The organism is Coprococcus sp. AF21-14LB (genome assembly GCF_003458885.1).
In the GTDB taxonomy this organism is placed as follows: Bacteria; Bacillota; Clostridia; order Lachnospirales; family Lachnospiraceae; genus UBA9414.
Genome location: NZ_QRVX01000008.1, coordinates 1 through 57,671, shown reverse-complemented (window position 1 = coordinate 57,671; position 57,671 = coordinate 1). Strand labels below are relative to the sequence as shown.

The window sequence follows — 57,671 nt, the reverse complement described above, 5'->3', positions numbered from 1 at the left end:
TGGGAGGAGAGGATTATATACATGGAAAAATTATCGAGAGATTTGCTGCGTGTTTCCAGAAAAGCGCAGATATGTGTCGGAGCTGTTGTAAAAAAATATAATATTACTGTTGCTGAGGAGTCCTTTTTTATGGCTATCAATTCTCATGATGGTGCTACGCAGGAAGAACTGACAGCACTTGTTGGTGTAGATAAAGCAATGACAACCAGAGTAATCCACTCATTGGAAAGTAAGGGACTGGTTAAAAGAGTGCAGGATACAAAGGATAAGCGCCAAAACAAAATCTATAAAACAGACAAGGTAAATGAAATAAGAGAGATTGTCCTGAAAGATCTTCTGCATCTCAATCAGATCTTTACGGCGGGTATTGGAAATGATGATTTGGATATTTTTATGCGAACACTTGCTGTTCTGGAAAAAAATATTTCCAACTTTCTGAAGGAGGAAAAGTAAATGAATCAGACTATTAAGGATGGCAATGCACAGGGAAATCCACTTGGTTTTGCTCCGATTCCCGGACTTATCAGAAAATTTGCAATTCCTTCCATCATTGGTATGCTGGTCATGGCGGTATATAATATTACAGATCAGATTTTCATTGGACATGTGGTTGGTATGTATTGTACATATTCTTTTACGGTAAATGGATACCGTACTTTATTGGACGTGCTGTCATTCATACAGAATTCAGATAATATTGCAAAAATCCCGAAGGACCTTCCTGTGTTTTTGATTGCAGGAGAAGAAGACCCTGTTGGTAATTATGGAAAAGCAGTTAAACATGTTTATGAAATCTACAAAAAAGCAGGAATTAAGGATATTTCGATAAAACTTTATAAAAATGACAGACATGAATTGATCAATGAGACAGACAAAGAAGACGTTTATGACGATATCAGGCATTGGCTGATTTGTCATTTGTAATTTGATTTATCTACAATAAAGTACTGAATTTTTTTGGTTTTAGGAAGTTTCAGTGCTTTATTTTTTGTTCATTGTGGGAAATATGTGAGTTAGTGTATAATAATTTTCAAACGAATGGAATGATATACAGAACAGGAGGGATTGATAAGTGTCGGATATTACAAAAAGAGCATTAGAGGCATCTCTCAAAAAGATGTTACTGAAAAAGCCGGTTACCAAAATTACAATTAGTGATATTACAGAAGACTGCGGTGTCAACCGTGCAACTTTTTATTATCATTTCAAAGATATTTATGACCTCATTGAATGGTCCTGTGAGGAGGATTCCCGCATAGCAGCAAATGGAAATACTACATATGATACATGGGAACAGGGATTTCTGAATATTTTTCATGCCGTAGAAGAAAACAAGCCTTTTATACTTAATGTTTACCGTCATGTCAGTCAGGAACAGATTATTCAATATCTGTACAGGATTGTTTATCAATTGATTATTAATGTTGTTGAAGAATGCGCACAAGGCATGAGTGTCAGGGAGGAGGATAAAAAATTTATTGCCGATTTTTACAAGTATGCTTTTGTGGGTATGATGCTGGACTGGATACGGAAGGACATGAAACCGTCACCGGAAAAGATGATTTTCAGACTGAGTAATTTAATAGAGGGAGATATCATTCGTATGCTTGAAAAATGCCGGATTGATAAGCCATATGATAATATCAACAAATGATGAAGTTTGTCGAAAAAAACAACAATATAGCCTGTCATCGAAGAATTCGATGATGGGGCTATTCTGTTGATTGTGAGTAGTTATCATTCAATGTATATTGAGGATGTAATTGAAAAACATATATAACGAATTGAAATTCAGGAGGTATGATTATGTATTATTCAAGTGGAAACTATGAAGCTTTTGCTCATCCGAAGAAACCAGAAGGAGTAGATCACAAGTCAGCTTATATTATTGGTACAGGGCTGGCAGCACTTTCAGCCGCATGTTACCTTGTCCGTGATGGTCAGATGAAAGGTGAACGTATACACATTTTTGAAAAAGATCCGATTCCTGGTGGTGCCTGTGATGGGTTTGAATATCCGGGTGTAGGTTATGTAATGCGTGGCGGACGTGAAATGGATAACCATTTTGAAGTTATGTGGGATTTGTTCCGTTCTATCCCATCTATTGAAACTGAGGGAGTCAGTGTACTGGATGAGTATTATTGGCTCAATAAAGAAGATCCGAATTACTCTCTTTGCCGTGCGACTGTCAACCGGGGACAGGATGCACATACAGATAAGAAATTTGCAGTTTCAGACAAAGCACAGATGGAGATCATGAGGCTGTTCTTCACTCCGGATGAAGAATTGTATGATAAACGTATCGATGAATATTTTGACGACGAGGTATTTGATTCAAATTTCTGGCTGTACTGGCGGACGATGTTTGCGTTTGAAAACTGGCACAGTGCACTGGAAATGAAGCGTTATATTAAGCGCTATATCCACCATATCGGAGGTCTTCCTGATTTCACGGCTCTGCGTTTTACAAAATATAATCAGTATGAGAGTATGATCCTTCCGATGGTAAAATATCTGGAAAATGCCGGTGTCGTATTCCACTATAATACAAAGGTTGTAAATATTGAGTTTGATGTTACATCCAACAGAAAGCAGGCTACCCGTATTGAACTTGAGGCGGAAGGTGAAACACGTTTCGTAGACCTCACAGAGGATGATCTTGTGTTCATCACAAATGGTGGATGTGTGGAAAACTCTGCAATGGGATCCCAGAATACGCCGGCTCCATATAATCCGGAAATCAAGCCAGGTGGCGGATGGGATATGTGGAGACGTATTGCCGCCCAGAGTCCTGACTTTGGAAACCCTGATAAATTTTGTTATGACAGTGAGCTGTGTAACTGGATGAGTGCCACTGTGGAGACACTGGATCAAAGAATTATTCCATATATCACAAATATCTGCAAACGAGATCCGTTTACTGGTAAAGTGGTCACTGGCGGTATTGTATCTGTAAAAGATTCCAGCTGGCTTTTGAGTTGGACGATTAACCGTCAGCCACAGTTCCGTTCCCAGCCAAAAGACCATTGTCTCGTTTGGGTATATGCGCTCTTTAATGACAAACCTGGTGACTATGTCAAAAAGCCAATGAGAGATTGTACAGGAAAAGAGATCTGTATGGAATGGCTGTACCATATTGGTGTGCCGGAAAACGAGATCGAAGAACTGGCTGAGAACAGTGCAAACACAGTTCCGGTCATGATGCCTTATATTGATGCCTTTTTCATGCCTCGTAATGATACGGATCGTCCAAAAGTTGTGCCTGATGGAGCAGTAAACTTTGCATTTATTGGCCAGTTTGCCGAGACCGCAAGGGATACTATTTTTACAACAGAGTATTCCATGCGTACCGGTATGGAGGCTGTTTATACCTTGCTTAATGTAGACCGTGGAGTTCCGGAGGTTTGGGGCAGCACATATGATGTGAGGGATCTTTTGAATGCGACTGTCAAATTGCGTGATGGAGAACCACTGACTGAGATGAAGCTGGGAATCAAGGAAAAGATTGCTGTTAAAAAGGCTTTAGACTTTATCAAAAACACAGATGTGGAAAAACTGCTGAAAGAATATCATGTTATTTGAGTTTGAAGAAATTGAAATAATCATATTCTTTTCCATGATAAACAAATAAGCAAAAGCTTCCCGTTGTCGAAATTTATGTCGGCAATGGGAAGCTTTTATTGATCTTGGACTTTGAATGAATCCAGACAAACATGTTAAGTTTGCCTAGTTTTTGGATATATAGAAGATGTTTGCCCATAGAAGAAGAATGAAATAATATGTAGAATTTAGGCAGAAAAAGAGAATGGAGGTGAAAATATTGAAAAAGATTCGTATGGCAAGAGATGGGTATGTTTTGATTTCAATTATTTTCTATATAGTTGGAATCGTATGTATGACAATACCATCTATATCCCACTGGTGCTATGTATCACAGGGGGCATCATCTTAGTTGCTTATGGAATTGTTAAGATTATTGGATATCTTTCAGATGATTTGTATGATCTGGCTTTCCAATATGATCTGGCTTGTGGAATATTCCTGATAGTGCTTGGTGTGATAGTGCTTGGATGCAATTTGCGTATCCGTTCATATCTTTCACCAGGACTTGGATTGTTGATTTTGCTTGATGCTGTATTAAAAGTTCAGACTGCAAAAGACGCAAAAGTATTTGGACTTGAAATATGGAAATGGATATTGACACTTTCCATCATTGTAGCTACTTTTGGTATCTTAATTATAATAAAGCCGTTTCAGGAAAGTCAAATCAGTCATGTCATTATCGGATGCGGTTTCTTTGCAGAAGGTCTCATGAACCATCTCACGGTCAAGGAGACGGTGAAGATTTCAAAACAAATCCAAGGACAGGAAAAGAACGAGGAAGATACTGACTGGGAAGAATAGCATGTTTAAGTAAAATTTATTATTAACAAATATAAAATCTTAGGAGGAACTCTATTATGAACGCATCAAATACTTTAAAGAAACTGGGAATTGAGCAGACATTCAATTATATTTACAAGGACCCGGATAAGCATATGCCGAAGATGATGGACTGGGCGGATAAATTTGCTGATGGTGAATTTATTTCTCAGAGAAAAATAATTCGGGAAGCAATTACAGATCCGGAACATCCTTATTATAGCTATATCCGCCGTCTTTTTAAAGAGGTAGATCCCAATGTGACTAAGACACTTGCCGTGAATCTTTTTATTAATGCCAGTCTGGTTGGCTGGAAGAAGGAAGAAGAACTGAGAAAGAAGTATAACTGTAATATTCCATGGGCTATCCTTCTGGATCCCACATCGGCCTGTAATCTGCACTGTACGGGTTGTTGGGCAGCGGAATATGGACACAAATTAAATCTTACTTATGATGAGATTGATGATATTATCTGCCAGGGAAAAGAATTGGGCGTTTATTTGTACATTTACACTGGTGGGGAGCCGCTGGTTCGTAAAAAAGACTTGATTCGGATCTGTGAAAAGCATTCGGATTGCGTATTCCTTTGCTTTACAAATTCAACATTGATTGACGAAGAATTTGCGGATGAAATGCTCCGTGTAGGTAATTTTGTACCAGCCATTTCTCTAGAAGGATTTGAAGAGGCAACTGATGGACGACGTGGAGCTGGTGTATATCAGAAAGTACGTAAAGCCATGGAACTTCTCAGAAGAAAGAAACTGATTTATGGAATTTCTTGCTGCTATACCAGTGCCAATTATGATTCAATTACATCAGAGGAATTCTATGATACATTGATTGAAATGGGCGCCTATTTTGTATGGTATTTCCATTATATGCCGGTAGGAAACGATGCTGTTCCAGAGTTGATGCCTACACCGCAGCAGCGTACCGGAGTTTATGAGAAAATCCGTAGTTATCGTGCCACAAAGCCATTATTTGCACTGGATTTTCAGAATGATGCAGAATATGTTGGCGGATGTATCGCTGGTGGTCATCGCTACTTACATATTAATGCTAACGGTGATATCGATCCTTGCGTATTTATCCATTATTCAGATTCTAATATTCGGGAAAAGACGCTTCTGGAAGCACTGCAGTCACCGATGATGATGGCTTACCATGATAATCAGCCATTTAATGATAATATGCTTCGTCCGTGTCCTATGCTGGAAAATCCTGACAAGCTTCGCGCAATGGTTGAAAAATCAGGAGCTCACTCAACAGATCTTCAATCTCCAGAAACAGCAGAACATCTTTGTGCAAAATGTGACCAGTATGCGAAGAATTGGAAGCCAGTTGCAGATGAACTTTGGAAAGAGAACAGAGCGAAAAAGGGAATCGCAAATTAAAGAAACAACTATGAATTTGAATATCAAAGTATTTATTCAGGTAATCGGAAAAAAGATGAAAGGAAATGAAAAATGAATAAAAGTAAACGATTTTTTACATCGGAGTCTGTCACAGAAGGGCATCCAGATAAAATGTGTGATGCTATTTCAGATGCCGTGCTGGATGAATTATTGAAGCAGGATCCTATGAGCCGGGTGGCGTGTGAGACGGTAACGACTACGGGTCTTGTTATGGTAATGGGAGAAATTACTTCCAATGCATATGTAGATATCCAGAAGGTGGTTCGAGATACAATCAGGGAAATTGGATATACAAATGCAGAGTATGGTTTTGATGCAGATACCTGTGGTGTGTTAACAGCCATTGATGAACAGTCGGCAGATATAGCAATGGGTGTGGATAAGGCGCTTGAGGCAAAAGAACATAATTTGTCGGATGAAGAGATTGAAGCCATCGGAGCCGGAGATCAGGGGATGATGTTTGGATATGCGACGAATGAGACTAAGACGTATATGCCCTATCCCATTGAGCTTGCACATAAGCTGGCATTGCAGCTGACAAAAGTACGAAAAGAAGGAATACTTCCATATTTGAGACCAGATGGAAAAACCCAGGTAACTGTAGAATATGATGAAAAGGACAAACCACTCAGACTGGATGCCGTAGTGCTTTCTACACAGCATGATCCGGAAATAACACAGGAACAGATTCAGTTGGATATTAAAAAATATGTGTTTGACGAAATCCTGCCTGGTGGAATGGTGGACGAGAATACAAAATTCTATATCAATCCAACAGGCCGTTTTGTAATAGGTGGACCGCATGGAGACAGTGGATTGACAGGCCGTAAGATTATTGTAGATACATATGGAGGATATGCGCGGCATGGTGGTGGAGCTTTTTCGGGAAAGGACTGTACTAAGGTAGATCGCTCTGCATCATATGCGGCCCGTTATGCGGCAAAAAACATTGTAGCGTCAGGGTTGGCTGAAAAATGTGAGGTGCAGCTTTCCTATGCTATTGGTGTAGCACAGCCCACCTCAATTATGGTGGACACGTTTGGAACAGGAAAACTTTCAGATGAGAGAATTACGGAGATTGTAAGAGAGAACTTTGATTTCCGCCCAGCTGGTATTATCAAAGAATTGACTTTAAGAAGACCTATTTACAGACAGACAGCTGCTTATGGACATTTTGGAAGAGAAGATTTGGATCTTCCATGGGAAAGGCTGGATAAAGTAAATGAATTAAAGAAATATTTGTAATAGTATAAAAATGGCACAGGAGGATTATGAGATGAATGTTGCGATTGTAACAGACAGCAACAGTGGGATCTTTGAAGAAGAAGGAAAGATTCTAGGTGTCCATGTCATTCCAATGCCGGTGATTCTGGAAGGGAAAACATACTATGAAGGCATTGATTTAACTCATGAGGAGTTTTATCAATGCCTTGAGGAAAAAAGAGAAGTTTTTAGTTCTCAGCCTTCACCAGCAGAAGTTTTAGACATGTGGGATAAACTGCTCTTATCCGAATATGATGAGCTTGTATATATTCCAATGTCCAGCGGACTTAGTGGTTCCTGTCAAACAGCTCAGGTACTGGCACAGGATTATGAAGAAAAAGTACAGGTGGTTGATAATCATCGCATTTCTGTCACCCAGAGGCAGTCCGTGTTGGATGCACTGATGTTGAAAGAAAAAGGGTGTTCTGCAAAAGAAATAAAAGAAGCCTTAGAACAAACTGCTTATGAATCCATTGTCTATGTAGGCGTGGAAACCTTAGAATATTTGAAAATGGGAGGACGTGTCACTCCGGCGGGAGCTGCCATGGGCACATTGTTAAGTATAAAACCACTGCTTGTAATTGCCGGGGAACGTTTAGATGCCTATGCAAAAGTTCGTGGAACAAAAAGCTGTAAAAAACGTCTGCTTATGGAAATGAAAACAATTGCAGATAAATTTCATAAAAATAGTGATGAGATATATGTGGGCGTCGCAGGGAGCTTCGGAAAAAAAGAAGAACATCAGGAATGGATGGAAATGGTCCAAGAGATGTTTCCTTGGGAAGATGTTAAATACGATCCGCTGACATTCAGTATCAGCTGTCATGTAGGACCAGGGGCTTTCGGTATGGGGATAAGTAAAAAAATAAGAATTTAGAATAAGTGGGGAATCAAATGAAGCGTTCATGGTTTAGAGCATTGCTCTTGAGACGAGTACAAGTATTATTCTTGTTGATTTTACAACTTTGCTTTTTGTTCTTTATTTTTCAAAATGAAAGCTTTATTGCACAAGTATTACGAAGCGTTGTTCATATAATCAGTGGGTTTCTTGTCCTCTATATCATTTCTAAAAAGGACAAAGGGGCCAATAAAGTAATCTGGATTTTTTTGATTTTATTGTTTCCGTTGTTTGGAAGTCTGTTGTATATCTTATATAATTTTCAGGCATCTACAAGAAAATTTGAACAGAAAATATTTCAGATCGGACAAAAGAACAGAACCCTTTATGGATTACCTGGAAGTGCAGAAAAATCTGCATATTATGAAGCTCCTGCTCATATACCACAGATCCGGTATCTAAGGTATGCTGGTTTTCCTGTTTATGATGATACCCAGACTGAGTACCTTTCGCCGGGAGAGAAATTTTTTCCTATTTTCCTGGAGGAATTGAAAAAGGCACAAAAATATATTTTTATAGAATACTTTATTATAAAAGAAGGATTGATGTGGCAGTCTATTTTGGATATTTTGAAAGAAAAGGTTTCTCAAGGTGTTGAGGTGCGAGTTATTTATGATGATATTGGATGTTTTCTCGCACTACCGAAAGACTATGCGATGCAATTGAAAAATATTGGTATTAAATGTGAAGTGTTTAATCCATTTCGTCCTGTTCTTACGGCTATTCAGAATAATCGGGATCATAGGAAAATTACTGTAATTGATGGGAAGGTTGCTTTTACTGGAGGCTTAAATCTGTCTGATGAGTACATCAATACTTATGAAAAACATGGGTATTGGAAAGATGCAGTTATACAAATCAAAGGGAAAGCTGCATGGAGTTTAACATTAATGTTTTTGGAAATGTGGGAATTATGTTGTGGAATACCAGATGACATAGAGTGCTTTTTCCCCAAAAATGAAGTAGATGAAAGAATAGAATCAGATGGATTTGTACAACCCTATTCGGATAGTCCTGTGGATAATGAAAACGTGGGAGAACATGTATATCTTCAGATTATAAATAATGCTAAGGATTATGTCTATATCTGTACGCCATATTTGATTGTCGATGACAGCATGGTATCTGCATTGTGCTTAGCGGCTAAAAGCGGTGTAGATGTGCGGATTATCACTCCTCATATTTATGACAAGGCCTTGATTCATTTGACTACACGATCATTTTACAGGGAATTGATATATGGTGGTGTGAAAATATATGAATATTCAAAAGGATTTATGCATTCTAAAATATTTGTTTCCGATGACCAGATAGCGACTGTAGGAACAACGAATTTAGATTTTAGAAGCCTCTATCTGCATTTCGAATGTGGAGTATGGATGTATAACAGTAAGGCAGTATTACAAATTAAAAAAGATTATTTTGATACATTGAATGAGTGCACGCAGATTACATTAGAAGAGTGTATAGAAAGGTTGCCAATAAGGGTATTTCAGGAAATCTTGAGAATATTTGCCCCACTAATGTAAAGAGCACCGTCAAGTTGAAGCGGTGCTCAATCTAATCGGGTATTATGTCCTTGAAGATTCGGACAATTCAAGAAATGCCTGCTTCAGAGAATCTCCAATCAAATCCGTAATACGAGTAACTGACTTCAAAAGGTCAAAGTTCATGTTTTTGTCCAGCCAATCTAATGTGTATCCAAGAAGGCAACATTTATAGTACTGTATTAGGATAGTTTTATCTTCAGAAGGAATATTCAAATCTTTGGTAACAGTATGTACATATTGAGTTACTGTGTAGAGTATGATTCTTTCTAATTCGCTTTGGAATATATCTCGTTTCACAGAACGGTATATATGGAGCATGGCTTTTTTACGTTTTAAGCAACGCTCAACAATTGGAATCAAGCAATCCGTCGGTGAACCAAAATGTCCGTTAGTCTGGATGATTTGATCTACATCAGATTTTATCGTAGTTTCCAGAAGCTCAGGAATGTCATGAAAATGATAGTAAAAGGTGTTTCGATTGACTTGGCAGAGTTCTACGATATCCCTTACAGTAATCTTGGTGTAGGGACGTTCTTCCAACAACTGCCAGAAAGCATCTATGATGGCAGATTTTGTATGGTTCATATATATCAACTCGCTTTTTGTTTTTTTATATCGTAGCATAAAATGTCGAAGGATACAATGGTGTAGAATAATGAAAAAATTCGGAAAGATGATAAAAGGTATTTTGAGAATATGGTTCTTTTATTTGATAGTATGTCTGGTGATCCCGCCGCTGTATCACAAACGAGCTGATGAAGAAAACAGAGAGTGTGAAAGGGCGTTAAATATGGCTGGACAGGAGAGGATATTAAATATAGAAAATAATGTGGATGCGTTGGTGTGGCGGCTCCGTTTAATCGAATCGGCAAAAGAAAATATCGTGCTTGCAACTTTTGATTTTCGTGACGATAACAGTGGTCAGGATATGATGGCTGCACTATTAAATGCTGCAGATAGAGGTGTAAAGGTTCAGATATTAGTTGATGGCATAAATGGAACATTATATTTGAGAGGAAGTAGAAATTTTCGGGAACTTACGTCGCATGAAAATGTGGAGGTTAAGCTATACAATCCTATTACGCTGATAAAACCGTGGAAAAATAATTACAGAATGCATGACAAATATTTGATTGCAGATGATTTTGCATATATCCTTGGCGGAAGAAACACAGATGATTTATTTCTTGGTAATTATATCGACTCATATAATGAGGATAGGGATATTCTGGTCTATGAAACGGTTCCGGGTGAGGGTAATTCTTACAATCAGATTCAAGATTATTTCAAAAATATATGGAATCTTTCCTGCTGTAGAATGTCTGGAAAACATGAAGGAATTAATGGCAGATTAAGAGAACACTATCAGGAAGTCAGAGAAAAATATCCAGAAGCTTTTTGTGAAATCGATTGGTTTGAAGAAACGATTGAGACAGAAAGTATTGAACTTTGCACCAACCCTTTATATACGTATAATAAACATCCACAGGTTTGGGACAGGATGGTAAATAAGATGAAAGAAGCGGACAACATTGTGATACAAACCCCTTATGTTATATGCAATCAGAAAATGTATGGTGATTTGAAAGCAATATGTTCGAAAAGTGTGAAGACAGAGTTGATAATCAATGCGGTAGAAAGTGGTGCCAATCCTTTCGGATGTACGGATTATTTGAATCAGAAGAAAGCTGTGAGGCAAACAGGAAGTTATGTGTATGAATATGTTGGAACCCAGGCATTACATACAAAGACTGTATTGGCAGGAGATACGCTCAGTATAGTAGGATCCTGCAATCTTGATATGAGGAGTGTGTATCTTGATACAGAAATGATGCTGTTTATAGAATGCAAGGAACTTAATGAAACTCTACGTGGACATACAGAGAAATTGAAACTGAAAAGTAGACAAGTTGCTCCGGACGGAACGATTATTGATGGAGAAAATTATCAAATAATAGAACAGAGTGTAGGAAAAAGGATTTTTTATGGAATCCTGCGCATTTTAATTATTCCGTTTCGACATTTGCTATAAAAAGCAGAAATAGTAAATATTATTGATGAATGTGAGAGTTTACTAAAACTGGGAGGAGTAAAATATGAAAACGTTGAAAAAAATAAAGCTGGATATGTGGATAAATGCAATCATGACGGTATTGCTTGGAGTTTTATTTATAATAAAGCCATATGATTCATTTAAAGTGATTGCAGTGATTGCAGGTATTATGATTTTGTGCAGTGGGATTTTTGATTTGTTCTATGATTTAAAATTTCGGTTGAATACTTATTTTTTGCAGGGATTGTTATTTGAAGGCATTTTGAAATGTATTTTGGGAATCTTTATCATTACACATGCTGGAATTACAATAGTGTTGTTTTCTTACGTGTTTAGTATTTTCATCATAATCAATGGAGTAATCTGTATGGAGACGGCTGTTTGTATGAAAGACATATTTCATGTGCGTTGTACATCATATGTTATTCTATCATGTATTATTATTCTGGCTGGAATTAGTATGATGTTCTTTTCGCCGGATACAGTTTCAGCCCTGCATTAATGGCAGGAATTATCTTCATTTTAAATGGCATTATTGACATTATTATATTATACCGATTGAGTAAAATAGGTAAAAAATATGCTCTTGAAATGAAGGATGTGTTTGATGAAGTAAATGGAAATATAATAGACGAATAGATATAAGAAATATCTTGTGATTATAATTATGAATGAGAAAAGTTGGATGAAAATCAGAAACAAAGAAAAAAAACAAAAGAGTGAGAAAAAGTCAGAAATAAAGCTAAAGAAACTCACTCCTTTAGCAGCAATTATTCTGATGACATTGATTCTTTTTGTGATTGTAAGAAAATCAGAAGAACCTTTGTCTATAAAAACGATATTGAGGTATACACCTGAAAATATGATTTTGGCTGCGTGTGTTTTAGTTTTGTTCTTTGCTCTCAAAAGCCTTACAATTATGTTTCCATTGTCGATTTTATATTTGAGCAGTGGAATTCTGTTTACACCATTTATAGCTGTGATGGTAAGTATGGTTGGATTGGCGACAACCATTACGATTCCTTATTGGATCGGAAGATACAGCGGTGAGGATATTATACAGTATATTGGGACTAGATATCCCAAGGTTCAACAATTGACAGGATATCAGAATGAAAATGCTTTTTTTGTATGCTTTATAACCAGAATTGTTGGATTTTTGCCAGGTGACATTGTCAGCCTGTATTTTGGCGCTTGTGGAGTGAAATTCACCACTTATCTGACAGCAGGAATAAGCGGTTCTTTGCTCAGTATTGTTACTACTACTTTGCTTGGAACTAAGTTGAGCAATCCGTTTTCAATAGAATTTATCATGGTATTATTATTAAGAATTTTGGTTTCTGCCGGAACTGTAGTCTTGAAACACTATATGAATAAAAGAACAGGAGAGAAAGGAGAAAAATGAATAGAATATTAAAAGTCAAGAGTATATTGTTTCCATCTCTAGGATTAATCTGTATATTGTTTTCTGATAGAGTAACTCTTCTGTTACCTTATTTATTAGGAAGTGCTATGGTACTTGTAGGTACTCTGATGTTAGTAAGCTATTTTAAGGAAAAAAGTTTTTTGAAAAGCAGGCAGACGAATTAGCATATAGTATTATGATGTTTATTATGGGGATTGCATTTTTACTGAAAGGATCCAGTTCGTTGGAGGCATTAGGAATTACTTGGGCAATTATCGGTATTAGAAAGGCATCTAAATCATTGAATGGGGCAATTAGGCAGTTCTTTTGTAGAAATAATAATTGTGTTATACCAATGATAGAATTTTTTGTACGAATCACGCTAGCATTACTCCTTCTGTTTAATCCGATTGAAAAGATATCCAATCATGTGATTATATTAGGATTGGAAATAATAGCAGTTAGTTTTCCATTTTGTAATATATCCCATTCAGGATAATTGATGATGATAGGTATATTGATCCTTCGTATGATTCAATTCATACGGAGGTTTCTTTTTGCCTTTTTTTCTCATCTCTACATTTTTTTACTGAAACATGTTGTATAAGCCCCTCTGAAACTTTGGATATATAGAGGGACATTTATTTGCCACCTCAAAAATGATGAAATGAGAGGTAATGACATATGGCAGAGAAAAGATGTTATACAGTAAAAGAGTTACAGGAGATTCTTGGAGTCAGTAGACCGACGGTCTATAACCTTCTGAAGAAAAATGAATTCCGGTGGATCCAGTTGGATGGCGGGAAGTACCGCATTTCCAAAAAGAGCTTTGATGACTGGCTGGATAAACTGCCGGAAGATTTTAATTAATTCCACGTTAAATTACAAAATGATGATATAACACAAGGGAAACAATAAGGGAAAGCTCACCTGCGATAAATCCAGTGTTTTCAAGGGTTTTCGGAGAATTTAATAACAAGATATAACAGTTATTAACTCGCTTAAAACAGGTGAAATCTCAATCGGAATTTGTCAAACTGTAAATTACAGTTGTGTAGAATATGCGAGGGATAGCCATTTGATGTGCTATCCCTCAAGTTTTGTTGAAGTATTTTATTTTTTCATCAGTTCGACACCGGCATTCCAAGCAGTTGCAACTTTTTCTCCAGTGGAGTAGTAACCATTCTGGAATTGATCAAACATTAGTGCCTGAAGTTTTGTCGGATCGACCTTTCCATTCTCAGAAAGTACGGCTTCTTCTGCCTTGACATTTACAATCTTTCCAACGATTCCAGATACATACTCCGTTTCCAGAAATTCCAGCAGTTCGCATTCCATTACGACAGGGAATTCCTCAATAATCGGAGCATTTACTTTGTCACTCTTTACAGCATGGTAACCGGTACGTTCAAATTTATCATTCATTTTGTTCCCGGAAGCGATACCAAAGAAATCTGCAACATCTACATGTGCTTCATCAGCCAAAGCTACAGTAAAAGCTTTGCTTTCCTGAATGTTCAGCCAAGTCTTCTTACCTTCGCCGATAAACAGAATGATTTTATCCATATCGCAAATCTGTCCCCAAGCTACATTCATTACATTTACTTTTTCGTTTGCGTCATATGCAGCTACCATCAGAACTGGCATTGGATAGACAGCTGGAACGACACCTATATTTTTTTTCATATTGTAGATACCTCCGCATAATGATTTGATTGCATTTCTATATGAATCTGCTTATAATTATATTGATATAAAGGAAGAATAGCAAGTACCATCTTTTACGTTAGGTACTTACCTTGGAGAAAGTATATGATAAAAGATTATATTGAAAATGCAAATTTTGAAGATACAGGATTCAGTTATACGTTATCTCTGATTTCGGGTAAATATAAAATGGTTATTCTATATTGCCTAATGGAATATCAGCCGGTACGTTTTAATGAACTGCAACGATATCTGAAGAAGATTTCAGATAAAACGCTGAGCCAAAATTTGAAGGAACTAGAAAATGATGATTTGATTCACAGAGAGGTGTACCCACAGATTCCACCGAAGGTTGAGTATTCTTTAACAATGAGAGGGGAATCACTCATGAAAGTTTTGGATCAATTATGCACATGGGGTGAAGAGAACCGGAGATGAAAATCTAACTCATAGCATAGAAAAATCGGAATTTGAGGTGGAAATATGGCATCAAGCAAGGAATACTTAGAGTTTATTTTAGGGCAGCTATCTGAGTTAGAAGAAATTACTTATCGAGCTATGATGGGAGAATTTATTATTTATTATCGTGGCAAGATTGTAGGTGGTATCTATGATGATAGATTACTTGTTAAACCAGTAAAATCAGCAATTAGTTATATGCCGACAGCTCCGTATGAATTACCCTATGAGGGAGCAAAAGAGATGTTGTTGGTAGATGAGGTTGATAATAAGGAATTTTTGACAGGCTTGTTTCATGCAATGTATGATGAATTGCCAGCCCTAAAACCGAAAAAAAAGAAATAAACAATTCCCAGTTTGGAGAATTAGAATTGAGAAACTCGGTGTTTGTCTTGATGAAAAATAGATAGTTTATAGTGGAACATCTGTCAAAAGCGGCAGGTGTTTTCTTTTGGCTCTTGTTGTTCCTGAAATCATGAGCATACACTTCTAATAAGGGGTGATGGGAATTTTGTAAACCATAAAAATAAACATTGACAATCATCTATGCATAATGCATAATAGAAACATAGACAATTATCTATGTAAAGGAGGACAATATGAATACAATAGATGTAGCACTTATTTGTAAAGCATTGGGAGATAGTAATAGATTGCAGATTATCCAAATGCTCTCCGACGGAGAAAAATGTGGTTGTAAACTATTGGAGGCTTTTGAGATTACACAGCCTACACTTTCTCATCATATGAAAATCTTAAATGAATGTGGGCTGGTGAATGATTGGAAAGAAGGTAGATGGCATCATTATTCATTGAATTGTGAGACCCTGAATGCCTTTAAAACTTTTATTGAAGGATTATCCTGCTGTAAAGAGGAAAGTGGGTGCTGTCAATAATGATTTGGGAGTTTATTCAAAATCAGATTTTGGGAATGAAATGGATGAGTACATTAATTGGAAATCTTCTTGAGAAAATTGGCTTGGATACTTCAAGTAGGATGGGTGGAAGTGTACAGTTTTTCCTATATGATGTTTTGAAGATAACGATATTGCTTTGTATCCTGATTTTTATGATTTCCTATATTCAAAGCTACTTTCCACCAGAACGAAGTAAGAAGATTATGGGGCGTTTTCATGGAATCTGGGCAAACTGTATTGCAGCATTACTTGGTACGGTGACACCATTCTGTTCTTGCTCGTCCATTCCACTGTTTATTGGATTTACCAGTGCAGGACTTCCATTAGGTGTGACATTTTCCTTCCTGATTTCTTCTCCAATGGTAGATTTAGGAAGTCTGGTTTTGCTGATGAGTATCTTTGGATCAAAAGTTGCTATCATATATGTGATTGTAACTGGGGATTGGATGATCCGACAGGAAAATCAGACGAAGATTTCATCAAAGTAATTAATCAGATAGAACTGAAAATAAAGAATATGATAGATAGGATGAAATAGACAGATTCCAGTTTGTTGAATTAAAAATGAAATAAAGTTCCAGTAATCATAGAGTGTATGGATTCAATTCCATATGCTCTTTTTCTTTTCTTGATTTCAGGATAAATGCAGAAATCAAGAAAAGAAAAAAGTAAAAAAATTTGCTTTTGACCACTGTAAAACATGCTCTGAGCGTTTCGTTATATGAAGGGATAATTTTTCTTTCATATTTCAAAGAAAAGAGGATAAAGAAATGTCAGAAAAAAGATGTTATACAGTTCAAGAGTTACAGGAAATCTTAGGAGTCAGCAGACCTACTATTTATAACCTTTTGAAGAAAAAGGAATTCCGGTGGATCCAGTTGGATGGCGGAAAGTATCGCATCTCTAAGAAGAGTTTTGATGACTGGCTCGATAACTTGGAACAGTAAAAAACAGGGTGTTGATCAGGCAGATTTTGTCTGCATCGACATCCTAAATTTTTATCTGGATTTGAGATATGATATAAGAAAAAACACTAACACTAAAAAAGACAGGAAGTGAAGAATAAATGGCAACAGCAATTATGAAACAAAAAGGAGTTCCGGAAATGGACGATGTGGAAGAAATCATTTCGAAGATTTCAGAAGAAAGTCCTTACAAACGGCGTCCAACACAAAAGAGAACCTGGATGACCGTGCCGGAAATGGGAAAGCTGGATGGAACAAAGAGATTTGGAAAGGAGCATGCAATAATATGGCATCAATAAGAGAACGAAACGGAAAATTCAATGTAATCTATTCTTATACGAATGAAAAAGGTGAGAGGAAACAGAAATGGGAAACCTATGAAACAAAAGCCGAAGCAAAGAGAAGAAAAAAAGAAATTGAATATAAAAAAGAGATGGGATCATTTGTCGTCCGTAAATGCAAAACACTGGATGAGCTTATTACAGAATATGTTGCTTTGTATGGAAAAGAAAACTGGGCACTTTCTACATATGAAGGAAATGTCTCTCTTATCAATAACTATATTCTTCCGGTCATTGGTGATGCGAAGCTGTCAGAGATCAATACCCGATTCATCGAAAGATATTATCAGAGTCTTTTAAAGAGGCGTGCTGTTATCAATCCATTAAATAAAACCAGTCGAAATGAATTTGTATCGTCCAGTACGGTCAGGGATGTTAATAAGCTACTTAGGAACTGTTTTGAGCAGGCAGTGAAATGGGAATTGATGGAGAAGAATCCCTGCACTCATGCGACTGTACCAAAACATAAATCACAAAAGTGTGATCCATTCCTCATAGGTACTCTGAGACAGAAAACAGGATACTTTCCAGCATATCACATGAATAAAGAACAATGGATCAGTATTCTTTTAGATGGAAGTGTGGAAGAAGATGAGATAAAAATCTGATTTCTATGAGTTATAGATTAACAAAGAAGAAGTTTGTGTAGAGAAAAATAGTTAGTATCATCTTGAAGTGACTAATCAGATAGGAAAAGTAACCACATGCATATAATAAGGGAAAATGGATATAATATCCTAATAATATCTAAATTAGAACATTTTTATTGTTTTAATATCTATAAAATGATATGATGTGGGTAGGAGGTGAGAAGTGATGAAATTATTGCATGTAAAAGCGAACCACTTCAAAAATTGTTCAGATGAATTTGAAATTGATCTTGTGGCAAGATCAAAAAAAACATTAGAAGATAAAGAGTACGAGCTGCAAGAAATTGCTGACGAATTGTATACGTATAACACGATGGCATTTGTTGGAAAGAATGCTTCTGGAAAAACCACAGCAGTTGAATTATTAGATGCGTGCTTCTCTATTCTTGGTGATTTCCGCCTGGAAGCAAAGCCATACAGTTTTGAAAACGTGGAACTTTTGATGGACTTTTATTATGATGGATATATTTACCGTTACGAGACAGTTCTTAGGAATAGCGATTCTATTGGAAGTAAGGCTATTTTTACGAATCAAAGAATCCGTAGAAAGAAATATTACAAGAGCAACATAAAAGGAATTTATACTGAGGAAGGATTTTCTGATGTAAATGCACCAGGTGAACTTCCAGAAGATACTTCCAGTATATTTTTTGTGTTGAAGAAGAAAGCAACAAGAGCAATTTATTTTGATAGTTTTGGAAATGGTGCAGATACGTATCGTTTGCTTTTTGCCACACTGAAAGATTATCATATTTCAACGGATATATTAAGCAAAGTAATTTCTATTTTTGATGAAAATATTTCAGATTTAAAAAAACTGGATGACCATAATTATAAAATGGTTTTCTGCGGACAGGAAAGAACTCTTTCAGACAAAGAGCTTTTGTATCAATTATCCAGTGGTACTACAAAGGGAATGCTTTTATATATCCTGGTTGTTGCATCTTTGCAGAATGGCTTTGATCTCATTGTAGATGAAGTGGAAAATCATTTTCATAAAACATTAGTGGAAAATATGATTAGCCTTTATAAAGATAAGTCTGTAAATAAGCACAAAGCGACATTGATCTTTACTACTCACTATTGCGAATTACTGGATTTGTTCAATCGTCAGGATAATATTTTTATTTCCAGAGCTAATGAAAAAGTATATCTTACCAATATGTATAGCGGATATGACATCAGACCAGAATTATTAAAAAGCAGGCAGTTTTATAATAATGTTTTTCAAACAGCTGTCAACTATGAAGAATTGATGTGTTTGAAGAAAGAATTGAAGAAATGAAGCTGCTTATTATGTGTGAAGGACCGAATGAACGGGAAATCATAAATATCCTTTTGAAAAATGACTGCCTGAATTTTACAGAGGATGATTTACTTGGATTGACGCCTTATCATGCAAGACAAATTAAGTCTTCTGCCCAAGTGCGGACAGAATTAAATATTTATTCAGGTGAAGTAAAAATTTACCGCATTGGAGATAAACAAAGTGATGCATTGAAGATCCCACCGGAATATAAGCATAAAGTTGTTAGTGTAGAAAAATATTGTACAAAACCAGAATTAGAGATGCTCTTTATTATAGCCGAGCAACTGACAAGTGCTTATGAAAAAGTAAAATCAAGCATGAAACCCAAAGATTTTGCAAAGGCAAATATCAAATGTGGAAAGAAAAAATATGATAACAGTACATCGTTCTATACGGATTATTTTGGAAGTAATCCAGAATTGCTGGTACGATGCATCAAAGAGTATAAAAAATATAATGGCTCCCATAACAAGGATGAACATTATCTGGCAGAATTATTAAAATAATAAACAACAGAAATAATTTACGAGGAGATCTTCCGGACAGTGTCTGGAAAATCTTTATTGTCAGGGCTCTGACAATAAAAATCGAGCCTTTCCATAAAGGAGAGGCTCGACAATACAAAACCAAACTGGAACTTAATGGTTTCTGAATTTATAACCAAATATAAAATAAATCACATATTCACACCAAAGAATTTTATGAAAAAATAGCCCCTAGTTATTTGATTTCCAATTCTCTTTAATTATTCTATAACAAGGTACCATGATCAGAAGGATCGGCATCAGCCAAAATAAAAACCAACCGCCATTGTCATATGATTCAGAAAGATATATTCCCAACATAACTTCCAATGTGGCAAAAGAAATATAAATGCTGTTTGAAATCTTATTTTCGTTCATATTTTGCTCCCTCCTATTTATTGATATACTGGATTTATAATGGTTGTTTTATACTTAAATAATAAATTATATTTCATATATGGTCAATATATTTTGGGGTATTAAAACTTGATTTAGATGAGGAGGGTTGACATTGCTTTCTAAAGAATAATTATTGCAGTTTGAATTACAATCAACAAAATTTTTTTCTCCAACTCGCCCAGATTTGTAGATTTCTTTGCGGCATCCGGAATTGACACCACCTATTCGCTCTTATATATGTTATACTATTTGAGTTAATATATATGAGTTAATATTAGAGTATACAATGGAAGGGATAGATATATGGGAAGGATTTTAATATTAGAAGATGAATTAAGTATTAGAAGAAGCATAGAAATTTCTCTTCAAAAGGAAGGATATGAAGTTAAGACGGCAGGAAGTATATCGGAGGCAGAGCAGATCATGGGAGCATTTACTCCGGAAATGCTGCTCTGTGATATTAATCTTCCGGATGGCAGCGGACTTGACTATATAAAGAGCATTAGAAATAAAACAAATGCACATTTCATAATGCTTACTGCACTGGATCAGGAAACGGATATGGTAATGGGATATGAAGCGGGCGCAGACGATTATATAGCAAAACCTTTTAGCTTATCAGTCCTTATTATGAAAATAAATGCATACTTTAGAAAAGAAAGTGCCAGTGAAAACAAGATTATAAAAGCAGGCAATGTAAAAGTTGATAAAACTGCAGTGAAGGTTTATGTAAATGACGTCGAAGTTTCATTATCAAAGAATGAATGGAAACTCCTTTTGATGTTTATTGAAAATCCAAACATTATTTTATCTAAGGAACAGATACTTGAAAAAATCTTTGATATCGATAGTGATTTTGTAGATGAAAACACGGTTGCTGTGAATATTACAAGATTAAGAAAGAAGCTTAGTTCAGGAGATGACGGGAAGAATCTGATTAAAAATGTAAGAGGACTTGGGTATGTCTGGAATGTCAAAAATTAAAAAGTTCAAATGGTACATGATCCCCTTGATATCATTGATACTGTTGAATACCGCAGTGATTACAAAAGAATATTTTTCATATAAAGACGAGACTTTAAGGCTTGGAAGTATACTTGCCGAGAAACAGCAAAGTGAAATGACTTTAGAAGAAGCAGAAATTGTTTTGGAAAAATACGGATACATAAAAGATAATGCAAGCAGTACATATAGGGAAGTTATAAAATCAACGATATTTATGCTTGTTTCATCTTCTGTAGTATATCTTGTTATTGCAGTAAGTTTAAAAAGACAGGAAAAAGAAATTGAAAATAAATATAATTATGTCATTGAGGATATCGAGTGCACACTTAATGCTTTAAAAGACGGAAGCTATAATCCTTCTGAATCAGAGTTTAGAAATCTTGCCGGATCAGAGTGTCATTTAAGTATTGCACGACTTGAGACTTTAATTGATAGTTTATACAGCAGCATTTCTGTTGTGAAAGAGAAAGCTGAAAATGACAAAAGAGAAACGAAGGATGTGGTTACCGATATCTCACATCAGTTAAAGACTCCGCTTGCAGCAATAAAATCAACTTATGAATTAATGGAAAATGGGAAACTTTCATCAGATGAAAGAAAAGAATTGGAAACTCTTATGGGATTTCAAATTGCAGCATTGGAAAAACTAATTCTTTCTCTTGTCAATATTTCGAGACTTGAAAGCGGAATGATAGATATCAAGCTTACGGAAGGGAATTTGTTTGATTCGGTTTTAGAAGCAGTGAACGGTATCTGGTTAAAAGCAGATGAAAAGAATATTTCAATAGATTTTGATGACTGCGGAGAGGATAAGCTGCCAACTATAATGTGCGATAAAAAATGGCTTTCAGAAGCTTTTGTTAATATTCTTGATAATGCAATAAAATATTCTGATGAAAATATGAATATTTCAATTCACATTATGAAGCTAAATGCAATGGTCAGAATTGAATTTAAAGATCAGGGATCAGGAATTTCCGATGAAGAAAAGCACAGTATATTTAAGCGTTTTTATCGTGGAAATAACAGCAGTTCAGTCGAAGGCAGTGGCGTAGGGCTTTATCTTGCAAGGCGTATTATATCAGAGCATAATGGGACAATTATGGTAAAAGATAATGTGGTTGATGGAAAAAAGAAGGGCAGCATATTCGTTGTTCATCTCCCAATCATTCAGTGAAGTCTTACAAATCTGTAAGACTTTATTTTATTCTGAAAGAAAACGGTAATGCTTTTGCTGTAATATGAACAGTAAAGAGGAGGTAGTTAATATGGATACAATTTTAAGGACAGAAAACCTGTGTAAATATTACGGTGAAGGAGATAACCAGGTAAAGGCAGTTCAGAATACGGAAATAGAAATTAAAAGAGGCGAATTTGTTGCAATCATAGGAAAGTCAGGCTCCGGTAAGAGTACGCTGTTACATCTTTTAGGAGGTCTTGATTATCCTACATGCGGCAAAGTATTCATAAAGGGGCAAGATATTTTCAATATGTCTGAAGATGAACTGGCAGTGTTTAGAAGACAGAAGATCGGTTTTGTTTTTCAGGCATTTAATCTGGTATCATCCATTAATGTATATGAAAATGTGGTTTTGCCGCTTGGATTAGATGGAAAAGAACCAAATGAAAAGTATGTCAATGATATTTTAAAAACTTTGGGAATAGAAGAAAAGGTGAATAATCTTCCATCCACCTTATCAGGAGGACAGCAGCAAAGAGTTGCCATTGCAAGAGCTCTGGCTTCAAAGCCTGATATTGTGTTAGCTGATGAGCCGACGGGAAACCTGGATACTAAGACAGGAGAAGAAGTTATTTCGATGCTGAAGTTGTCTGCGGAAAAATATGGTCAGACGCTTGTGATTATTACGCATAATGAAGAAATTGCCCAGCTGGCAGACAGAATTCTTGTCATTGAGGACGGAAAGGTGGCTGAGCTAAAATGAAGATTTTGGGAAAGATAGCGATAAGCAATAACAAAGAAAATAAGACAAGAAGCCTTCTTATCATGGCGCAATTGCACTTACAACGATGCTGATTACTGCTATAGGAACATTTGGCTATGGCGGTATAAAAGGCAATATTGAAAATGCAGAAAATCTATATGGAAACTATATTGGTGCATTTGCCGGCATGAATAATGATCAGATCAATGAAATGGGAAAAAGAGGGGAGTTTGATGAAATTGGTCTGATGGCATCTATCGGTGAATCTGACACAAAAGGACATTCTAAGTTAGTATGGGCGGATGAAAATGCGCTGCTTATGACAAACGCATACACGATGATTAGAGATGGAAAGATGCCGGAAGATGAAAATGAAATTGCAGCGTCAAAAGTATTTTTTGAACAACTGGGATATAACAATATAGAAGTTGGAGATAAAGTAACTGTCCCTGTAAGACAAAATGGAACGGAAGCTTTTCAAAATCATGAATTTGTAATTTCCGGCATAATGAAAGATGGCGTCGGAAACGAAAGTCAGCAATCATCGACAGTTCTTGTTTCAAAGAAATGTTATGACAGCAGAGTTTCTGACGGAGAAGAAAGATATACAGCATATTTCACTTTTAATGAAAGCATAAAAGGCGATTATGATGAGATAAAGGCACTGATTAAAGATCTTGCAGATAAGCTTGGGGTAGATGAAAAAGCAATATCAGAGAATGGAAATCTCATTGTAACAAAATATTCACCAACTGCAGAAGTTTTGATTCCATGTGTTTTTATCTGTCTGATTGTAGTTATTTTTGCAGCAGTTGTTATTTACAACATATTCCAAATCGGAATTGCACGAAAAATACAGGAGTATGGAAAAATCAAAGCAATTGGTGCAACAAAGAAGCAGATGAAAAAAATAATTGTAACAGAAGGAATGCTTCTTTCAATATTTGCAATACCAATTGGTCTTGTAGTTGGGTATTTTGCAACATCACTTTTATTTAACACTGCAATGGATTTTGCCAGAGATAGTAATGAATATTTGGCGATTAAAGATGTTTCTTTATTTTCTCTGCCTGTTATTATAATTTCAGCGCTGATATCACTTATTACCGTAAGACTTGCGTTAATCAGAGCGGTCAAAACGGTTACAACAATTACGCCTGTCAGTGCGTTTTCATACGAAGAGTCTGCAGTAAGCAAAAAAGGTTACAGAAAAGGTCATAAGGCATTAAGTATCATGGGACTGATTAAATCAGATCTTGCTACTAATAAAAAGAGAAATGTTATAACCATATTTGTTATGGGACTTTCATGTATCTTGTTTGTTATAATATCAAGTCTTACAAGCAGTATTGATCCGGGATATGATGCCAGAAACAATGTGGAGTATGGCGATTATCAGATAGAGCTAAACTATGATAATTCAGATCAGGTTTACACAGAAAACAATCTTGATGAGATTATAAAGCGCAATCCGATTACAGATAAAGTAATAGAAGCGTTTGAAGCAATCGACGGTGTAGAAAAAACAAAGACAAGAAGATTTCTTACTTTTACTGAAGATGGAGTAAAACGAGATGTTGCAATATTCGATAGAGAAAGCTTTGAAAATGAACTTGAAAAATCAGGAGTAGTCGGAGATTTTACTTATGATTCCGTCAGCAAAACCAATGGATATGTATATACATTTTCTCATTTTATGAAAGAATCAGGACAAAAAATCGGAGATAAACTTGATGTAACATTAAATAGTGATGAATCAAGTGCTAAGTACAGCGGCGAAGCTATGGGTTCTTTCGGAAGTGTATTGGCAGATTATGTTATAACAGAAGATACTGCTAAAAAGCTTGGCCTGTATGATAAGAGTTATGCATATCTTTGGATTTGGTGTGATGATGATGCGAAAACAGCTGTTGAGGGTAAAATAGAGCAGCTTTATGAAAATGATGAACATGTTTACTGGGAGAGTTATGATGAAGTATATGAGCTTGCCGAAAAACAGACGCTTCTTGTTAAGGTGATGGCATACACCTTTCTTGGATTGATTGGAACAATATGCTTCCTTAATATGGCAAATACGATGATTATGAATGTAATCACACGAAAGAGAGAGTTTGGTATACTTCAGGCGGTTGGAATGAGTAACAGGCAGCTAGGGAAAATGCTTCAGCTTGAGGGTATCTTCTTCACCGTAGGTTCAATTTTAATCTCTTTGATTATAGGTCTTCCGGCAGGATATGGGGCATTTTTATACTCAAAGGAAGAAGGTTTTTTTGGAATCAGTATATATCATTTTCCGGTAGCTGAAGTTTTGGTTATGATTTTAATACTATTAATTATGCAGATGATATTGTCCTTTATATTAAGTAAAAATGTGAAGAAGGAATCAATTATCGACAGAATAAGATATTAAACAGTTGACAGCGCCTATTCGCTCTCTTAAGCGGGGGACGGAAGTTTCAATCCTCTTGGCGATGAACCTTGCGGAATGATTAGCAGAAATTGCAAAAAGGATGAGAAAAATAAATCAGGATTTAGATGGTGGGTTAAGGTAGCCAAAAGTGGAGAGTTGTATTATACTTGTGTTGTGGGAACGTAGAAATCAATAGATATCCGGGTTACAATAGGTGAACCGATCTGATTTTATTAGAGCTTTTGAAGAGGTATAATTATGTTAGGAAAACCGAAATATAAAAGAAATGACAAAGTAAGTTTTGAAATCAATGGTATTGTTAAGCAAGGGTATGTATATGTTGTAGATGCCTATGGGACTTTTTTTCAGAAGGACGAACCATCCTATGATGTAATGGTGGAGGAAGACAATTGTTTATATAAGCATATTCCAGAATCACAGGTTCAGGATAATGTTTAAAGCATATGAAGAAATTATAACGATTGGGCTGAGGCATCTCAGTTAGAAAAAAGAAAACAAATGTAATTCAGCAATTAGTCCGAACATACACAAAATGAAAGATATAGCAAACAAAAAGCCCAGTAAAGAGTGCAAAGTATCGCCAATGGCGACAAGGCTCTTGACAGGGCTTTTATGTGCCTTATTCGTAAAGAGTTGAATACATTTCATTTAGTTTTTTTACACCATTTGCTATCTCATCTTTCAATTGGTCATATATTTCATAATCAACTGTATCCATTTTTTCTTTATGCTTGATCTGACCATTTTTATCAAGGCTATATTCTCTGATCTGTGGAGAAGTATCATTTATCGTGTGAGTTCCTTTGGAAAGATAAAGTGTTATAAAATCATTTGTTTTCCGAATGGTAACATCTAAATTGTCTTTCAAATCAGGATTATTTTCGAGAAGTGTGGCTATTATAAATTTTTCGCTATCACTCATTTTTTGATTCAATTCCCATATATCCGGCCGGTCAAATATATAGACTTCATATTTAAAATCAGAATCTGTTAAGTAATAGTTATTTCCTTCCTTTTCAAATCCCATTTCTTCTAACGTGTCTTCATATGTCCGGATGAGATGATTCTGTCGCCCTTTTTGAATTCCGATATAGGATGAAATTAAAAGGACTATCGCTAATACAATGGTTGTTCCAATTTTAAATATTTTTAGATGCCGCACTTTTTTATCAATTTCTTGTACTAGAGAAAAATTATCCTTGAGCATAGAATCTAGTGAAATTCCTGATTCGTTACTAATCTGGACTAATGTTTGCAAATCCGGATAATTTTTTTCTTTTTCCCAATTTGAAATAGTTTGCCTCGTCACATGATAATGTTGTGCAAACTCTTCTTGAGACATTTTTTTCGCTTCTCGTAATTTTAAAATCGTTTCTCCTATCTTCATTATATCGACCTCCTTTTGTTAATTCTATTTTACTGTTTCATGTTATAAAGTCTAGCAAACTTTATTTACAACCGCCTTTTTTAGATGCAAATTATTTTTACGTCGTACCAGATTATAGAATTACATAATTATAATAAGGTTTTACTTAGAAAGAGAATGAACTATAATATAGATAATATTTGATAAGCGAGAAAAGTTGAGAAATGCGGAAAGGATTAGATAGCTTATTTAAACCCAATAATTTATGAGGTCTAATTTTTTTGAGAGGTGGATTGAGATTATGATTTTATTTTTTACAGGAACTGGAAACAGTCGATATATTGCGGAAAAAATTGCGAAAAAAACTTGTGATAACATGATATGTATCAATGATCGAATAAAACAAAATGATGCCAGTTCCATTAGGATTTCAGGAGATTTGATTATAGTGACACCTACCTATGCCTGGAGAATACCTAATTTGGTGAAAGAATGGCTTTTACAAACGTCATTTATCGATGTAGAACGTGTATGGTTTGTAATGAATTGTGGAGATTCTATTGGAAAAGCAGATCGATACAACAGGGAACTTTGCATGAAAAAAGATTGGAAGTATATGGGGACAATACAGATTATTATGCCTGAGAATTACATTGCCATGTTTCCGGTGCCGGATGAAAAAGAGGCAGAAAAGATCATAGCAGCGGCAGATGTTACAATCGAAGAAGCAATTAGCTGTATCCAGTTGGCGAAGATGTTTCCGGATCGAAAGAATCATTTATGGGACGGGCTTTTAAGCGGATTAGTGAATCAATTATTTTATCCATTATTTGTAAAAGCCACACCGTTTTATGCGAAGAATTCCTGTATCGGATGCGGAAAATGTGCGTCCTTATGTCCGTTAAACAATATTCGGCTGGAAAAAGGTAAGCCTGTTTGGGGAAATGAATGTACACACTGTATGGCGTGTATTTGTTGTTGTCCAGAGGAGGCGATTGAATATGGGAAGAAGAGTGAAGGAAAAGTACGCTATCATTGCAAGTAAAGATGCTATAAAAGTCAATATATTCTTATAGAAAGAGCAAAAAGGAGAAAACGAAGATGGTAAAACCAATTATGAAAGATATATTTTTCTTGAGACAAAAATCAGAGCCGGCAACAAAAGAGGATCTTCAGGTGGGAAGAGATTTAATGGATACATTAACTGCAAACCGGGCGGGATGTGTTGGTATGGCAGCAAACATGATCGGTGTGAAAAAGCGTGTAATTATTGTAAATATGGGATTAGTAGATGTGGTAATGTTTAATCCGGTATTAGTGAAAAAAGATTCCCCTTATGAGACAGAAGAGGGATGTTTATCTCTCTCAGGAGTGCGGAAAACGACAAGATATCAAAATATAGAAGTTGAATATTTGGATATGAATTGGAAGAAACAGCATGTGAAACTTACTGGCTGGACGGCACAAATCTGTCAGCATGAATTAGATCATCTGGAAGGAATACTGATTTAAGTAGTATAGAATAGGAATGAGCAAATCTACATGATTTAAAAATGATACTGGGCAGTTAGCTTTTGTAAATGGAAAGAATGAGAATTTTTTGCAGTGAAAAGAGGCTGGCGCACTAATTAGTTAGTGTGCCAGCCCCTCGTTCATATTATTCTGCTGGTGTTGAATTAAACTCGTCTGGTTGTACATAACCATGAGGACTCATTACATAACCATTCTGATATTTAACGGTCATATATCTTGTTTCTCCATCAACCTGAAGCTGTAAGTAACAAATGTCATTTTCAAATTTATCGGTAATGTCCATTTGCTGATTCAGATAGTAAACAATGACTCTTCCATCATCTTCGTATTCAACCTCCGGGGCATTGATTTCACTCCAGAGTTCTTCTTCAGTTAATGGTCTTTCAGATCCATCCGCATTAAAGGCAACACCACCTCCACCCCGGCGGACCTCCTTCCCATTTTCATCTGTATAATCGAGAGTATATGTTCCTTCATCTATGGTAAATATTGCATTAGTCTGATCTCCATGGATCCATACCTGAACTATTCTTTGAATTCCACCAAGATCCATTGCATATGCCGCACTTCCAGATCCAACAATTAATACCAATGTAGCTACAGCAGCTGCAACCTTTGTCGTGTATCGTTTTCTTCTAATGGGAACAGCTTTTTTCTCTGTTGTCATATTTAGCACCTCCGTCAATACATCCGGAGAAGCATGCAGTTTATCAAATGTTTTCTGAAATTTTTCCTTATCTGTCATGATCTACTCCTCCTTCAGATAATCTTTCAATTTAACCTTCGCACGGAACAGCCTTGTGCTGACTGTTTTTTCGGGGATGCCTAATATCGATGCTATTTCAGCAGTAGAATATCCTTCATAATAAAACAGCAAGATAGGGACTCTATACTTTTTGTCCAGATTCATTACTGCCTGGAAAAGATCTAGATGACTTTCTTCTTCAAATCCGAGGGTATTTGCATATTCTCCGATGTCCTCCATTTTGCTCCATAGAGAACGGAAGAGCATTTTGCATTGATTGACGGTGACTCTGATTAACCAGTTTTTTAAATGGGAATCTGATTCAAATTCCTTTGTTGTTTTGTATAGTTGTATTAAAACGTCCTGCGTCACATCATTTGCATCATCTGAATTCTTCGTCCAGCTGTATGCTACTCGATATATGGTATCCATGTATTTTTCTGCTAAGACTGCAAAGTCTTCTTTTGACATATATGTTCACTCCTTAAGGCCTTACATATATAATATGCGCAAGACGTCCGATTCCTTTCATAAGATTTTTTATTTTTATCTTATTTCATAATGTTTCTTATAATATCACATTTAATCCGTATACGCACGGATATTATAAAGTAACTGAGCGTGTGGGCGAAGCCTTCAAAGATGGAATGAAGCTGAATTAGAAATAATATTTCATTTGCCTTTTTTATAAAATCGCATATAATAAATCCTATGGAAGAAAATAAACAATTTTACTAAAAAGGAAGTGTGCGAGCAAATGAAATATTTTGGGAAATTTATTCGCGGAAAAATGTTTGAATATCTTTTTGGCATATTTTCTGTACTGTCGATTTTTTATGTATCAGATCGTATGGGAAAAATGCTAAAGAGCGTTTTTGCTTATGATTTTACTTTGGAAATTTTTCTCGTTTTGGTAGTACTTTTAGGATATATGTTTTTATATCTGAAGTGTGGAAAAGAGAAAAAAGTTACAAGAAATTTCTATGAAATATGCAGCATAATTGTTTGTTTTTTATTATATCTTGTATTAGCTCTGTGGGTTTATGATATTGCAGATGTGTTGTTCCGGATTCCGGAGGATAAATGGTATATAATTCCGATGATAAGTTCGATGATTCTTACTTGCTACGGATTTGTACATGCAAAAAAAATATATTTAAAAGAATACAAGTTTTCAATCGAGCACTATACAAAAAAGGAAACGATAGTTCTTTTAAGTGATATTCATGTTGGAACCTTTGTGAATTTGAAGCAATTAGAGAAGATGGTATCTATGGTAAATCGTATACACGCAGATAAGATTATAATTGCAGGAGATATGTTTGATGTAGAAGCTTTTGATTATTGTGATAAAGCTAAAATAGCGGAAGTTCTTAGAAAACTGAGACCGAAAGGAAAAATTTATGCTGTATTGGGAAATCATGATCCAGGTTCATGTTCTGCAGTAATGCAAAATTTTTATCAAAAGGCGGAGATTGATTTATTGATAGACGAAGTTGAAATGGCAGATTCCTGTATTATTATTGGAAGAGATGACGTGACAACAAATCCGGACAGAAAATCATTAAAAGATATTATTTCAGGATTAGAAAAAGAGGAATTTGACAAGAAAAAACTGAAAATTGTTATTGATCATAATCCACTGGGAATAAAAGAAGCAGTAGAAAACCATATGGATTTGGTTTTATGTGGTCATACTCATAAAGGACAGTTTTTTCCGGCAAATATATTTACCAGACTTGCATATGGAAAACAAGGATATTATGGATATTTTAAAGAGAATGATACACAAAGTATAGTCTCTTCCGGAGTGGGGTTTTTTCAAATGCCTATGCGGATTGGAAGTAATAGTGAAATTGTGATTCTTACTATAAACAAATAGTAGATAAGAATTGTTGTTGAAATATAAAAAATAGAGCTCGTATCAGAATTTATAGTTTTTGATACGAGCTCTATTGAATTTGTTGCCACATTATGTAATGCAATTAATCTTAATCCTCTTTTAAAAACGCATCCATATTTTGAAGCGTTTTCTCTGTTAAGCGCTCAATTGCCTGATAAGATCCACCAGAATATCCACCGAAACAGCTTACATGTTCATAGTTTCTCAGACTTTGATCGCCTAATGCCATATTGCTGTCGCAATAGTAATAATTGTCTCCATGAGATAACCATTGTTTTAGTGCATTCAGATCACTGGCTGGTGTGAGACCGGTATTAAAAAGAATTTTATGGTTTCCCAGTTTTTCAAATTCAGGTTTATTTAATAGTGTGACAAATTTATTGAGACATGTGCAGATGCAGTAATTCTTTTCTAAAAGAGCGTCTAATGGCATATAAGAAATTCCCATTTCTTCTATCTCCGGCTTTCTGCTTCGACTGTAGTAGGTAAGATCTGCACCGAAAAAATGCAAGGCTTTTGCTACGGTTTTTCCAGTCGCACCCATGCCGATGATTCCAACAGGAAAACCGGTAAGTTCGAAGGAACGTTCATCCCAGCGTTTACCATGAAATCCGTGTAAAAGTGAGGATAATTCTGCCACAACATATTCGCCTACGCCGTTATCACCATAATCATTTACACCTTTTACAATGATATTATGCTTTCTTGCACAACGGATATCGACACTTGCACTATTCTCATCATACAGACTGCAGCACATTCCGATATAACGCAGCTTTGGACAATGTTCGATGATATTTGCCGTAATCTGGGTTGTAAGATTTACTAAAATTGCATCTGCATCTTTTGCACGCCGGATAACTTCTTCTTCTGTTTCCGGTATATCTTCATAGTGAACATATTCAAGAGCTCGCTTTGCAATTTCTTCATTTGCATGAGGTACAAGGTTTAGCTGTTCAACAGCGACTAATTTTTGAAACATAATAACGCCTCCGTGATGATTTTAATTATTTGGGAAAGAAGTCAATTGTTTCTGCAATTCCCTGATTTTACGAAAGTCTTCCTGGATTAGGGGCAGTTTTGCCGGATCCCGAAGTACAGCGGATGGATGATAAACAGCAGTCAGCCAGGTGTTTTTTCGTTCAAGAAACATACCGTGTTCTTTTGTAATCCGATAATCCGGCCGTATGACTCGCTGTGCTGCAATTCTTCCAAGACATACAATAATCTTTGGGCGAAGAAGTGCAGTTTCATACTTTAGATATGGGATGCAGGCTTCCTGTTCTTCCGGATAAGGATCTCTGTTTCCGGGCGGATGGCATTTCACAATGTTTGTGAGGTAGATTTCTTCGCGTTTCATTCCAATCTCATCTAATAATCGATCAAATAATTCGCCTGATTTTCCGGTAAAGGGAACACCGTCCCGGTCTTCATTGTAGCCTGGGGCTTCTGCAATGAAAAGAATTTCTCCATGCAGGTTGCCCTGTCCCATAACAGAGCGGGTACGGGTCTGACAAAGCGGGCATCTGTGACAATGATCCACGAACTCTTTTAATTCTTCATAGGTGTACATTTTGAGTCACTTCCATTTCTCATAGAAAATCCGTATTTTCTTTTATTGTATCAAAAAAAATCTTTCTGTAAAGATAATTTAAGGAGAAGATAAAACTTTTAAAAAACTAAAATTTGCAGACAAAAAACTGAAAATGTATGAAATACAGATGAAATCAGTGTTTTGTCTGTATTTTTTTAATCATTTTTCAGATATGGTGTTGGCATCGGATAAGAGAAGAGAAAGAAGGTGATCAGGTGAAAGTCTTGAAAAAGGTAAAGATCGTATATAGTATTGTATCTTTTATGCTGCTTCTGTATGGAATTTTTTTAATGATATATCCAAAGATTGGAATACAGTGGATATATAAGATTGGAGGAATATTATTTATCGGCATCGGTATCGCTAAAGTAATTGGATATTTTTCAAAAGATTTACTGCAGTTGGCGTTTCAGCATGATCTGGCGATGGGAATTGTATCGATTGTAATAGGGATTTTGATGCTTATGTGGACAAAAGATATGATACGGATTCTCACAATCTGTCTTGGATTATTTATGCTAATGGAAGCATTACTGAAAATTCAGACAGCAATTGATGCACGGCAAATAGGAATGAAGAGTTGGTGGCTTATACTTATCATTGGACTTATAACGGCAGTGATCGGCGGTTTACTGGCAGCAGCGCCGCTGCGTGGGACAAGATTAATTATCAGAGTAATCGGATTAACGATTTTGGCATATGGGGTTATGAATTTGTATGTAGTACAGAATACGGTTAACACATTTCGAAGAGATTATACAATTGAAATTTACGGAAAAGAAAATGAGCAGCACAGAAAAGAAAAATAAGAAGGAGACTTTGGTATGGGATTTACAAATGAGTTGAAAAGAGCAACATTGAAAAAAGCGTTTGATTATTTAGAAAAAGATCCAGAAAAAAATGTTCACAAATTAATGGATTTGGTAGATAAATTTGCGGGGGAGGGACCTAACAGCTTTCCAACGCAAAGAGCCGCATTTCGCAATGTATTAGCAGATCCTGAGAACAATATGTATCAATTAATTATGAGTATATTCAAAGATATTGATAAAGAAGTAATGAAAGCGACGTTGGAAAATTTCTTCTTTAATGCCAATATTGTCGGTTGGCCGAAGCAGGAGGAAAGCAGAAAGAAATACGGATGTAATATACCGTGGGCGATTCTTCTTGATCCAACTTCTGCATGCAATCTTCACTGTACGGGATGCTGGGCTGCTGAATATGGAAATAAACTGAATCTGACGATAGAAGATATTGATTCTGTTATCATGCAGGGAAAAGAGCTTGGCATTTATATGTATATTTACACAGGGGGAGAACCGCTTGTAAGAAAAAAAAGACCTAATTACCTTATGCAGAAAACACCATGACTGTCAGTTTTTGAGTTTTACAAATGCAACATTGATCGATGAGGAATTTGCAAATGAAATGCTTCGGGTTAAGAACTTTATTCCGGCTATCAGTGTTGAGGGATTCGAATCAGCAACGGATGGAAGAAGAGGAAATGGAACTTACCGGAAAGTGGTAAAAGCAATGGAGCTGTTAAAGGAAAAACGTCTTCCATTTGGAATTTCATGCTGTTATACAAGTCAGAATTTAGATTCTATCAGTTCATTCGAATTTGTGGATCAAATGATAAAATGGGGAGCAAAATTTGTATGGTATTTTCACTATATGCCGGTAGGAAACGATGCAGTACCGGAACTTCTGCCGAATCCGGAGCAGAGAGAATTTATGTATCACAGAATTCGTGAGATTAGAAGAACAAAACCGATTTTTGCGATGGATTTTCAGAATGATGGGGAATATGTTGGCGGTTGTATTGCCGGCGGAAGAAGGTATCTTCATATCAATGCCAATGGCGATGTAGACCCTTGTGTATTTGTACATTATTCTGATTCGAATATCCGGGAAAAGTCATTATTAGAATGTCTGCAGTCACCTGTTTTTATGGCGTATCATAATGGACAGCCGTTTAATGAAAATCATTTGCGTCCATGTCCGATGTTGGAAAATCCGGAAAAACTAAGGGAAATGATTCATCGTACCGGAGCAGTTTCTACCGACCTTCAGTCGCCGGAAAGTGTAGATCATTTGTGTGATAAATGTGTTGAGTATGCAGACAACTGGGCGCCGGCGGCAGAAAGATTGTGGAAATATAATTAGAAAAATTGTCTCCTTGCTTAAACTGATATGCTATAATCAAAATGAAAATAAAAAATATGAACGGATATCAGTCTGTCAGTCGTATTATAAGTGAAGCAGGATATGGAAAGTATTTTGCAGACGCGGATTATAATGGAGTTTGCGATAACTACAGGGCAAGACGAAGAAGATGTTTTGGTGGCTGTCATAACAGGTAACAGGTGATATTCTATGCGGAGTGAGGAAGAGGTAAGCAGGGCAATCGAGCAGTATTCTGACATTGTTCGAAGGCTCTGCATGATACATTTAAAGAATTATGCTGATACCGAGGACATATTTCAAACAGTATTTTTGAAATATGTCCTTAGTTCTATTTGCTTTGAAAATAAAGAACATGAGAAGTCCTGGTTTATCCGTGTTACAATTAATGCCTGTAAAGATCTGCTGAAAAATTTTTTTCACAGTCATACAACATCGTTGGATGAAATTTTAGAAAAACCTGCAGAAATGCAAGAAGAACATAAAGAAGTTTTGGAAGCAGTAATATCACTTCCACAGAAATATAGGGATGTTGTATATTTACATTATTATGAAGGTTATACTGCTCCTGAAATTAGTCACATTTTAGGAAAAAAGGTAAATACAATTTATACGCTTCTGACTCGTTCTAAGAAAATGCTTCGGGAGAAACTGGGAGGTGACGAATATGAATGGTAAGATAAAAGAAGCATTTGAGCAAATACAGGCGGAAAATGAACTAAAAGAAAAAACAAAAGAATTTATCTTCCAAAAAACAAATGGATATAGTAAAGTAAGAACTGGAAATTATAAATATCTTGTATCTGTGTTTGCATGTGCGGTGCTGCTGTTCATAGGCGGACACTGGCTTTACTTTACACCTACAGTAGAAATTAGTATCGATATCAATCCATCGATAGAACTGGAGATAAATCGTTTTGATAAAATTATTTCACTTGAAAGTTACAATGCTGACGGGCAAGAGTTAATAAAAACACTGAATGTTAAATTTAAAGATTATTCGGAAGCTATGAATCAAATATTCAGAAGTGAAGATATTATATCTTTATTAGAAAAAGATGAAATAATGACAATTGCTGTTATCGGAAGCGGGAATACACAATCGGAGAAGGTACTGTCTAACTTACAGTCTTATACAGAAGAAAAACATAATACTTATTGTTATTATGCACACTCTGAGGAAGTAGAAAATGCTCATGAATCCGGACTTTCCTGCGGAAAATATAAAGCTTATCTGGAGCTGAAGGAAGTTAATCCGGATATTACCGTTGATGATATTCATCATATGACAATGCGGGAAATCAGAAATATGATTGATGAGTTGTCAATAGATGAAAACAACAGTACAGATTATTATGAAAATGAAACGAGCCACCGGCAGGGCGGACATTGTCAGAAACATAAGTAAATTATAGAAAAAAGAAAGGAGAGTTTATGAAAACTTTTTATATAAATGGAACCATTTTAACAATGGAAGAAAATAATTTGTATGCAGAAGCGGTCTGCACAGAAAATGGTATCATACAGGCGGTGGGAACGAAAGAAGAATTGCTGAAACTTCGGAGTGAAGGGGACCGTATCATTGATCTGGAAGGGAAAACAATGTTACCGGGACTAATTGACGGCCATTCTCATTTTGCCGGAACGGCAAACGCAATGACGCAGTGTGATCTGTCGCTTTGTAATAGTTTTGCAGATATTATCCGAGAGATGAAGAATTTTAAGGAAAAGCGAAAACTGTCTGATGATGCGTGGATCGTTGGCTGCAATTATGATCATAATTTTCTTGCAGAAGGAAAGCATCCGGATCGGTTTATTTTGGATCAGATCAGTGATACCAATCCGGTGCTGTTGATTCACGCTTCTTCTCATATGGGGGTTACAAACAGCAAAGGTCTGGAACTTCAGGGAATCGATGAGACAGCAGAGGACCGGGCAGACGGACGTTACGGAAGAGTGGAAGGAACAAGCACTCCGAATGGATATATGGAGGAGAAAGTATTTCTGGAATTTCAGTCAAAACTGCCGATGACATCAGTGGAAGAGCTGATGAATCTTTTCCGGGAGGCTCAGAAATTGTATGCCAGCTATGGAATTACAACAGTACAGGATGGAATGGTAGCCCGCCCGCTTTTTCAACTGTTGAAAACTGCATCGGATATGGGGATTCTTAAGCTGGATATCGTCGGTTATGTGGATATTATGACGGCAGCAGAGCTACCGGATGAAATGCCGGAGTACGATAGAAAATATCATAAACATTTGAAACTGGGCGGATATAAGATTTTTCTGGACGGTTCTCCACAGGGAAAAACAGCGTGGATGCTGGAACCGTACGTTGGCGAAGAATCTTACTGTGGTTATCCGATCCACAGTGATGAAGTGCTGGAATCTTACATTCGGACTGCACTTGAGAAAAAGCAGCAGCTTCTGGCACACTGTAACGGAGACGCCGCAGCAGAGCAGTATATTACCGGATTTGAAAAGGTACTTGCATCAGAGAAGAGTCAGGATACTTATCGTGCGGTAATGGTACATGCCCAGCTTGTGAGAAGAGAGCAGCTTCAGCGCATGGCGAAACTGGGAATGATGCCGAGCTTCTTTGTGGCACATACTTACTATTGGGGCGATATCCATTTAAAGAACTTTGGGATAGAGCGGGGCAGCAGGATTTCACCGGCAAAGGATGCGGTTGATTGCGGTATGAAATTTACTTTTCATCAGGATAGCCCGGTTGTTCCACCGGATATGATGAGAACGGTTTCCTGTGCAGTGAACCGGATTTCAAGAACCGGACAAGATATCGGGAAAGAACAGAGAATTTCGGTGCTGGAGGCGCTGAAGGCAGTTACAAGTTATGGCGCTTACCAATACCATGAAGAAGATAGAAAGGGAACAATCTATGTCGGAAAACTTGCTGACTTTGCAGTGCTTGATAAAAATCCTCTGGAAGTAGATCCGGAAATGCTGGCAGAAGTTCAGGTAATGATGACAGTGAAAGAAGATCAGATGATTTATGAAAGAGGTAAATGCCATGAATAATCGCAGTAAAGGAATCACGCTCGCAGTGATTACTGCGGTAATGTGGGGGATTATGGGAGTATTTGTGCGCGATTTGTCACAGTATCATTTTTCAACGATTGAGATCTCTTTCTTTCGGTGCGTTCTTGCAGGGGCAGCGTATTTTTTGTTTTTGCTTGTTACAAAGCCGTCGGCGCTTAAAATTGATGTGAGAGGTCTTGGCATCTGTATTTTATATGGGGCAGTTGCCTATAGTATTAGTTTTGTCAGCTATAGTGTGGCAGTATCCCGAATTCCTGTTGGGGTGGCAACGGTACTGATGTTTATGAGTCCGATCTGGGTGGCAATTCTTGGAAGAGTAATGTTTCGGGAGAAACTTGAGAAAAGTAAAATGGTTACGATCGGCATTTGCCTGATCGGGGCAGTGCTTGTAGCGAACCTGATCGGAACAGGGAATCTGAAGCTGGACGCCATTGGTCTTTTGGCAGGTGTGATCAATGGGATTGGAGTAGCGCTTCAGATTCTGCTTCCAAAGTTTTTTGCGAAAAATTATGAGAGAGATACGCTTCTTGTGTATGGATTTCTCGGAGGTGCATTTGTACTGGCATTTGGAATGAAACCACAGGCAGCCATTGCACATCTGACACAGACACCGATGCTAAATCTGATTGTGGATTTGTTTGGCATCGGAATTCTTTGTACGATGGTGGCAAATGTTGCCTGTGTGAAATCAACTCAGTATGTAGAGGCTACCACGACAAGTATTTTGTCCGCACTGGAAGTTGTAGTAGGGACGTTAGTAGGATTTATTGTCTTTCGTGAGCATATGACAGGACTGCAGATATTAGGTGCAGTTATCATTGTCGCGGGAGCCATTGGATCTGAGATCTACCGGCCGAGAAAACGGCAGCAGTATGAAATACCGGAGTCACTTTGAAATCCTTCTTTTCCATTGCCGGCGCTGAAAACAGGAACCGGCTGCTGATCCTGACGGGATACATAGAGAGAATAGCCGTCTGGAACACGAAGCAGCACCGGACCACCGTTATTAGAGAAGATAGTGGCTTCCTGTAATTGTCCCTCTTCCCAGCACATAGAAATGCGCAGATTACCACGGGCAGCGAGTCCGCTGACCTGACCGCATTTCCATGCATCCGGCAGTGCCGGAAGAAGATCGATACAGTCAAGGTGGCTTTGGAGAAGCATTTCTGCGACTCCCGCAGTTAGGGCAAAGTTGCCGTCAATCTGAAATGGAGGATGCGTATCCCAGAGATTCGTCATAATTCCTGTTTTCAGCAGATCAGTAATAAGTTTGTGGGCGCGGTTTCCGTCATGGAGCCGCGCCCATGTGTTGATGCGCTGTCCCATTCCCCAGCCGGTGCTTTCGTCTGTCCGGCAGTTCATGGAAATTGCTGCGGCCTCCAGAAATTCCGGGGTGTCTAAAGAAATCAGAGTTCCCGGATAAACGCCAAGCAAATGTGAAATATGCCGATGTTCAAATCCTTGTCCAAGAGTATTTACAAGTGTTTCTTCATACCATTCTTTAATCTGTCCATCAGAACCAATCTCAATCGGACCTTTTAACCGTTTCATATGATCTTCCCAGACGGCTGTAAGTGCATCGTCAGTTTTGAGGATGCGGGCTGCCCGGATTACATTGTGGTAGAGCTGCCAGATCAGTGTATGTTCATAAGTATTTCCGGCAGTGCGAGGCCCGTGTTCCGGAGAAAAAGATGGGGCAGAGATTAAGTGTCCGTCAGGATCTTCTACAAGAAGCTGGTCATAGAGAATGGCCTCTTCTTTCATCATTGGATAAATGTATTCTCGAAGATATTCGATATCGTTTGTGTATTCATAATATTCCCAACAATTCTGTAAGAGCCACGGCACAACAGCCGGAGACCAGCCCCAGTCAAAGATCCAGCCGGGACAAGTCCAGCCATAAGGTGTATTTTGGGTATGTGCCATGAAACCATTTTCCGGATGTGCTTCTGTACTTGCAATTCCGGAATAAATGGCGGCAGTTACCCTGCCCGGAGCCCGCAGAGAATCGGTGTATCGGATGAGCGGCTTCCCACACTCAGCCAGATTTGTATTATAAACAGGCCAGTAATTCATCTGCAGATTTACATTCAAGTGATAATCTGCATGCCAGATAGAATTATTTGCACCGGCCCAGATTCCCTGTAAGTTAGAAGGCAAGGTTTCACGATAAGGATCATCAGGAGGCGTCTCTCTTGAGGAGGCAATCGTCAGATAGCGTCCATATTGGAAAAGGAGTGTTTCCAGATAACGCTGTGCATCGTCGGAGGCCGTATGCTGACGATAAGCTTCCAGTAATGTATCTGTTGAGAGTTCCCATGCTTTTTCCCCCTGCGCTGTGCATATTTCATGGCGGGATGTGGATTGTTTTCCTAATTCCAGCCGGACTCTGTGGAAAAGATTAGAGTAATCAGTAACATGTCTTAGTTTAAGTTTCTCATAGGAATCATGCTGTATAAAATCAGCAGCGCGGTTCACATAAGAGAGAATACGCGCTTCAAGCCAGGCAGAAGGTTCTCCTGTACGGTAAACAGGATAGTCGTTCTTATAATCTGTTCCAATGGAGGTAATCAGAAATATGGATTTTGCCCGTTTGACCGATACATATTCCGGCAGTGACAGACATTCTCCTTCGTCTGTCAGAATCTGGGTGTGAGAACAGAATTTTAGGTCATTATCATCTAATATTCCGTTAATGGAAATACATCCATTTTTTACAGAGGTTTTCCAGTGGCGCTGATAGGCAATCGGGGCGATCGGACAGCAGGAATCACCCGGAGTATTGTCAGGAATTACAGAAACGTTCACATCCAGTCCGTCAGGATGATCGGAGGATAGTTTTGTGACAAGTACGTTGTCCGGGTAACTGATAAAGCTTTCTCTTGTATAGTGAACTCCGTCACAGTCAAAGGATATGCTGCAAAGGGCAGTGTCCAGATCAAGAGATCTTGTATAATTCGTTACATGGGCAGGATCAGGCTGCGAAAAATCCAGATACATATTGGCATAGCTTAGAAAAAAGCCATATCCGCAAGCCCCTTCTTCATCAAAAAGTCCGGTGAGTTCATCACAGAGTTTGCGGGCTTTATCAATCTTTCCGGAAAGAAAAAGATTTTGAATTTCATGGAGTGTTTCTCCATTTCGCCCTTTTTCAGGAAGATTTCCGCCCTGATACTCCGGTCTTCGTCTGGATGGTCCGCCGGACCAGAGAGATTTTTCATTTAACTGGATTCGTTCGCGCATAATGCCGCCGAAAATACTTGCGCCAATTCCGCCATTGCCAAGAGGAAGAGACCATTTTCCCATCCTTCATAGCTGTCGGGAGCTTCTGTGTGATAGATTAGTTTTAAGGTTTGCTATTGTAGTGTTCCATGGCAGTTCCTTTCGCGTAAAATAGATTTTTTTAGTAGTATATCAGATGCGCAGTCATTTTGGCAGTAAAAAAATCGGTGGATTGTGTAGTAAAAAAGCCGATAGATTGACAGCGAAAGTGTCAGCCGATATGATATATATTAGGTAAGAACGACGAGAGAAAAACGGGAGGAACCCCCATGCTGACAAAAAGACAACAAATGATTGTAACGCTTATGAATAAGCAGAGAGACTGGATTGTAGGAAAAGATCTTGCAAGACTTTTGAATGTCTCGGACCGCACGATTCGAAATGATATTGCATCAATTAATGAATTTTACAGGGAAACGGTAATTGAATCGAATCTTCGAAAAGGATATCGAATTCAGGAAAGCAAAGTGAAAGGAACGATTGAGGACAGAAAAGAAACACTTCCGGAAACAGGAGAGGAGCGCAGGCGGTATCTTCTCAAAATGTTGTTGGAAAGCAGTCAGGTAAATTTCTATGAATTGTCAGAACAGATGTGTATTTCAGAATTTTCTCTTGAAAATGATGTGAACAAAATCCGCAGATTGCTGGAAAATTATCCGGAGTTAAAGATTGTTCGCCAAAATAATATGCTGCAGCTTGTTGGGGAAGAACGAGAGAAAAGACATCTTTATGAAGAATTGATTTTGTTTCATATGAGTGGCAATTTGCTGAATTTGAATAAGATAGCGGAAAATTTTAAAAAGTTTGATCTCTTAAAAGTAAAGGAAGTTCTGAAAGAGATTTTGGAAGAGGCTCACTATGAAATCAGTGATAGAAGAGTACCATTTTTATTGATTCATATCGGAATCATTTTGGAAAGAAATTTTTCGTATCATTTTTTGGAGAAGGAAAGCAGAGAGGAAGAAGTGAAAAACCTTCCGGAATATGAAATTTCCAGAAAATTTTTTGATAAACTCAGCCGGAGATTGACTTTGAATATTGTGGAAACAGAAGTTTCGGATTTTGCAGTGTATTTGAAGCAGGGAAATAAGAAAAATTATTTTGAAAAAGAACAGATGGAAGAATTTGTTTCTGATTTGGTAGAACATATCATCATTGAAATTAAGGAACATTTTGACATTGATTTTAGTGAAGATAAAGAATTCAGGCTTGGATTGGAGCTGCATATGGTATCACTTTTGAAGAGGCATTATGAACATGTGGAGATTGATAATACATGTCTGGAAGAAGTGAAGAGAAAATACCCATTGATATTTGAGATGGGTGTGTGGGTATGTAAGATTATGGAAGATTATCTGCAGATCATTATCAGCGAAAATGAGATTTCTTTCATTGCGCTTCATATTGGCTCTGCATATGAACGGGCGAATTTAAGGAGAAAGTACAGAGGTATTCTGATCTGTCCTCATAATAGGACGGTAAAAGAGCTTTGTGTACAGAAGATTATGAATCGATTTAATGACCGGATTGAAATGATCGATTGTATGAGTTATTTTGAAGAATCTGACATACTTGAAAAAAGACCGGATTTTATTCTTGCGACACAGTCGGTAGTACATTCGCTCGATATTATAACAGCCGAAATATCTATGTTTTTTGACTATAAGGATGAAGCTGTTGTATTCCAGACTTTAAATCGGATGGATCAGATTCGATATAAAAATAATTTTCAGTTTTTTATTTTAAATCTTATCAGAAAGGATTTCTTTACCGTCGATATGACGGAAGAACAGCCGGAAGAAATTATATCTGTTATGTGTGACCGCCTATATGCCCGCGGATATGTAAAAAAAGATTTTAAAGAGGGAGTTTTAAAAAGAGAAAGTCTTTCTCCGACTTCGTTTTTTCATGGATTCGCCATTCCGCATAATATGTCTCATAAGGCGACAATACATTCGGCAATCAGTACCGCAATTTTAAAGCGCCCTGTCAAATGGGGGAACTATGAAGTGAGGTTTGTCTTTTTGCTTGCAATCACAGAAGAAAATCGAAATTTCTTAAAGATCTTTTTTGACTGGCTTGACGATGTCGTTTCTGATTCTGAAAAATTTGCCAGACTTGTGGAGGTGCAGGATTATCAGAGTTTTGTAGATACATTATTGTAAATATATCCTTTTCCTAAATTGTAGCGTATTTCCTAATACTAGGAAGAAGAAGTGGAAGATAATAAATGAATATGAGTTATACTTTAAGAAAGAGTTAAAAAGCGGAAGAGAGGAGGATGGAAAATGGAAGGACTGGAACTTATTTGTTTTCAGATCATTTCTTTTGCAGGAGAAGCGAAAAGCTCGTATATGGGGGCAATCCATACAGCAAAGGCAGGGAACTATGAAGAAGCAGAGAAGATGATCAAAGAAGGAAGCAATGTATTTCTGCAGGCACATAAAGCACATGCAGATCTAATCCAGAAGGAAGCTGCCGGAGATATGACAGAGACACCGAATTTACTGCTGATCCATGCAGAAGACCAGTTAATGGCAGCAGAGACATGTAAGATTCTGGCAGTAGAATTGATTGATACTTATAAACGCATTTCCATTTTAGAAGCAAAAGAAGCGTAAAAGAGAGGAAAATGATATGAAGAAAGTATATTTATTTTGTAGTGCAGGAATGTCAACGAGTATGTTAGCTGCTAAGATGCAGGAAGTTGCTAATTCACATGAATTGGATATGGAAGTTGCAGCATTTCCTCATGAGCAGATCGGAGAGATTATTGCATCAAAACATCCGGATTGCATTTTACTTGGACCGCAGGTGAAATATCTGTATGACCAGACAGTAAAAGAATATGAAAAGACAGGAATTCCGATTGCTGTAATTGATTCCGGAGATTACGGAATGATGAATGGTGAGAAGGTTCTGAAATCTGCAATTAAAATGATGCGGGCTGCAGGAAAGTAAGAGAGTAAACGAGAGGAAAAGGATATATACTTATGAAGAAATTCACGGAATTTTTGGAGAAATATTTATCTCCGCTGGGGGCGAAACTGGGGAATCAGAGACATCTGCAGGCGTTATCTAACGGTATGATGATGACATTACCGCTGCTTGTTATCGGTTCTATTTTTATGATTTTAAATAACCCGCCGATCAATCTGGAAACAGTGGATATGAACACGACAAATATGTTTATCCGCTTTTTGATTAATTGGAAAGAATGGGCAGTTGAAAACAGTGAATGGATTTTGGCACCATATAATATGACGTTTGGAATGTTGGGCTTAATGACTGCATTTTCTGTTGCATATTGTCTGGCAAAGAGCTATAAAATGAACGCAGCAGTAAATGGTATTATGTCAATGTCAGTATTCTTACTTGTGTGTTCAAAAGTTGTTCAGGTTCCGGTTGGAGACGATGCAACTATTTCAGCAATCACATCACAGTATCTGACAAGCGACGGATTATTTATTGCTTTAATCCTGAGTTTTGTATGTGTAGAAATTAACCGTATGGTAGATAAGCTTGGAATTAAAGTGAAGTTCCCGTCATCTGTGCCAAGTATGGTCGGAACATTTGTAAACTCATTACTTCCGCTTTTAGTAAATATTATTATTGTATATGGTGTAAACCTCATATTAATTGCTGTTATTGGAAAATCTATTCCGGAAGCAATTATGGGACTGCTGACACCGGCAATTGATGTAGGAAATAATATCTGGGTATACGCCGGAATTATTATGTTCTCAAATATTTTATGGTTCTTCGGAATCAATGGAACATCAGTTGTATTCTCAATTGTATTCATGATCGGTATTGCCGGAACAGGTGCAAATGCTGCGCTTGTAGCAGACGGACTGGCACCGACAAACCCAATGAACCTTCAGTTATTCCGCTATGCAATGCTCGGAGGTGCAGGAGGAACTCTTGGATTGATCGTACTGATGTGGAAATCCAAATCTGCGAAGTTAAAATCACTTGCAAGAATTTCTATCGTGCCGGGAATTTGTTCTATTAATGAGCCGATTACTTTTGGTGTGCCGATGACATATAATCCGGTTCTTGCAATTCCATATATCCTGACACCATCTATCTGTGTTGTATTGGGATATTATGCACAGGTACTTGGATTTATTACACCGGGATATATTGCAGATCCATCCTTTATTCCGTTCTTTATTCAGGGATGGATGTCAGGAATGGATTTCAGAAATGTTATCTTTATGTTCTTATGTATCGCATTAAGCGTACTGTTCTATTACCCATTCTTTAAGGTATATGAGAAACAGGCAATTGAAAAAGAATTAAAAGAAGCTGAAGAGGAGGAAGATTTCGAATGGTAAAAAAGACAATGTATGATCCATGGCAGTCAATCACAACACGCAATGGCTATTACTGCGATGAAGTAATTTCAGCGCTGCAGAAAAGCATCAGACGGGCAAATGAAGAAGATGCCTGCAAATTTGCGTACGAATTATATATTTCATCTCCGGAGTTGGAAGAAAAGATGTGGAGACGTCTTCTGACAATTTCGGTAGAAGATATTGGAATGGGAAATCCGATGGCAGCAGTTGTTGTAAACAGCTTGTTCCAGATGAGAAAAGAATTTGATTATGCTGACGGAGACCGCCCGATTTATTTTATCCACGCGATTCGCTATCTTGTTCAGTCACAAAAAGACAGATCCAGCGATCTGTTAAAGAACATCTGTATTAAAGGATTTGCAATGGGAGAACTTCCGGAAATCCCGGATGTAGCACTGGACAAACATACACGCCGCGGACAGGAAATGGGAAGAGATTCCTTCCACTTCCTCCACGAGGCAAGTAAAGTATTCCCGCAGGCAGAAATCGATAACGATTATAAAGAACGGTATGAAGAAATGCTGAAACGTTATGATCCGGAAAATGTGTCGCCGACAACATTTAAGTTCAACGGCTGGCAGTTCTAAGCAAAAAGAATATTAATAAAAAGAACAAACAGGCGCCAATCCCATATGGGGGGATCAGCGCCTGTTTTTATACGTTCATTGAGTTTATCCTTCAATGGCAATTTGTTTGTGCTCTTCAATTACTTTTTTATCTTTTTTCGGAACGGACAGCTTCAAAATACCATTCTCATATCTGGCTTTAATCTCTTCCTGACCAATGCCTTCACCGACATAGAAGCTTCTGCTCATAGCACCGGCATAGCGTTCCTGACGGATATAGTTGCCTTTTTTATCCTGCTCGTCTTTATTCAGTCCCTTCGAAGCAGAGACAGTTAAATAACCGTTATCAAGTTTGGCAGATATCTCATCCTTCTTAAATCCCGGAAGATCGATATCAAGTTCATAGGAATCTTCTGTCTCGCGGACATCTGTTTTCATCATGGTTTTTGCATGTTTGCCATAGAGAGGATCTTTCTTATCCCAGAAGTTATCAAATGGGAAATCCATCCAGTCATCAAATAAGTTTTCTCCAAAAATACTAGGCATCATCATCATAAGTCATATCTCCTTCCTTTGTTATAGTTGTAATATAACATATATTATTAGCAAAGTAAAGAGGTGAGTGCTAGTTTTCTGTGAAAAAACTGTGAACATCGGGATTTATTATGAAAAACAGCATGCAGATCCAAAGTTAGGAATCTGCATGCTGTTCAGATGCTTTAATTTTTAGTTTATCTTGATACATATTTTCGTCTGCTCGTTTCTGAGTGTCTGAAATTGTACTGTCTAAAGCAGGATCAAAATGGGCATAGCCGATAGCCAGTGCGAGTGGAACATCCAGATGAGAAACGGTTTTCTGGAAGTCTTCTTTAGCCTTCGTAATAATATCTTCCGGATCTGTAATATTTTCCATTAGGAGAATAAATTCATCTCCGCCATAGCGGTAGGCAGTAATATTATGATTTTCTAATTTTCGAAGAATTTTGGCTGCGTTCATAATACAGTTGTCGCCGATATCATGTCCGAGACAGTCATTTGCCAATTTTAGATTATTCAAATCGATTACAGCAACAGTAAGCGTAGATAGAGGTTTTCTTGCAATCCAGTTATCTTTGTCAGTTTCGTAGGAGTTACGGTTTTTGAGCTTTGTCATGAAATCTGTATTGGCCATATCCCGGTAAAGGGGATTGGAGATTCTTCTAAAAATAAAAAGAGAAGCCACAAATGTAATCATACAGAAAAACAAAGAAGAAAGGAACGCGGCCCGAGACAATTTTTTTACAGCGGTAGCTTCCATGTCGGCAGGAATTTCAATTCCAAGTGCGCCGACCACGTTGCCGTTATCGTCATGGAGAGGATAATAAGCAATAAAAATATTCCCCCAATCGGTATCTAAAATCTTGTCAGGGAGTATGACCTCTCCGTTCAAGGCATTACGGAGTTCCTGCTGTATTTCCGGTTCAATTAAATCTCCGGGATAACGGAAGTCTTCAGCATTTTCAGAAAGCCCGTCTACAACATAGACAAGCGATCCATTAGGAGCTTTCTTTGCTGTGTACAGATACTGCAGATCACAGAGTTCCCGCACATTTTCCAATGTCTTCTTTAGTGTCTGGTAGCTGTCTTTCGCCATATCTTCTTTTGTATTAATTTCAAGAAAGCCGTCTGCGGTTAAGTGGTGTTCAATATAATTGTGAATTGTATTTACACGGTGTGTTAAAGTGTTCAAAGTAGCTCCGTGGTAAATCTTAATACTAATAACGTATAATGAAGTGCTGAATAGGAAAAGGACAATCCCCAGTAATATCGTCACTTGCCAATCTACACGGGAAAAATGTTTTCTTTTCATCATATAAATTCCTTTAGTGTAAATTTACTATTTTTTTAAAAATATTATACAATATTCTTTACAAAATTTGTAGCTTTGAAATAAAGAATATAATATAATGTCAATAGAAAACTTGCAGTATGCAGAAAGTATTTTGGGGTAAACAAATTAGTTTTTTAGCAAAAACTGCTAGAGAAAATATGAGTAAAATGCTACAATAGAAACAATTGATTAGAAAAATTCAGCACTATTAGGAAGAGAAACAACAGATAATTATAAGAAAGAAGGCGGCAGTGAATGAACCTGGAAGAAGAGCGCAAGATCTATATACAAACAATTCAATTCCTGGACAAAAGTACGGACGATTATCTTTATTTATATGACCTTGCAAATGGAAAGCTTTATTTCACAGATAAAATATGTGAAAAATATCCGATCGTATCAGCTAAGGAAGGTGTTTCCATAGAAACATGGCAGAAGATCGTGTATTCAAGAGATCTGGTTCAATTAAGCAGGAATCTGAAAAATATAGAAGCAGGAATCAGCGAAGATCATAACATGGAATATCGTCTTGTCGACCGGGAAGGGAATAAAATATGGATTAACTGTCGTGGAAATGTGCTGAAAGATAAGGACGGACATCCGGCATTTTTGATGGGAAGTATTTCTGAATCAGCGGTAAAGCATAGGGTAGATACGCTGACGGGATTATGGAATTTTGAAAAATTTACAGAAGATATGAATAAAAGTCCGGAGGAAGACGAAGGATATTTTATGGTACTTGGCGTTGATAACTTCCGAGATATCAATATGAAAAATGGTCGTACATTCGGAAATCATTTGTTGAAAATGATTTCCGAGACACTTGAGGAACATTCAGATGGTACGATGAGATTGTATCGACTGGATGGAGATCAATTTGCCGTGGACTTTCTCAGGAAGAAGAGCGAAGATGTAACAGACTTTTACTGTGCAGTAAAAGCAGAGCTGGAAAATTATTGCACTGTTTCAGCCGGTGTTGTTCAATATTCTGTAACGGACAGAAAAGACGGTGTGATGGTCTATCAGTATGCGGAAAATGCGTTGAACCGGGCAAAAAAAGCTGGGAAAAATATGATGCTTTTCTTTTCATCAGAGGATTATCAGAAGAATCTGGATAAGATTGCACTTCAGAATGAGTTGCGGGATGCGGTAATGAATGACTTCCGGGGGTTCTTTCTATGCTATCAGCCACAGATTGATAATAGAACATTTACGGTTTATGGGGCAGAAGCGCTTCTTAGATTTGAATCACCGACAAAGGGAGTTGTAAGTCCGGCTGAGTTTATTCCGCTGTTGGAACAGAGCAGATTGATCTGCCGGGTTGGAGAATGGGTTCTTCAGACGGCTGCCAGACAGTGCCTTGAATGGAGAAATCATATTCCGGAGTTTCATATGAGTGTAAATATTTCTTACGTTCAGCTGCGCCAGGAAGATATCGCTGCCAGAATTCTCGATATTCTTGATGCAACCGGTCTTCCGGGAAATGCATTGACGTTGGAAGTGACAGAAAGTATGCAACTTCAGGATTATAGTTATTTTAATAAAATCTTTTATGAATGGAAGCGGCGCGGAGTTAAGATTGCTATTGATGATTTTGGAACAGGTTATTCTAGTCTGAGTTATTTAAAGAGTATTGATATTGATGAAACAAAGATTGATAGATGCTTTGTTACACGAATTCAATGTAATGCGTATAATTATCGTCTGCTTAATAATATGATTGAGCTGGCTCACTGCGCTCAGATTCAGGTTTGTTGTGAAGGTGTGGAAACAGAGGAAGAATTGGCGGCACTTCAGGAACTGCATCCGGATGTGCTTCAGGGATTTCTTTTTGCAAAGCCTTATAAAAAAGAAGAGTTTGAGAAGATATATTTCCAGAAAAACTCACAGGAGTATAAAGAGCGGATAAGAAAAGAACATCATTTTCGATATATGAATAAGAATGAGAATATAGAATTATTAAAAGCGCTCAGAAAAGATGAAATCGTTAATATTGTAGAGAATATGGAAGAGATCATCTATGTTAGTAATAAAGATACTCGTGAACTTTATTATATGAATGCTGCCGGACGGAAATTAACAGGAATTTATGATTATAAAGGACAGAATTGCTATAAGGTACTTCATGATCAGGACCAGCCGTGTGAGGATTGTGCCGGAAGACATCTGAAAAGAGAAGAGTTTAGTGTATGGGAGAAGCATTCCATGGGTAAACACTATATTGTAAAAGGGAAATTAATTCCTTGGTTAGGAAGTATGGCGAGATTGGAGATTGCTACAGAGATTCCAAAAGAGAATTAAAGGAAAAAGGATTGTTTTGACATCTATAGAGGTGGAGAACAATCCTTTTTGTATTCAATAAACGATAAAAAATTTCGTGAAGTTAGATACTCCACGAAATGAAAAAATACAATATAAATAGATAAAGACGATTCTTTATCTTAACAAATTATAGCATATCTATTTAAAAACGCAAATAGAACTTACAAATATGCAATAATTGACAGCGTTTTTGTAAATTCCTGCAGAAAATTAAGCAAAAATGGAACAAATTCTTCTGAGATTATCGATTCTATTTCTATTCTTGCACTTATAAGCCGTCAGAACAGCCGTCAAATCTTCGTCCCGGATAAGTGATTATCCAGGTCTTTTTTTATGTGTATTAGAATTTCTTCGGAACTATTAACCGTCAAAAATTTTGTCTTGTGAGAGAAATATTTCAAAAATCCAGTATTTATCAGTTCTGTTTTCTTTTTTCGTGGAGTATCTAACTTCACGAAAAAAGGAGTTGCATATGTCTGGTACATCTTCATACTTTGTGATGACATTGCCTCTTATGCCGGAACTTTGGCAGAAAGAGAAATTAAATAAACGCTTTGAAGTGAACCGTCAGATTTATAATGCGATTCTCGGAGAAGGGCTGAAGCGGTATCGCCGTATGAAAGAGAGAAGAGATTATCGTACGCTCATTCAAATGCTAGACAGTACAGCGGATGTAAAAGAACGGAAACGGATCTATGAGAAGCTGGATATTTTGGAGGAAGAGTATCGTCTGCGGAGATTTGATTTCACAAAAGATGCTACAAAGTATCGAAGATTTTTTCAGAAAAACACAGATGCTCCAGTTATTCAAAATCTGGCGGTACATGCGTGGAAGGCAGTCCACAGTCTGGTTTGCCGTCAGGCAGCCAGTGTACATCCAAAGGCTGAAAATGAGCTTTATAGTCTGGAAGGGAAGACAAATAAAACGTCTATTCGCTATCAGGATGAAAAGGTAATCTGGAAAGATCTTGAGATTCCGGTTCGGACAAAAGGAAATGATTATGAAAAACAGGCTTTTGCACAGGAAATCCGATATTGCAGACTAAAGTGGAAATGGATCCGGGGAAATAAAAAGTACTATGTGGATTTGATTTTTCGGGGGAAATGTCCGGTTAAGCCGTTTCTCTTAGCAGAAGACAGGAAAAATTCGCAAAGAGAAGAAGCGCGAACAAAAGAGAAAAAAAAGAAAGTCGGAATGGATATAGGGCTTCAAAAAGTTGTTCTTGTGACAGATAAAGCAATTTTGGATTTAAAATTGCCGGAAAAAGATCAGGAACTTGAGAAGGCGCGTATTTATTTCGCAAGAAAGCTGGAACGGAGCAGACGAATTAATCATCCGGATTATTACACAGAAGACGGGCGGATTATATCCGGCCGAAAAAAATGGAACGATGCAATTAACTATAGAAAAAATAAATTAAAATACAGAGAAATATTGCGAAAGCAAGCAGCGCTTCGTACAGAGGAACAGCAGAAACTAATCAAGCTAATCCTCACGACAGGAGATATTTTCTTTGCAGAACAGCTTGCATTTGAAAAAATGAGAAATCGTAAAGAGAAGCAAGAAAAAGGAAAATGGAATCCGGTATTTGGGAAAACGATAGAAAATGTGGCTGCCGCAGCATTTTTAAGAAAACTGGAGTGGAAAATGAAACAGCATGGAAAACAGATTGTTTTTGTTGATCCGGTAAAAGCGCTAGCGGGTAGTTTAAACCATGCAACCGGTAAGAGGGAAATACTCCCATATTATAAGCAATACCGCAATGTTAGCGGATATATGGTAAATAAAAGAGCTTACAGCGCATTTTTGCTGCGCCATATGGAAGCGGACAGTGGAGTGATAAATTTGGAGGAATGTAAAAAAGCATTTCCGACATTTCTAATATTAAACGAACAAACTTATGGAAGTCAGCGTGAAGATAAAGTAAGTTAGAACGAAAAGTGGTCTTGAGGCGGGCCTTAGATCCGGCAGGTACCGGATGAAAGCTGTCTGGAAATAAGAATATGGGAAATGAATCTTGGTTCTTTCTTCAGTCGGATTACAGACAGACGTACGAAAGTATAGTCTTGGTATTGAATATTTAATTAGAGTTTGAGGAAACAGTTACGGAAAGAGTTTGTGAAGTCCGGATGTCGCAGTTGCGCGGTGGGCAGAACAAAGGAACATACATGCCAAAGCCGCAGGAAGTTACCTGGGGAATGGCGAAGCATACCCTTTTTGAGAAAGGGAACAGGGCAGAAAGGGATGAGAAGCAAATGTGGTATGTAGTACAAGTCCGTTCCGGTACAGAGGAAGAAATAAAGGCACAATGTCGGAAAGTAGTAGATCAGACCGTGCTGCAGGGTTGTTTTATTCCTTATTTTATAGGATTAAAAAGATATCTCGGCGCATGGCACAGAGAAAAGAAAATTCTATTTCCGGGTTATGTATTTATGATTACAAACGATGTGGAACGGCTTTTTCTGGAATTGAAAAAAGTATATGGATTGACAAAACTTATTGGAGTGGGAACAGATATTGTACCGCTCACAGAGGAAGAAATAAATTTCCTCAAAATATGTGGAAAAAAAGAAATGATTGTGGATATGTCTGTCGGAATCATTAAAGATGGTGGATTGATCATTCAACAAGGACCTTTGCAGGGATTTGAAGATCACATTAAAAAAATAGACAGGCATAAGCGGAGAGCTTACCTGGAATTAACTCTTGGTGAAAAACGCTGTGTGGCACAGGTGGGGCTTGAAGTAACAGAGAAAAGTTAAATGAATTAAAAACAGAAAAGTATGGGCGATTCCTTTGGGAGTTGTCCTTATTTTTATGACATTTTATGGTGTTGGAAGATTCGCCGTGACCGATGTCATTAAAAGCTAAAATACGAAAATAAGGGAGAGATAAAAGTGGCATTACAAACGATTCAGGAAAAGGAAATACAGCCGTTCACATCAAAAGTGTGGCTCAGTTCCCCGACAATGCACGGACCGGAAATACAATATGTAACCGAAGCATATGAGACAAACTGGATGAGTACCGTGGGGGCAAATATTAATGAGATCGAAAAACAGATCTGTGAGAAGGTCGGATGCAGATACGCAGTAGCGCTTTCCGCTGGAACAGCTTCTTTACATATGGCAGTGAAGCTGGCAGGCGTAAAGCCGGGAGACAAAGTGTTTTGCTCTGATATGACATTTGATGCCACAGTCAATCCTGTTGTTTATGAAGGCGGGATCCCGGTATTCATTGATACAGAATATGATACATGGAACATGGATCCGGCGGCGCTTGAGAAAGCATTTGAACTTTATCCGGAAGTGAAAGTAGTTGTTGTGGCACATCTCTATGGAACTCCGGGGAAGATTGATGAGATCCGGGAAATCTGTGAACGCCATAAGGCAGTGATCATTGAGGATGCCGCAGAGTCATTGGGGGCAACGTATAAAGGAGTACAGACAGGGACATTTGGTTCTTACAACTGTATTTCCTTTAATGGAAATAAAATCATTACCGGATCTTCGGGCGGAATGCTGCTGACAGATGATCTTGCAGCAGCGGAGAAAGTGAGGAAGTGGTCTACGCAGTCAAGAGAGAATGCGCCGTGGTATCAGCATGAAGAGCTTGGCTATAACTATCGGATGAGCAATGTGATCGCAGGTGTGGTAAGAGGCCAGATTCCGTATCTGGAAGAGCATATAGCCCAGAAAAAAGCGATTTACGAGAGATACCGGGAAGGATTGAAAGACCTTCCGATAGAAATGAATCCGTATGATGAGAAGAACAGTGAACCCAATTTCTGGCTGTCCTGTCTGATTATCAAACCGGAGGCAATGTGCAAACAGGTCAGGGGAGAGCAGGAAGTACTGTATAACAGTGAGTCGGGAAAGAGCTGCCCGACAGAGATTCTGGAAACACTTGCGAAATATAATGCGGAAGGACGTCCGATCTGGAAACCAATGCACATGCAGCCGATCTATCGGATGAATGGGTTTGTTACAAGAGAAGGAAATGGGCGTGCAAAGACAAATGCTTACATCAGCGGTGGGGCAGTCGGAGCGGACGGAAAACCATTAGATGTGGGAATGGATATTTTCCAGAGAGGATTGTGTCTGCCAAGTGATAACAAAATGACGGCGGAAGAACAGGATGTTGTGATAGAGCTTGTAAAACGGTGTTTTAAGTAGAGGAAAATGGCTAATCAACAAGTGATTAGCCAACTTCTGATTAAAATGTTGATTTTTTATAAAAGATGAAATTCTTCCAGTAATTTTTGGAAAAGTTCCGGCTCATACTCACAGCGGTCAAGTTCATCAAGACGACCTTGTTCTTTTAGGCGTTGGTATAGTCTGAGTGTAGAAACTCTTCCGGTTTCGACAGCGCTTTCTTTATCAGCATAATAGCGGGCGCGGGCTTCGCAGCGGAGTTTGATTTTCTCGTCTTCGGTAAGTTCCTTTAAATAATTTGCACAAGAATGAATCGCATCAGATTTTTCTGCCATAATGTTGACCTCCTCCCAGGTAGTGGCGTGAAAGAGACATGCCCAGTCATAGAGTGGGGAATTGCGCTCCTCGTCAGTCACGTTGTTGATTTGAGATAAGTCTAACACATGGATGCCGAAAATGCCAGAGTAAAGATGGTGGGTTTCGATGTCGGAGAGATAATTCTTGCTGTAGAAGCGAGGTTCTTCAGGAAAGAGAGATTTCGTAAGAATACCGATGTGAAGGCTTGGAAGAGCGTGTTTGTAATTATCTCCTTTTTTCAGATCTGTAAACATTCGGGAGAGGTAATAGATGAGTGCTTAGAAAGAAGCCTAAGCGACAATAATTACAAGAAATGTAATTGGGCTAATATAGTATGGTGGGGATGGGAAGGCAAATAAAGAAAGTATAAAAGTGTGAAGAAAATGTTGGGGAAGGAAAGTATAAAAAGTGAAGAAAGTAAATTTATTTTTAAAAAGAGTTTTTGATATAACGGCTAGTTTAATAGGGGTTATTATTTTACTGCCAGTTTTTCTCATTATTGCAGTGTTAATTAAAATGTCCTCAAAAGGGCCAATACTGTTTAAACAAAAACGTTTGGGAAAAGCAGGAAAAGAGTTTTGGATATATAAATTTAGGACAATGGTTGTAAATGCTGAATATATTGGCGAAGGGTTACGTGTCAGTACAGAAGATGATCCTCGTATTACAAAAATAGGAAGATTCTTACGAGCAACCAGTTTAGATGAGTTACCGCAACTATTTAATACTTTAAATGGAACAATGAGCCTAGTAGGACCACGTCCACCTGTTACTTATCATCCTTATAAAGGATATACTAACTATCCTGAATGGGCTAAAGAAAGATTTGAAATGAGACCAGGTATTACTGGATTGGCGCAGGTAACGGTAAGAAATTCTGTATCTTGGGATGAAAGGATTAAAGTTGATAATCAGTACATAGAGAATTTTAATATTGGGATGGATATTAGGATTTTATTTAAAACAGTATTGAAGGTTTTAAAAAGAGAAGATATCTATGGAAAAAAAGAAAAATAGTTGTTCGTGATAAGGAGCAGATATGCGAGGAGAAAAAGTTAATTTACGTCCGATTGAAAAACGAGATCTTGAAAAATTAAATCAATGGAAAAATGATAAAGACGTTTATCAATTTCTGGGTGGCGGTTATCAACCGATTTCTATAGATCAACAAGAGCAATGGATGAATAATTTGATTGATTTAACAGGAGATAATAAACGATTTATTATTACGGATAAAGATCAAGTAGCGGTTGGGATGGTAGGACTATATGGAATCAATTGGATTCATAGGACATGTGAAATAGGGCTTTATATAGGAGATAAAAATGTTCAAAAGAGGGGATATGCAAGTGAAGCATATCGATTATTAGAAAAATATGCAATAGAATATTTAAATCTTAGAAAAATTAATTTAAAAGTTGTGTCTGCAAATACTGCAGCGATATTTCTGTGGGAAAAATTAGGATTTGAAAAAATTGGAGAATATCATAAAGAGCGTTTCATAAAAGGAAAATATTATGATGTAACAGTGATGGAAAAATTCATCTAGTATTGTTTTAGTCAAACAATCTGAAAGGGGCAAATTATGAATATTTTAATACTAAGTGCAGGAACGAGAAATAAAATTATTCAGTATTTTAAAAGAGAAGTTGGAGACACAGGAAAGGTAATCGCAACAGATATGAGTGAACTGGCACCGGCAATTTATGAAGCCGATGCCTTTTATATTGTTCCAAGAATGACGACACCGGGATATATAGAGGAGATTCTGGAAATTTGTAAAAAAGAAAAAATAGATGGAATTTTATCACTGATTGATCCGGAATTATCATTACTTGCGAAAAATGAGCAGCAATTTAAAGAAATTGGAGTAACTGTAATTGGCTCCTCATATGAAGTATGTGAAATGTCTCTGGATAAAATGAAGATGTTTGAATTTTGTAAGGAAAACAACTTCAAGGCAGCACAGTCATGGAATAATTTAAATGAATTCAAAAAAGCAGTAGCAGACAAAAAAGTTACATTTCCGGTATTTGTAAAACCACAGTGTGGAAGTGCTTCGATTGCAATTTCCAAAGTAGTTGATATGGAAACAGTTGAACTGTTATTTGCACATGCAAAAGAAAATGAACAGTTAATGATCCAAGAATATTTAAAAGGGCAGGAAATTGGTGCAGATATCTATATCGATATGATTTCCGGAGAGGCAGTTTCTATTTTTACAAAGAAAAAGCTTGTGATGCGTGCCGGAGAAACAGACAAGTCGGTTTCCTTTAAGGATGAAAAATTATTTTCCTTATTGAAGGAATTTGTCAAAAAAGCAGGATATCGCGGGCAAATAGATGTAGATGTATTTGATGTAGATGGAGAATATTATATTTCAGAAGTAAATCCAAGATTTGGTGGCGGATACCCTCATGCATATGAATGTGGCGTAAATCATATGAAACTGATTGCTGAAAACTTACAGGGAAATGTAAATGCTCAGCAGACTGGAGGATATGAAGAAGAAATTTTTATGATGAAATATAATGAAGTGTTAGTGGAGAAAATGGGAGAGTAAAGTGAAGATATTATATTTATCTATACGGTATGAAATAGAGCAGGACGGTTTGTATCAGAATTTGGTAAATGCATTAATTACTAGACAACACTCTATTACCATTGTAAGAAGCAAATATGATATAAGTGAAACAAAATATGAAAAAAATTAG

General features: G+C 37.2%; 60 protein-coding genes and 2 pseudogenes. 50 read left to right on the top strand and 12 right to left on the bottom strand.

Annotated elements, in window-relative coordinates; translation table 11 throughout:
• The first annotated feature begins 21 nt into the window (after nt 1-21).
• From DWX73_RS03370 to cls, 9 genes are all read left to right on the top strand, one after another.
• Nucleotides 22-453, top strand: a complete 432-nt coding sequence (locus DWX73_RS03370) for a MarR family winged helix-turn-helix transcriptional regulator (RefSeq protein WP_118346895.1) — start codon at nt 22-24, stop codon at nt 451-453.
• Nucleotides 454-924, top strand: coding sequence for an alpha/beta hydrolase (locus tag DWX73_RS03365; protein ID WP_118346893.1), 471 nt, complete (start codon nt 454-456; stop codon nt 922-924).
• Nucleotides 925-1,072: 148 nt separating this feature from the next.
• Nucleotides 1,073-1,654, top strand: a complete 582-nt coding sequence (locus DWX73_RS03360) for a TetR/AcrR family transcriptional regulator (protein WP_118346891.1) — start codon at nt 1,073-1,075, stop codon at nt 1,652-1,654.
• 152 nt (nt 1,655-1,806) lie between these two features.
• Complete coding sequence (locus DWX73_RS03355; RefSeq protein ID WP_118346889.1) at nt 1,807-3,582, top strand: oleate hydratase; 1,776 nt, start codon at nt 1,807-1,809, stop codon at nt 3,580-3,582.
• Nucleotides 3,583-3,891: 309 nt separating this feature from the next.
• Nucleotides 3,892-4,404: a DUF308 domain-containing protein gene (locus DWX73_RS03350; RefSeq protein WP_118346887.1), complete on the top strand. Its 513-nt coding sequence runs from the start codon at nt 3,892-3,894 to the stop codon at nt 4,402-4,404.
• A 56-nt stretch (nt 4,405-4,460) separates the two neighbouring features.
• Nucleotides 4,461-5,816 carry a radical SAM protein gene (locus tag DWX73_RS03345; protein WP_118346885.1) on the top strand — a complete coding sequence of 452 codons (1,356 nt, stop codon included), beginning with the start codon at nt 4,461-4,463 and terminating at the stop codon, nt 5,814-5,816.
• A gap of 72 nt (nt 5,817-5,888) precedes the next feature.
• A complete protein-coding gene (metK, locus tag DWX73_RS03340; RefSeq protein WP_118346883.1) occupies nt 5,889-7,082 on the top strand; it encodes a methionine adenosyltransferase in 1,194 nt (397 codons plus the stop codon).
• A 31-nt stretch (nt 7,083-7,113) separates the two neighbouring features.
• On the top strand, nt 7,114-7,977 hold the full coding sequence (locus DWX73_RS03335) for a DegV family protein (RefSeq protein ID WP_118346881.1): 864 nt from the start codon (nt 7,114-7,116) through the stop codon (nt 7,975-7,977).
• Nucleotides 7,978-7,994: 17 nt separating this feature from the next.
• Entirely contained in the window at nt 7,995-9,527 is a 1,533-nt protein-coding gene (cls, locus tag DWX73_RS03330; protein WP_118346879.1) for a cardiolipin synthase, read from the top strand.
• A 42-nt stretch (nt 9,528-9,569) separates the two neighbouring features.
• Here the strand turns inward: cls and DWX73_RS03325 are convergent, their stop codons facing one another.
• Nucleotides 9,570-10,133 (bottom strand): TetR/AcrR family transcriptional regulator, encoded by a 564-nt coding sequence (locus DWX73_RS03325; RefSeq protein ID WP_075758611.1) that lies wholly within the window; start codon nt 10,131-10,133, stop codon nt 9,570-9,572.
• A gap of 70 nt (nt 10,134-10,203) precedes the next feature.
• Between DWX73_RS03325 and DWX73_RS03320 the strand changes: the two genes are divergently transcribed.
• The 5 genes from DWX73_RS03320 to DWX73_RS03295 all read left to right on the top strand — a co-directional run bounded on the left by DWX73_RS03320 (nt 10,204) and on the right by DWX73_RS03295 (nt 13,876).
• A complete protein-coding gene (locus DWX73_RS03320) occupies nt 10,204-11,580 on the top strand; it encodes a phospholipase D-like domain-containing protein (RefSeq protein WP_118346877.1) in 1,377 nt (458 codons plus the stop codon).
• A gap of 64 nt (nt 11,581-11,644) precedes the next feature.
• Nucleotides 11,645-12,103, top strand: coding sequence for a DUF308 domain-containing protein (locus tag DWX73_RS03315; protein WP_118346875.1), 459 nt, complete (start codon nt 11,645-11,647; stop codon nt 12,101-12,103).
• Between the two features lie 183 nt (nt 12,104-12,286).
• Nucleotides 12,287-13,006, top strand: a complete 720-nt coding sequence (locus DWX73_RS03310; RefSeq protein WP_118346873.1) for a TVP38/TMEM64 family protein — start codon at nt 12,287-12,289, stop codon at nt 13,004-13,006.
• Complete coding sequence (locus tag DWX73_RS15730) at nt 13,003-13,191, top strand: DUF308 domain-containing protein (RefSeq protein WP_118346870.1); 189 nt, start codon at nt 13,003-13,005, stop codon at nt 13,189-13,191. The genes DWX73_RS03310 and DWX73_RS15730 overlap by 4 nt, the downstream gene beginning before the upstream one ends.
• 499 nt (nt 13,192-13,690) lie before the next feature.
• Complete coding sequence (locus DWX73_RS03295) at nt 13,691-13,876, top strand: helix-turn-helix domain-containing protein (protein ID WP_118346866.1); 186 nt, start codon at nt 13,691-13,693, stop codon at nt 13,874-13,876.
• A gap of 243 nt (nt 13,877-14,119) precedes the next feature.
• Here the strand turns inward: DWX73_RS03295 and DWX73_RS03290 are convergent, their stop codons facing one another.
• Entirely contained in the window at nt 14,120-14,692 is a 573-nt protein-coding gene (locus DWX73_RS03290; protein WP_118346864.1) for a flavin reductase family protein, read from the bottom strand.
• 126 nt (nt 14,693-14,818) lie between these two features.
• Between DWX73_RS03290 and DWX73_RS03285 the strand changes: the two genes are divergently transcribed.
• The 9 genes and pseudogenes from DWX73_RS03285 to DWX73_RS03245 all read left to right on the top strand — a co-directional run bounded on the left by DWX73_RS03285 (nt 14,819) and on the right by DWX73_RS03245 (nt 19,860).
• Complete coding sequence (locus tag DWX73_RS03285; RefSeq protein WP_118346862.1) at nt 14,819-15,151, top strand: winged helix-turn-helix transcriptional regulator; 333 nt, start codon at nt 14,819-14,821, stop codon at nt 15,149-15,151.
• A gap of 45 nt (nt 15,152-15,196) precedes the next feature.
• On the top strand, nt 15,197-15,517 hold the full coding sequence (locus DWX73_RS03280) for a TfoX/Sxy family protein (protein WP_028088277.1): 321 nt from the start codon (nt 15,197-15,199) through the stop codon (nt 15,515-15,517).
• A gap of 254 nt (nt 15,518-15,771) precedes the next feature.
• Nucleotides 15,772-16,068 (top strand): ArsR/SmtB family transcription factor, encoded by a 297-nt coding sequence (locus tag DWX73_RS03275; RefSeq protein WP_117541312.1) that lies wholly within the window; start codon nt 15,772-15,774, stop codon nt 16,066-16,068.
• Nucleotides 16,068-16,523: pseudogene (locus tag DWX73_RS03270) on the top strand (permease); the annotation flags it as partial. The gene DWX73_RS03275 and the pseudogene DWX73_RS03270, both read left to right, overlap by 1 nt.
• A 336-nt stretch (nt 16,524-16,859) precedes the next feature.
• Nucleotides 16,860-17,036, top strand: coding sequence for a helix-turn-helix domain-containing protein (locus DWX73_RS03265; RefSeq protein ID WP_003864535.1), 177 nt, complete (start codon nt 16,860-16,862; stop codon nt 17,034-17,036).
• A 119-nt stretch (nt 17,037-17,155) separates the two neighbouring features.
• The gene (locus tag DWX73_RS03260) at nt 17,156-17,353 is read left to right on the top strand and encodes a hypothetical protein (RefSeq protein WP_242996587.1); all 198 of its coding nucleotides are present in this window, start codon (nt 17,156-17,158) and stop codon (nt 17,351-17,353) included.
• On the top strand, nt 17,341-18,003 hold the full coding sequence (locus DWX73_RS03255) for an MmcQ/YjbR family DNA-binding protein (RefSeq protein WP_242996585.1): 663 nt from the start codon (nt 17,341-17,343) through the stop codon (nt 18,001-18,003). The genes DWX73_RS03260 and DWX73_RS03255 overlap by 13 nt, the downstream gene beginning before the upstream one ends.
• Nucleotides 18,004-18,211: 208 nt before the next feature.
• Entirely contained in the window at nt 18,212-19,330 is a 1,119-nt protein-coding gene (locus DWX73_RS03250; protein ID WP_118346860.1) for an AAA family ATPase, read from the top strand.
• Nucleotides 19,303-19,860, top strand: a complete 558-nt coding sequence (locus tag DWX73_RS03245; RefSeq protein ID WP_242996583.1) for a GNAT family acetyltransferase — start codon at nt 19,303-19,305, stop codon at nt 19,858-19,860. The genes DWX73_RS03250 and DWX73_RS03245 overlap by 28 nt, the downstream gene beginning before the upstream one ends.
• A gap of 210 nt (nt 19,861-20,070) precedes the next feature.
• Here the strand turns inward: DWX73_RS03245 and DWX73_RS03240 are convergent, their stop codons facing one another.
• Entirely contained in the window at nt 20,071-20,256 is a 186-nt protein-coding gene (locus DWX73_RS03240; protein WP_118346858.1) for a hypothetical protein, read from the bottom strand.
• 324 nt (nt 20,257-20,580) lie between these two features.
• On the opposite strand from DWX73_RS03240, the gene DWX73_RS03235 reads away from it, so the two are divergent.
• The 5 genes from DWX73_RS03235 (at nt 20,581) to DWX73_RS03215 (ending at nt 26,094) form a co-directional block, all read left to right on the top strand.
• Nucleotides 20,581-21,261 carry a response regulator transcription factor gene (locus DWX73_RS03235; protein ID WP_118346856.1) on the top strand — a complete coding sequence of 227 codons (681 nt, stop codon included), beginning with the start codon at nt 20,581-20,583 and terminating at the stop codon, nt 21,259-21,261.
• A complete protein-coding gene (locus tag DWX73_RS03230) occupies nt 21,239-22,459 on the top strand; it encodes a sensor histidine kinase (RefSeq protein WP_118346853.1) in 1,221 nt (406 codons plus the stop codon). The genes DWX73_RS03235 and DWX73_RS03230 overlap by 23 nt, the downstream gene beginning before the upstream one ends.
• A gap of 91 nt (nt 22,460-22,550) precedes the next feature.
• Nucleotides 22,551-23,225, top strand: a complete 675-nt coding sequence (locus DWX73_RS03225; RefSeq protein WP_118346851.1) for an ABC transporter ATP-binding protein — start codon at nt 22,551-22,553, stop codon at nt 23,223-23,225.
• 85 nt (nt 23,226-23,310) lie between these two features.
• Nucleotides 23,311-25,635 carry an ABC transporter permease gene (locus DWX73_RS03220; protein ID WP_118346849.1) on the top strand — a complete coding sequence of 775 codons (2,325 nt, stop codon included), beginning with the start codon at nt 23,311-23,313 and terminating at the stop codon, nt 25,633-25,635.
• Between the two features lie 258 nt (nt 25,636-25,893).
• Nucleotides 25,894-26,094 carry a hypothetical protein gene (locus DWX73_RS03215; RefSeq protein WP_118346847.1) on the top strand — a complete coding sequence of 67 codons (201 nt, stop codon included), beginning with the start codon at nt 25,894-25,896 and terminating at the stop codon, nt 26,092-26,094.
• A 181-nt stretch (nt 26,095-26,275) separates the two neighbouring features.
• On the opposite strand, the gene DWX73_RS03210 is transcribed toward DWX73_RS03215, so the two are convergent.
• Entirely contained in the window at nt 26,276-27,043 is a 768-nt protein-coding gene (locus tag DWX73_RS03210) for a helix-turn-helix domain-containing protein (protein WP_118346845.1), read from the bottom strand.
• A gap of 280 nt (nt 27,044-27,323) precedes the next feature.
• Between DWX73_RS03210 and DWX73_RS03205 the strand changes: the two genes are divergently transcribed.
• Nucleotides 27,324-28,067: an EFR1 family ferrodoxin gene (locus tag DWX73_RS03205; RefSeq protein ID WP_118346843.1), complete on the top strand. Its 744-nt coding sequence runs from the start codon at nt 27,324-27,326 to the stop codon at nt 28,065-28,067.
• Nucleotides 28,068-28,123: 56 nt separating this feature from the next.
• Nucleotides 28,124-28,534 (top strand): peptide deformylase, encoded by a 411-nt coding sequence (locus DWX73_RS03200; RefSeq protein ID WP_118346841.1) that lies wholly within the window; start codon nt 28,124-28,126, stop codon nt 28,532-28,534.
• A gap of 145 nt (nt 28,535-28,679) precedes the next feature.
• On the opposite strand, the gene DWX73_RS03195 is transcribed toward DWX73_RS03200, so the two are convergent.
• Entirely contained in the window at nt 28,680-29,300 is a 621-nt protein-coding gene (locus tag DWX73_RS03195; protein WP_118346839.1) for a hypothetical protein, read from the bottom strand.
• A gap of 3 nt (nt 29,301-29,303) precedes the next feature.
• Complete coding sequence (locus DWX73_RS03190) at nt 29,304-29,771, bottom strand: RNA polymerase sigma factor (protein WP_118346837.1); 468 nt, start codon at nt 29,769-29,771, stop codon at nt 29,304-29,306.
• Nucleotides 29,772-30,057: 286 nt separating this feature from the next.
• On the opposite strand from DWX73_RS03190, the gene DWX73_RS03180 reads away from it, so the two are divergent.
• Nucleotides 30,058-31,182 carry a metallophosphoesterase gene (locus DWX73_RS03180; protein WP_199413526.1) on the top strand — a complete coding sequence of 375 codons (1,125 nt, stop codon included), beginning with the start codon at nt 30,058-30,060 and terminating at the stop codon, nt 31,180-31,182.
• Between the two features lie 109 nt (nt 31,183-31,291).
• Here DWX73_RS03180 and DWX73_RS03175 read toward each other — a convergent pair whose 3' ends face one another.
• Nucleotides 31,292-32,185, bottom strand: a complete 894-nt coding sequence (locus tag DWX73_RS03175) for an NAD(P)-dependent oxidoreductase (RefSeq protein WP_118346835.1) — start codon at nt 32,183-32,185, stop codon at nt 31,292-31,294.
• 21 nt (nt 32,186-32,206) lie between these two features.
• Complete coding sequence (locus DWX73_RS03170) at nt 32,207-32,776, bottom strand: uracil-DNA glycosylase (protein ID WP_118346833.1); 570 nt, start codon at nt 32,774-32,776, stop codon at nt 32,207-32,209.
• Between the two features lie 245 nt (nt 32,777-33,021).
• On the opposite strand from DWX73_RS03170, the gene DWX73_RS03165 reads away from it, so the two are divergent.
• From DWX73_RS03165 to DWX73_RS03140, 7 genes and pseudogenes are all read left to right on the top strand, one after another.
• Nucleotides 33,022-33,606: an HdeD family acid-resistance protein gene (locus DWX73_RS03165; protein WP_147334770.1), complete on the top strand. Its 585-nt coding sequence runs from the start codon at nt 33,022-33,024 to the stop codon at nt 33,604-33,606.
• 15 nt (nt 33,607-33,621) lie between these two features.
• A pseudogene (locus tag DWX73_RS15440) lies at nt 33,622-34,963 on the top strand (radical SAM protein).
• A 56-nt stretch (nt 34,964-35,019) separates the two neighbouring features.
• Nucleotides 35,020-35,160: a hypothetical protein gene (locus DWX73_RS13500; RefSeq protein WP_158556817.1), complete on the top strand. Its 141-nt coding sequence runs from the start codon at nt 35,020-35,022 to the stop codon at nt 35,158-35,160.
• 13 nt (nt 35,161-35,173) lie between these two features.
• Complete coding sequence (locus DWX73_RS03155; protein WP_118346829.1) at nt 35,174-35,659, top strand: RNA polymerase sigma factor; 486 nt, start codon at nt 35,174-35,176, stop codon at nt 35,657-35,659.
• Entirely contained in the window at nt 35,649-36,389 is a 741-nt protein-coding gene (locus DWX73_RS03150) for an anti-sigma-I factor RsgI family protein (protein WP_118346827.1), read from the top strand. Before DWX73_RS03155 ends, DWX73_RS03150 begins: the two co-directional genes overlap by 11 nt.
• A 26-nt stretch (nt 36,390-36,415) precedes the next feature.
• Complete coding sequence (locus tag DWX73_RS03145; protein WP_118346825.1) at nt 36,416-38,023, top strand: amidohydrolase; 1,608 nt, start codon at nt 36,416-36,418, stop codon at nt 38,021-38,023.
• Entirely contained in the window at nt 38,016-38,939 is a 924-nt protein-coding gene (locus tag DWX73_RS03140) for a DMT family transporter (protein WP_118346823.1), read from the top strand. Before DWX73_RS03145 ends, DWX73_RS03140 begins: the two co-directional genes overlap by 8 nt.
• On the opposite strand, the gene DWX73_RS03135 is transcribed toward DWX73_RS03140, so the two are convergent.
• On the bottom strand, nt 38,891-41,350 hold the full coding sequence (locus tag DWX73_RS03135) for a glycosyl hydrolase family 95 catalytic domain-containing protein (protein WP_242996580.1): 2,460 nt from the start codon (nt 41,348-41,350) through the stop codon (nt 38,891-38,893). The genes DWX73_RS03140 and DWX73_RS03135 overlap by 49 nt on opposite strands.
• A gap of 245 nt (nt 41,351-41,595) precedes the next feature.
• On the opposite strand from DWX73_RS03135, the gene DWX73_RS03130 reads away from it, so the two are divergent.
• The 5 genes from DWX73_RS03130 (at nt 41,596) to DWX73_RS03110 (ending at nt 46,274) form a co-directional block, all read left to right on the top strand.
• Nucleotides 41,596-43,491 (top strand): BglG family transcription antiterminator, encoded by a 1,896-nt coding sequence (locus DWX73_RS03130; protein WP_118346821.1) that lies wholly within the window; start codon nt 41,596-41,598, stop codon nt 43,489-43,491.
• A 123-nt stretch (nt 43,492-43,614) separates the two neighbouring features.
• Nucleotides 43,615-43,947: a PTS lactose/cellobiose transporter subunit IIA gene (locus DWX73_RS03125; RefSeq protein WP_118346818.1), complete on the top strand. Its 333-nt coding sequence runs from the start codon at nt 43,615-43,617 to the stop codon at nt 43,945-43,947.
• 16 nt (nt 43,948-43,963) lie between these two features.
• Complete coding sequence (locus tag DWX73_RS03120) at nt 43,964-44,287, top strand: PTS sugar transporter subunit IIB (RefSeq protein ID WP_118346816.1); 324 nt, start codon at nt 43,964-43,966, stop codon at nt 44,285-44,287.
• A 32-nt stretch (nt 44,288-44,319) separates the two neighbouring features.
• Nucleotides 44,320-45,666, top strand: a complete 1,347-nt coding sequence (locus DWX73_RS03115; protein WP_118346814.1) for a PTS sugar transporter subunit IIC — start codon at nt 44,320-44,322, stop codon at nt 45,664-45,666.
• Nucleotides 45,660-46,274 carry a hypothetical protein gene (locus DWX73_RS03110; RefSeq protein WP_118346812.1) on the top strand — a complete coding sequence of 205 codons (615 nt, stop codon included), beginning with the start codon at nt 45,660-45,662 and terminating at the stop codon, nt 46,272-46,274. The genes DWX73_RS03115 and DWX73_RS03110 overlap by 7 nt, the downstream gene beginning before the upstream one ends.
• Nucleotides 46,275-46,358: 84 nt before the next feature.
• Here DWX73_RS03110 and DWX73_RS03105 read toward each other — a convergent pair whose 3' ends face one another.
• Nucleotides 46,359-46,805: an Hsp20/alpha crystallin family protein gene (locus DWX73_RS03105; RefSeq protein WP_118346927.1), complete on the bottom strand. Its 447-nt coding sequence runs from the start codon at nt 46,803-46,805 to the stop codon at nt 46,359-46,361.
• 139 nt (nt 46,806-46,944) lie between these two features.
• Nucleotides 46,945-47,982: a GGDEF domain-containing protein gene (locus DWX73_RS13840; protein ID WP_158556816.1), complete on the bottom strand. Its 1,038-nt coding sequence runs from the start codon at nt 47,980-47,982 to the stop codon at nt 46,945-46,947.
• Between the two features lie 396 nt (nt 47,983-48,378).
• Here DWX73_RS13840 and DWX73_RS03095 point away from each other — a divergent pair, with 396 nt between their 5' ends.
• From DWX73_RS03095 to DWX73_RS03075, 4 genes are all read left to right on the top strand, one after another.
• Nucleotides 48,379-50,424 (top strand): bifunctional diguanylate cyclase/phosphodiesterase, encoded by a 2,046-nt coding sequence (locus tag DWX73_RS03095; protein ID WP_118346807.1) that lies wholly within the window; start codon nt 48,379-48,381, stop codon nt 50,422-50,424.
• Nucleotides 50,425-50,917: 493 nt separating this feature from the next.
• Nucleotides 50,918-52,378 (top strand): hypothetical protein, encoded by a 1,461-nt coding sequence (locus DWX73_RS03085; protein WP_118346803.1) that lies wholly within the window; start codon nt 50,918-50,920, stop codon nt 52,376-52,378.
• A gap of 236 nt (nt 52,379-52,614) precedes the next feature.
• A complete protein-coding gene (gene loaP / locus DWX73_RS03080) occupies nt 52,615-53,208 on the top strand; it encodes an antiterminator LoaP (protein WP_242996578.1) in 594 nt (197 codons plus the stop codon).
• Between the two features lie 207 nt (nt 53,209-53,415).
• The gene (locus tag DWX73_RS03075) at nt 53,416-54,621 is read left to right on the top strand and encodes a DegT/DnrJ/EryC1/StrS family aminotransferase (RefSeq protein WP_199413527.1); all 1,206 of its coding nucleotides are present in this window, start codon (nt 53,416-53,418) and stop codon (nt 54,619-54,621) included.
• A gap of 56 nt (nt 54,622-54,677) precedes the next feature.
• Here DWX73_RS03075 and DWX73_RS03070 read toward each other — a convergent pair whose 3' ends face one another.
• Nucleotides 54,678-55,211, bottom strand: coding sequence for a PD-(D/E)XK nuclease family transposase (locus DWX73_RS03070; RefSeq protein WP_118346802.1), 534 nt, complete (start codon nt 55,209-55,211; stop codon nt 54,678-54,680).
• Between the two features lie 154 nt (nt 55,212-55,365).
• Here DWX73_RS03070 and DWX73_RS03065 point away from each other — a divergent pair, with 154 nt between their 5' ends.
• Genes DWX73_RS03065 through DWX73_RS03055 form a run of 3 tightly spaced genes read left to right on the top strand, consistent with a single transcriptional unit; the run spans nt 55,366 to nt 57,520 of the window.
• Complete coding sequence (locus tag DWX73_RS03065; RefSeq protein ID WP_118346800.1) at nt 55,366-55,974, top strand: sugar transferase; 609 nt, start codon at nt 55,366-55,368, stop codon at nt 55,972-55,974.
• A 22-nt stretch (nt 55,975-55,996) separates the two neighbouring features.
• Nucleotides 55,997-56,506 (top strand): GNAT family N-acetyltransferase, encoded by a 510-nt coding sequence (locus DWX73_RS03060; RefSeq protein WP_118346797.1) that lies wholly within the window; start codon nt 55,997-55,999, stop codon nt 56,504-56,506.
• A gap of 36 nt (nt 56,507-56,542) precedes the next feature.
• A complete protein-coding gene (locus tag DWX73_RS03055; RefSeq protein WP_118346795.1) occupies nt 56,543-57,520 on the top strand; it encodes an ATP-grasp domain-containing protein in 978 nt (325 codons plus the stop codon).
• Nucleotides 57,521-57,671: the final 151 nt, after the last annotated feature.

What these genes read in the sequence shown, in the direction of transcription:
- DWX73_RS03370 (WP_118346895.1), top strand. Translation starts at nt 22, where the DNA reads ATGGAAAAATTATCGAGAGATTTGCTGCGTGTTTCCAGAAAAGCGCAG.
- DWX73_RS03365 (WP_118346893.1), top strand. Translation starts at nt 454, where the DNA reads ATGAATCAGACTATTAAGGATGGCAATGCACAGGGAAATCCACTTGGT.
- DWX73_RS03355 (WP_118346889.1), top strand. Translation starts at nt 1,807, where the DNA reads ATGTATTATTCAAGTGGAAACTATGAAGCTTTTGCTCATCCGAAGAAA.
- DWX73_RS03350 (WP_118346887.1), top strand. Translation starts at nt 3,892, where the DNA reads ATGTATGACAATACCATCTATATCCCACTGGTGCTATGTATCACAGGG.
- DWX73_RS03345 (WP_118346885.1), top strand. Translation starts at nt 4,461, where the DNA reads ATGAACGCATCAAATACTTTAAAGAAACTGGGAATTGAGCAGACATTC.
- metK (WP_118346883.1), top strand. Translation starts at nt 5,889, where the DNA reads ATGAATAAAAGTAAACGATTTTTTACATCGGAGTCTGTCACAGAAGGG.
- DWX73_RS03335 (WP_118346881.1), top strand. Translation starts at nt 7,114, where the DNA reads ATGAATGTTGCGATTGTAACAGACAGCAACAGTGGGATCTTTGAAGAA.
- cls (WP_118346879.1), top strand. Translation starts at nt 7,995, where the DNA reads ATGAAGCGTTCATGGTTTAGAGCATTGCTCTTGAGACGAGTACAAGTA.
- DWX73_RS03325 (WP_075758611.1), bottom strand. Translation starts at nt 10,133, where the DNA reads ATGAACCATACAAAATCTGCCATCATAGATGCTTTCTGGCAGTTGTTG.
- DWX73_RS03320 (WP_118346877.1), top strand. Translation starts at nt 10,204, where the DNA reads ATGAAAAAATTCGGAAAGATGATAAAAGGTATTTTGAGAATATGGTTC.
- DWX73_RS03315 (WP_118346875.1), top strand. Translation starts at nt 11,645, where the DNA reads ATGAAAACGTTGAAAAAAATAAAGCTGGATATGTGGATAAATGCAATC.
- DWX73_RS03310 (WP_118346873.1), top strand. Translation starts at nt 12,287, where the DNA reads ATGAAAATCAGAAACAAAGAAAAAAAACAAAAGAGTGAGAAAAAGTCA.
- DWX73_RS15730 (WP_118346870.1), top strand. Translation starts at nt 13,003, where the DNA reads ATGAATAGAATATTAAAAGTCAAGAGTATATTGTTTCCATCTCTAGGA.
- DWX73_RS03295 (WP_118346866.1), top strand. Translation starts at nt 13,691, where the DNA reads ATGGCAGAGAAAAGATGTTATACAGTAAAAGAGTTACAGGAGATTCTT.
- DWX73_RS03290 (WP_118346864.1), bottom strand. Translation starts at nt 14,692, where the DNA reads ATGAAAAAAAATATAGGTGTCGTTCCAGCTGTCTATCCAATGCCAGTT.
- DWX73_RS03285 (WP_118346862.1), top strand. Translation starts at nt 14,819, where the DNA reads ATGATAAAAGATTATATTGAAAATGCAAATTTTGAAGATACAGGATTC.
- DWX73_RS03280 (WP_028088277.1), top strand. Translation starts at nt 15,197, where the DNA reads ATGGCATCAAGCAAGGAATACTTAGAGTTTATTTTAGGGCAGCTATCT.
- DWX73_RS03275 (WP_117541312.1), top strand. Translation starts at nt 15,772, where the DNA reads ATGAATACAATAGATGTAGCACTTATTTGTAAAGCATTGGGAGATAGT.
- DWX73_RS03265 (WP_003864535.1), top strand. Translation starts at nt 16,860, where the DNA reads ATGTCAGAAAAAAGATGTTATACAGTTCAAGAGTTACAGGAAATCTTA.
- DWX73_RS03260 (WP_242996587.1), top strand. Translation starts at nt 17,156, where the DNA reads ATGGCAACAGCAATTATGAAACAAAAAGGAGTTCCGGAAATGGACGAT.
- DWX73_RS03255 (WP_242996585.1), top strand. Translation starts at nt 17,341, where the DNA reads ATGGCATCAATAAGAGAACGAAACGGAAAATTCAATGTAATCTATTCT.
- DWX73_RS03250 (WP_118346860.1), top strand. Translation starts at nt 18,212, where the DNA reads ATGAAATTATTGCATGTAAAAGCGAACCACTTCAAAAATTGTTCAGAT.
- DWX73_RS03240 (WP_118346858.1), bottom strand. Translation starts at nt 20,256, where the DNA reads ATGAACGAAAATAAGATTTCAAACAGCATTTATATTTCTTTTGCCACA.
- DWX73_RS03235 (WP_118346856.1), top strand. Translation starts at nt 20,581, where the DNA reads ATGGGAAGGATTTTAATATTAGAAGATGAATTAAGTATTAGAAGAAGC.
- DWX73_RS03230 (WP_118346853.1), top strand. Translation starts at nt 21,239, where the DNA reads ATGTCTGGAATGTCAAAAATTAAAAAGTTCAAATGGTACATGATCCCC.
- DWX73_RS03225 (WP_118346851.1), top strand. Translation starts at nt 22,551, where the DNA reads ATGGATACAATTTTAAGGACAGAAAACCTGTGTAAATATTACGGTGAA.
- DWX73_RS03220 (WP_118346849.1), top strand. Translation starts at nt 23,311, where the DNA reads ATGCTGATTACTGCTATAGGAACATTTGGCTATGGCGGTATAAAAGGC.
- DWX73_RS03215 (WP_118346847.1), top strand. Translation starts at nt 25,894, where the DNA reads ATGTTAGGAAAACCGAAATATAAAAGAAATGACAAAGTAAGTTTTGAA.
- DWX73_RS03210 (WP_118346845.1), bottom strand. Translation starts at nt 27,043, where the DNA reads ATGAAGATAGGAGAAACGATTTTAAAATTACGAGAAGCGAAAAAAATG.
- DWX73_RS03205 (WP_118346843.1), top strand. Translation starts at nt 27,324, where the DNA reads ATGATTTTATTTTTTACAGGAACTGGAAACAGTCGATATATTGCGGAA.
- DWX73_RS03200 (WP_118346841.1), top strand. Translation starts at nt 28,124, where the DNA reads ATGGTAAAACCAATTATGAAAGATATATTTTTCTTGAGACAAAAATCA.
- DWX73_RS03195 (WP_118346839.1), bottom strand. Translation starts at nt 29,300, where the DNA reads ATGACAGATAAGGAAAAATTTCAGAAAACATTTGATAAACTGCATGCT.
- DWX73_RS03190 (WP_118346837.1), bottom strand. Translation starts at nt 29,771, where the DNA reads ATGTCAAAAGAAGACTTTGCAGTCTTAGCAGAAAAATACATGGATACC.
- DWX73_RS03180 (WP_199413526.1), top strand. Translation starts at nt 30,058, where the DNA reads ATGAAATATTTTGGGAAATTTATTCGCGGAAAAATGTTTGAATATCTT.
- DWX73_RS03175 (WP_118346835.1), bottom strand. Translation starts at nt 32,185, where the DNA reads ATGTTTCAAAAATTAGTCGCTGTTGAACAGCTAAACCTTGTACCTCAT.
- DWX73_RS03170 (WP_118346833.1), bottom strand. Translation starts at nt 32,776, where the DNA reads ATGTACACCTATGAAGAATTAAAAGAGTTCGTGGATCATTGTCACAGA.
- DWX73_RS13500 (WP_158556817.1), top strand. Translation starts at nt 35,020, where the DNA reads ATGAACGGATATCAGTCTGTCAGTCGTATTATAAGTGAAGCAGGATAT.
- DWX73_RS03155 (WP_118346829.1), top strand. Translation starts at nt 35,174, where the DNA reads ATGCGGAGTGAGGAAGAGGTAAGCAGGGCAATCGAGCAGTATTCTGAC.
- DWX73_RS03150 (WP_118346827.1), top strand. Translation starts at nt 35,649, where the DNA reads ATGAATGGTAAGATAAAAGAAGCATTTGAGCAAATACAGGCGGAAAAT.
- DWX73_RS03145 (WP_118346825.1), top strand. Translation starts at nt 36,416, where the DNA reads ATGAAAACTTTTTATATAAATGGAACCATTTTAACAATGGAAGAAAAT.
- DWX73_RS03140 (WP_118346823.1), top strand. Translation starts at nt 38,016, where the DNA reads ATGAATAATCGCAGTAAAGGAATCACGCTCGCAGTGATTACTGCGGTA.
- DWX73_RS03135 (WP_242996580.1), bottom strand. Translation starts at nt 41,350, where the DNA reads ATGGGAAAATGGTCTCTTCCTCTTGGCAATGGCGGAATTGGCGCAAGT.
- DWX73_RS03130 (WP_118346821.1), top strand. Translation starts at nt 41,596, where the DNA reads ATGCTGACAAAAAGACAACAAATGATTGTAACGCTTATGAATAAGCAG.
- DWX73_RS03125 (WP_118346818.1), top strand. Translation starts at nt 43,615, where the DNA reads ATGGAAGGACTGGAACTTATTTGTTTTCAGATCATTTCTTTTGCAGGA.
- DWX73_RS03120 (WP_118346816.1), top strand. Translation starts at nt 43,964, where the DNA reads ATGAAGAAAGTATATTTATTTTGTAGTGCAGGAATGTCAACGAGTATG.
- DWX73_RS03115 (WP_118346814.1), top strand. Translation starts at nt 44,320, where the DNA reads ATGAAGAAATTCACGGAATTTTTGGAGAAATATTTATCTCCGCTGGGG.
- DWX73_RS03110 (WP_118346812.1), top strand. Translation starts at nt 45,660, where the DNA reads ATGGTAAAAAAGACAATGTATGATCCATGGCAGTCAATCACAACACGC.
- DWX73_RS03105 (WP_118346927.1), bottom strand. Translation starts at nt 46,805, where the DNA reads ATGATGATGCCTAGTATTTTTGGAGAAAACTTATTTGATGACTGGATG.
- DWX73_RS03095 (WP_118346807.1), top strand. Translation starts at nt 48,379, where the DNA reads ATGAACCTGGAAGAAGAGCGCAAGATCTATATACAAACAATTCAATTC.
- DWX73_RS03085 (WP_118346803.1), top strand. Translation starts at nt 50,918, where the DNA reads ATGTCTGGTACATCTTCATACTTTGTGATGACATTGCCTCTTATGCCG.
- loaP (WP_242996578.1), top strand. Translation starts at nt 52,615, where the DNA reads ATGCCAAAGCCGCAGGAAGTTACCTGGGGAATGGCGAAGCATACCCTT.
- DWX73_RS03075 (WP_199413527.1), top strand. Translation starts at nt 53,416, where the DNA reads ATGCACGGACCGGAAATACAATATGTAACCGAAGCATATGAGACAAAC.
- DWX73_RS03070 (WP_118346802.1), bottom strand. Translation starts at nt 55,211, where the DNA reads ATGTTTACAGATCTGAAAAAAGGAGATAATTACAAACACGCTCTTCCA.
- DWX73_RS03060 (WP_118346797.1), top strand. Translation starts at nt 55,997, where the DNA reads ATGCGAGGAGAAAAAGTTAATTTACGTCCGATTGAAAAACGAGATCTT.
- DWX73_RS03055 (WP_118346795.1), top strand. Translation starts at nt 56,543, where the DNA reads ATGAATATTTTAATACTAAGTGCAGGAACGAGAAATAAAATTATTCAG.